Origin of the sequence: Bradyrhizobium genomosp. III (assembly GCF_000261705.1) — a bacterium.
GTDB lineage: Bacteria > Pseudomonadota > Alphaproteobacteria > Rhizobiales > Xanthobacteraceae > Bradyrhizobium > Bradyrhizobium ottawaense.
Genome location: NZ_AJQF01000175.1, coordinates 1 through 44,457, shown reverse-complemented (window position 1 = coordinate 44,457; position 44,457 = coordinate 1). Strand labels below are relative to the sequence as shown.

The 44,457-nt window shown below is 60.5% G+C and carries 40 protein-coding genes; 17 read left to right on the top strand and 23 right to left on the bottom strand.

Annotated elements, in window-relative coordinates:
* Positions 1-430 precede the first annotated feature (430 nt).
* Both IC66_RS0115685 and IC66_RS0115680 read right to left on the bottom strand, forming a co-directional pair.
* Positions 431-1,159 carry a hypothetical protein gene (locus IC66_RS0115685; protein WP_050995703.1) on the bottom strand — a complete coding sequence of 243 codons (729 nt, stop codon included), beginning with the start codon at positions 1,157-1,159 and terminating at the stop codon, positions 431-433.
* A 16-nt stretch (positions 1,160-1,175) separates the two neighbouring features.
* Complete coding sequence (locus tag IC66_RS0115680) at positions 1,176-1,688, bottom strand: DUF488 domain-containing protein (RefSeq protein WP_018641667.1); 513 nt, start codon at positions 1,686-1,688, stop codon at positions 1,176-1,178.
* 564 nt (positions 1,689-2,252) lie between these two features.
* Here IC66_RS0115680 and IC66_RS0115670 point away from each other — a divergent pair.
* Together IC66_RS0115670 and IC66_RS0115665 are read left to right on the top strand one after the other, a co-directional pair.
* Positions 2,253-3,833 carry an alpha/beta hydrolase gene (locus IC66_RS0115670; protein ID WP_049826435.1) on the top strand — a complete coding sequence of 527 codons (1,581 nt, stop codon included), beginning with the start codon at positions 2,253-2,255 and terminating at the stop codon, positions 3,831-3,833.
* Positions 3,834-3,846: 13 nt separating this feature from the next.
* On the top strand, positions 3,847-5,040 hold the full coding sequence (locus IC66_RS0115665; RefSeq protein ID WP_028159538.1) for a hypothetical protein: 1,194 nt from the start codon (positions 3,847-3,849) through the stop codon (positions 5,038-5,040).
* Here the strand turns inward: IC66_RS0115665 and IC66_RS0115660 are convergent.
* The 6 genes from IC66_RS0115660 to IC66_RS48275 all read right to left on the bottom strand — a co-directional run bounded on the left by IC66_RS0115660 (position 5,037) and on the right by IC66_RS48275 (position 9,554).
* Positions 5,037-6,845: a DUF2326 domain-containing protein gene (locus tag IC66_RS0115660; RefSeq protein WP_018641670.1), complete on the bottom strand. Its 1,809-nt coding sequence runs from the start codon at positions 6,843-6,845 to the stop codon at positions 5,037-5,039. The two genes, IC66_RS0115665 and IC66_RS0115660, sit on opposite strands and share 4 nt — an antisense overlap.
* Before the next feature lies 1 nt (position 6,846).
* Positions 6,847-7,047, bottom strand: a complete 201-nt coding sequence (locus IC66_RS0115655) for an ABC-three component system middle component 8 (protein ID WP_131234200.1) — start codon at positions 7,045-7,047, stop codon at positions 6,847-6,849.
* Positions 7,048-7,072: 25 nt separating this feature from the next.
* Positions 7,073-8,044 (bottom strand): ABC-three component system protein, encoded by a 972-nt coding sequence (locus IC66_RS47130; protein ID WP_038948262.1) that lies wholly within the window; start codon positions 8,042-8,044, stop codon positions 7,073-7,075.
* Positions 8,045-8,314: 270 nt separating this feature from the next.
* Positions 8,315-8,461: a hypothetical protein gene (locus IC66_RS48285; protein ID WP_018641673.1), complete on the bottom strand. Its 147-nt coding sequence runs from the start codon at positions 8,459-8,461 to the stop codon at positions 8,315-8,317.
* Positions 8,462-8,491: 30 nt separating this feature from the next.
* Positions 8,492-9,217 carry an integrase gene (locus tag IC66_RS48280; protein ID WP_011089949.1) on the bottom strand — a complete coding sequence of 242 codons (726 nt, stop codon included), beginning with the start codon at positions 9,215-9,217 and terminating at the stop codon, positions 8,492-8,494.
* On the bottom strand, positions 9,180-9,554 hold the full coding sequence (locus IC66_RS48275) for a hypothetical protein (protein ID WP_244429120.1): 375 nt from the start codon (positions 9,552-9,554) through the stop codon (positions 9,180-9,182). Before IC66_RS48275 ends, IC66_RS48280 begins: the two co-directional genes overlap by 38 nt.
* 315 nt (positions 9,555-9,869) lie before the next feature.
* Here IC66_RS48275 and IC66_RS43410 point away from each other — a divergent pair, with 315 nt between their 5' ends.
* Positions 9,870-10,235, top strand: coding sequence for a hypothetical protein (locus tag IC66_RS43410; protein WP_014492324.1), 366 nt, complete (start codon positions 9,870-9,872; stop codon positions 10,233-10,235).
* Here IC66_RS43410 and IC66_RS0115640 read toward each other — a convergent pair.
* Positions 10,180-11,511, bottom strand: coding sequence for a tyrosine-type recombinase/integrase (locus IC66_RS0115640; RefSeq protein WP_014492323.1), 1,332 nt, complete (start codon positions 11,509-11,511; stop codon positions 10,180-10,182). The two genes, IC66_RS43410 and IC66_RS0115640, sit on opposite strands and share 56 nt — an antisense overlap.
* A 437-nt stretch (positions 11,512-11,948) precedes the next feature.
* On the bottom strand, positions 11,949-12,863 hold the full coding sequence (locus tag IC66_RS0115635; RefSeq protein WP_038948261.1) for a hypothetical protein: 915 nt from the start codon (positions 12,861-12,863) through the stop codon (positions 11,949-11,951).
* A gap of 374 nt (positions 12,864-13,237) precedes the next feature.
* On the opposite strand from IC66_RS0115635, the gene IC66_RS0115630 reads away from it, so the two are divergent.
* The 3 genes from IC66_RS0115630 to IC66_RS0115620 all read left to right on the top strand — a co-directional run bounded on the left by IC66_RS0115630 (position 13,238) and on the right by IC66_RS0115620 (position 15,762).
* Positions 13,238-14,401 (top strand): hypothetical protein, encoded by a 1,164-nt coding sequence (locus IC66_RS0115630; RefSeq protein ID WP_038948260.1) that lies wholly within the window; start codon positions 13,238-13,240, stop codon positions 14,399-14,401.
* A gap of 91 nt (positions 14,402-14,492) precedes the next feature.
* Positions 14,493-15,110, top strand: a complete 618-nt coding sequence (locus IC66_RS0115625; RefSeq protein ID WP_038948259.1) for a C39 family peptidase — start codon at positions 14,493-14,495, stop codon at positions 15,108-15,110.
* The gene (locus IC66_RS0115620) at positions 15,097-15,762 is read left to right on the top strand and encodes a hypothetical protein (RefSeq protein ID WP_038948258.1); all 666 of its coding nucleotides are present in this window, start codon (positions 15,097-15,099) and stop codon (positions 15,760-15,762) included. The genes IC66_RS0115625 and IC66_RS0115620 overlap by 14 nt, the downstream gene beginning before the upstream one ends.
* A 1,184-nt stretch (positions 15,763-16,946) precedes the next feature.
* On the opposite strand, the gene IC66_RS0115615 is transcribed toward IC66_RS0115620, so the two are convergent.
* Positions 16,947-17,783, bottom strand: coding sequence for a universal stress protein (locus IC66_RS0115615; protein WP_038948257.1), 837 nt, complete (start codon positions 17,781-17,783; stop codon positions 16,947-16,949).
* 75 nt (positions 17,784-17,858) lie between these two features.
* Complete coding sequence (locus IC66_RS0115610; RefSeq protein ID WP_244429119.1) at positions 17,859-21,431, bottom strand: GAF domain-containing protein; 3,573 nt, start codon at positions 21,429-21,431, stop codon at positions 17,859-17,861.
* 331 nt (positions 21,432-21,762) lie between these two features.
* Here IC66_RS0115610 and IC66_RS0115605 point away from each other — a divergent pair, with 331 nt between their 5' ends.
* Entirely contained in the window at positions 21,763-22,095 is a 333-nt protein-coding gene (locus IC66_RS0115605) for a hypothetical protein (protein ID WP_244429118.1), read from the top strand.
* Between the two features lie 115 nt (positions 22,096-22,210).
* Complete coding sequence (locus IC66_RS49205; RefSeq protein WP_420867667.1) at positions 22,211-22,621, top strand: DUF7662 domain-containing protein; 411 nt, start codon at positions 22,211-22,213, stop codon at positions 22,619-22,621.
* A 2,074-nt stretch (positions 22,622-24,695) separates the two neighbouring features.
* Here the strand turns inward: IC66_RS49205 and IC66_RS0115580 are convergent.
* The 4 genes from IC66_RS0115580 to IC66_RS0115565 form a co-directional block, all read right to left on the bottom strand.
* Positions 24,696-25,373 carry a membrane protein gene (locus IC66_RS0115580; protein WP_038948251.1) on the bottom strand — a complete coding sequence of 226 codons (678 nt, stop codon included), beginning with the start codon at positions 25,371-25,373 and terminating at the stop codon, positions 24,696-24,698.
* Between the two features lie 130 nt (positions 25,374-25,503).
* The gene (gene greA / locus IC66_RS0115575) at positions 25,504-25,986 is read right to left on the bottom strand and encodes a transcription elongation factor GreA (RefSeq protein WP_038948250.1); all 483 of its coding nucleotides are present in this window, start codon (positions 25,984-25,986) and stop codon (positions 25,504-25,506) included.
* Positions 25,987-26,087: 101 nt separating this feature from the next.
* Positions 26,088-26,573, bottom strand: a complete 486-nt coding sequence (locus tag IC66_RS0115570; RefSeq protein ID WP_038948249.1) for a hypothetical protein — start codon at positions 26,571-26,573, stop codon at positions 26,088-26,090.
* A gap of 145 nt (positions 26,574-26,718) precedes the next feature.
* Positions 26,719-27,054 (bottom strand): hypothetical protein, encoded by a 336-nt coding sequence (locus tag IC66_RS0115565; protein ID WP_038948248.1) that lies wholly within the window; start codon positions 27,052-27,054, stop codon positions 26,719-26,721.
* Between the two features lie 258 nt (positions 27,055-27,312).
* Here IC66_RS0115565 and IC66_RS0115560 point away from each other — a divergent pair, with 258 nt between their 5' ends.
* The gene (locus tag IC66_RS0115560) at positions 27,313-27,546 is read left to right on the top strand and encodes a DUF3551 domain-containing protein (RefSeq protein ID WP_038948247.1); all 234 of its coding nucleotides are present in this window, start codon (positions 27,313-27,315) and stop codon (positions 27,544-27,546) included.
* 68 nt (positions 27,547-27,614) lie between these two features.
* Here the strand turns inward: IC66_RS0115560 and IC66_RS0115555 are convergent, their stop codons facing one another.
* Both IC66_RS0115555 and IC66_RS0115550 read right to left on the bottom strand, forming a co-directional pair.
* On the bottom strand, positions 27,615-28,145 hold the full coding sequence (locus IC66_RS0115555) for a hypothetical protein (protein ID WP_028140386.1): 531 nt from the start codon (positions 28,143-28,145) through the stop codon (positions 27,615-27,617).
* 192 nt (positions 28,146-28,337) lie between these two features.
* Complete coding sequence (locus IC66_RS0115550) at positions 28,338-29,885, bottom strand: acetolactate synthase large subunit (RefSeq protein ID WP_038948246.1); 1,548 nt, start codon at positions 29,883-29,885, stop codon at positions 28,338-28,340.
* 361 nt (positions 29,886-30,246) lie between these two features.
* On the opposite strand from IC66_RS0115550, the gene IC66_RS0115545 reads away from it, so the two are divergent.
* Together IC66_RS0115545 and IC66_RS0115540 are read left to right on the top strand one after the other, a co-directional pair.
* On the top strand, positions 30,247-30,825 hold the full coding sequence (locus IC66_RS0115545; RefSeq protein ID WP_038948245.1) for a L,D-transpeptidase: 579 nt from the start codon (positions 30,247-30,249) through the stop codon (positions 30,823-30,825).
* A gap of 215 nt (positions 30,826-31,040) precedes the next feature.
* Positions 31,041-31,856, top strand: coding sequence for a DUF2927 domain-containing protein (locus tag IC66_RS0115540; RefSeq protein WP_038948243.1), 816 nt, complete (start codon positions 31,041-31,043; stop codon positions 31,854-31,856).
* 81 nt (positions 31,857-31,937) lie between these two features.
* Here the strand turns inward: IC66_RS0115540 and IC66_RS0115535 are convergent, their stop codons facing one another.
* Positions 31,938-32,744, bottom strand: coding sequence for a class I SAM-dependent methyltransferase (locus IC66_RS0115535; protein ID WP_038948242.1), 807 nt, complete (start codon positions 32,742-32,744; stop codon positions 31,938-31,940).
* A 107-nt stretch (positions 32,745-32,851) separates the two neighbouring features.
* Positions 32,852-33,976, bottom strand: a complete 1,125-nt coding sequence (locus IC66_RS0115530; RefSeq protein ID WP_038948241.1) for a threonine synthase — start codon at positions 33,974-33,976, stop codon at positions 32,852-32,854.
* Positions 33,977-34,304: 328 nt separating this feature from the next.
* On the opposite strand from IC66_RS0115530, the gene IC66_RS0115525 reads away from it, so the two are divergent.
* Genes IC66_RS0115525 through upp form a run of 3 tightly spaced genes read left to right on the top strand, consistent with a single transcriptional unit; the run spans position 34,305 to position 37,488 of the window.
* Positions 34,305-35,561: a GTP cyclohydrolase II gene (locus IC66_RS0115525; protein WP_038948240.1), complete on the top strand. Its 1,257-nt coding sequence runs from the start codon at positions 34,305-34,307 to the stop codon at positions 35,559-35,561.
* 7 nt (positions 35,562-35,568) lie between these two features.
* Positions 35,569-36,807 carry a URC4/urg3 family protein gene (locus IC66_RS0115520; protein ID WP_038948239.1) on the top strand — a complete coding sequence of 413 codons (1,239 nt, stop codon included), beginning with the start codon at positions 35,569-35,571 and terminating at the stop codon, positions 36,805-36,807.
* A 51-nt stretch (positions 36,808-36,858) separates the two neighbouring features.
* The gene (upp, locus tag IC66_RS0115515) at positions 36,859-37,488 is read left to right on the top strand and encodes a uracil phosphoribosyltransferase (RefSeq protein ID WP_018317218.1); all 630 of its coding nucleotides are present in this window, start codon (positions 36,859-36,861) and stop codon (positions 37,486-37,488) included.
* Positions 37,489-37,495: 7 nt separating this feature from the next.
* Here the strand turns inward: upp and IC66_RS0115510 are convergent, their stop codons facing one another.
* Together IC66_RS0115510 and IC66_RS0115505 are read right to left on the bottom strand one after the other, a co-directional pair.
* Entirely contained in the window at positions 37,496-38,608 is a 1,113-nt protein-coding gene (locus IC66_RS0115510; RefSeq protein ID WP_038948238.1) for a M48 family metallopeptidase, read from the bottom strand.
* Between the two features lie 3 nt (positions 38,609-38,611).
* On the bottom strand, positions 38,612-39,757 hold the full coding sequence (locus IC66_RS0115505; protein WP_038948237.1) for a YjgN family protein: 1,146 nt from the start codon (positions 39,755-39,757) through the stop codon (positions 38,612-38,614).
* Positions 39,758-40,167: 410 nt separating this feature from the next.
* Here IC66_RS0115505 and IC66_RS0115500 point away from each other — a divergent pair, with 410 nt between their 5' ends.
* Together IC66_RS0115500 and IC66_RS0115495 are read left to right on the top strand one after the other, a co-directional pair.
* Positions 40,168-41,433 (top strand): cytochrome P450, encoded by a 1,266-nt coding sequence (locus tag IC66_RS0115500; RefSeq protein ID WP_038948236.1) that lies wholly within the window; start codon positions 40,168-40,170, stop codon positions 41,431-41,433.
* 180 nt (positions 41,434-41,613) lie between these two features.
* Entirely contained in the window at positions 41,614-42,888 is a 1,275-nt protein-coding gene (locus tag IC66_RS0115495) for a cytochrome P450 (protein WP_028140397.1), read from the top strand.
* Positions 42,889-43,187: 299 nt separating this feature from the next.
* Here the strand turns inward: IC66_RS0115495 and IC66_RS0115490 are convergent, their stop codons facing one another.
* Positions 43,188-44,108 (bottom strand): LysR substrate-binding domain-containing protein, encoded by a 921-nt coding sequence (locus IC66_RS0115490; protein ID WP_028140398.1) that lies wholly within the window; start codon positions 44,106-44,108, stop codon positions 43,188-43,190.
* Between the two features lie 125 nt (positions 44,109-44,233).
* Between IC66_RS0115490 and IC66_RS0115485 the strand changes: the two genes are divergently transcribed.
* Positions 44,234-44,457, top strand: a 224-nt coding sequence (locus tag IC66_RS0115485; protein WP_038948233.1) for an acyl-CoA dehydrogenase family protein, incomplete at its 3' end; no start/stop codon positions are given.

Below are 44,457 nucleotides of genomic sequence, written 5' to 3'. Positions count from 1 at the left end.
ACTTCAAACTGGATTAAGCCCGTGGGGCAAGGTCAATCGAGAAGGGACCGTCAGGCGCGGACGTCTTTGCATCCGCCTTTTCGGCATGGGGTCAACCGGTAACCCCTGTCGAGAGCAAGCCGCCGGCCGCACCCCCGGTCAGCCCACAAACGTTCCGCTCACCGGTCGTCTTCCCAAAGGACGTTTCGCCCAGCTACTCGTCGGAGGAACCCGGACAAGCTCGAATGCTGACTTGTCGCGATCAGTATGTGGCCAACAAGGCTACCGGTTCGAATGGAGGCATGCTGTGGATCCAAGACAACGGTGGCTACTACGCGGAATGCAATAAACGCTAGAAGGGTTGCCCCCTCAGTAGCGTGGCGTGCGTGTGCCGAAGGTGCCATTGGCCATACAACCATGAGGTCAGGCCGATGTCGAATCCAAGAGTGAGTTAAAACATTGAACCTTGGTCAATATCGTCTTGGCGCACCACTCCGTTGATGAGCCATGTGTCTTGATGGAGTGAGTGGGTACCCATCGCCAAGAGCATTCCTTTCTCCGGATACTCTTTCCCGAACACTCGCTCCATGTCGGAAAGCGCTCGCTGATCACCATAGTCGCGCGACCAATTATGATACGTGGCCTCGATTTCCCAATCCTGACACGTACCTTCGCGAATACCGTCGTCAGTTCGGTAGCGATATTTGAAATTATACGGACAGGGATTGTAGTTGTTGGTCACTTGCTTCGCGAAAAGGTCATCTTGCGCGCGGATTGAATCGAATAGCTCTTTTTCCACTTTGACTTCTGCTGCATCCTTTTTTTCGATCTTGAATGCAATGATCTCGGGCCTGAGAAGCGCAAAGCTTCTGCCGGCCTCGCGTTCCCGCGCCAAGCTTGTCACGACGGCCTTTGCAAGAAACGCCGCTCGCTCCGATTTCTTCAGCTTGCCGACAATCTCGATTGACCGCTGATCCACTCGGCGGCTCTCGACCCGCCTATCATCGTTAGGCAGTCGCCAGTTGAACCTTATTCGATCCCAGCGGCCAAATTTTTTCGACTGCTCGAGCGTTCGAAAGGACACCGGATACAATCTGAGCCAATTGCCGTATAGATCGATCCCAGCACAGCAGACCGTTTCACCATGACGTCGGCCGACCTGCGGCGCCGCCTTCACCATCACTATTGCCTCGGTGCTACCCCATGTGGGCGGGTGTCCTGTCATCGGAGGAAATTCGGCCCCTCGGCACTTTGTGACCGGCTAACGGTGCTGCGCTCAAATGAACAAGCTTAAACTTACCGCGCCTCACCATCGAATCAGCGACGATGCAGCGGTGGCAATTGGTGTGATCCTGTTCAAAGCAAAGCAAACATGCAACGGATTTCGAGGCGGCCGAGAGAGCATCAGTTAAAGCTTGCTGCGCCGCAGTAGTCATCATGTGTGCCGCGAATATTCGGCGGAAATCAGAAAACCGGCCCTCCCGGGCGGCCGTCCGCCCGGGCTTCGGATCGCCAAGCCCCTTAAGGTGCAGATATTGGATACCGGCTTTATCCAATCCCTGCGCAAGGGCAGTTTTCGAGAAGCCCGGTTTGCGCGAAATCGGCACGTCTCGGACGTCGATCAGCAGCTTGACGCCATTTTTCTGAAGGCTCGCGAACAGGTCGGATGGCTTGCAACCTTCGTATCCAACGGTGAAAAGTGTCGTCATGTGCGTGCTCTCCTACAGTGCTTCCACCATGTTCGCCAAAGGTTGACAACCCGTGAGGATGATTGCCGCATGCCCATAGATGCCATGCTGGTCGACATCAATGCAGGGACGGCCCTTCGGCGGCTCGGCAGTGCTGCTCCTGCCATTCTTCGACAGTGAGAGGGTGGCGCCTCCCGCCATCGTAGAGCACCGCGTGCCCTCTAAATGCGACATGCGCGAGGCCGTCCCTCAACCAACCCTGGACGGTTTCCGCGGTCGGTGGCTGTTCGCTCCCTGGTATGGGGCAGGTGGCTACAATGACGTGGGGAGTACCGGGGCGGACGTGCTCACCCTCGAGCTGCTGGAGAGGAGCAACAGTATAGCGGCGCCGAAGGCGGGATGCGGGGCCGAGTGCCGTCCGCAAGGAACATCTCGCAATCGCAGAAAACGCTTGGGAGAGATATAGCCAGGAAAAAGATTGTTTATAGAGAGATATACAACCGGTCTCCCATAGAGCAAAATTGGCCTCACTCGCATTGATCGTCCGGGAATTCCGGGTCTCTCAAAAATCGCTTCGAGGCCATCATGATCAAGTGCCGTATTCCGGTTTTAGCCGTATTGAGTTTTTTTTACCTCGTGTGTTCACCGGCATGGCCGCAGGCGCCCGCGCCTCTGGCCCTTGCGACCCAAGGAAGTCAAAGTCCCGACTTGGGTGCAGCAGATCCTGTGCAGGTTGCAACGGATATCTTCTTGGCCTTTGGATCCAATGACTTAACTGCTTTCAGGCCGGTTCTTGAGTCAAAGATATTCGAGCATCTGTCGGTGAATGGCGACAAGCTTTCCGAACAAGTCCAAGACTTGTCCTTGCCCCGAAAAGCCTCAGTCATTGCCAGCGGGTACGTGAAACCAAGGTACTTTTTTGAAGTAGAGCTGACTCATGACCTGCTGCGCGGTGATCCGGGCGCAGTTGTCGCCGCTGGAGGCCAACGGAGCTATTATCTCATCGGCTACAATACGGAGGTCGGCCTGATAGACGCCTTCGCTTTCCGAATCGACTTTCGAATCTTCGAAAGTAACCGACCAAATCTCGCATTTGGGAGTAATCTGCGGGAAGAGCCAATGGTTAGTGCAGGTGCCGCGTTAGCGACAGGCCCAGATCCTGATCCGCGCACGATCGACTTTTTGTTTGCGACGACGAGAGCACGTGAGCAGAAGTCGTTTAGCGAAAAGCGAGGCACAACCATCACATTCGGCGGTCTTCGTGTTAGGATTCCGGACGACCACAAGATGGGGAACGTACGGGTCCCGAAAATCCGCGAGGCACTCATCGGAACTTATGAAGAGAAACTCGATCCTGGAAAGCACTTTGTAATTTCTAGGCAAGGCGTTATCGGAAAGCCTACGTGGTCTGATACGGCTAAGGCGGCGCGCACTACCGAAGCGCTCGTGTTTGTACACGGCTTCAACAACACTTTTGACGATGCCGTATATAGAGCCGCTCAGGTCTTCTGGGATCTCCAGTACAAGGGCTTGCCTGTTTTATACTCGTGGCCTTCTTGGGGTAACGCGAGAAACCCGCTCGATTTGGCGCGGTCTTATCTCTACGATCGAGATAGCGCCCTGACTGACAGCGATAGCTTTCTAGAGCTTCTCCGATTGCTTCGTGATGAGCTTGGGATAAGGCGGGTAAATATTGTGGCCCACAGTATGGGCAACTATCTTGTGCTGAATGCGCTTCGAGGCCAAGCGTCCTCTCAGGACAGTAAGAAGTTCGGTGAATGGATTCTGGCCGCGCCGGACGTCGATAAGGACCAGTTTATGCGGTTCGTTCCAGGCGTTCAGGGGCTGCTCACTGGTGTGACGTTGTATGCATCGGCTTCAGACAAGACACTTCTGGCATCTATGAAGGCGGCAAGAAACGTGCCGCGAGCGGGATATGTGTATGGTAAGCCGCTAACGTTGCCGGGAATTGATTCAATCGACGTCACCAGAATGGGCGACGAGTTGTTTGGACTGAACCATGACACGTTCGCCACCAACAGGTCATTGATCGATGACATGGGATTGCTGCTCGATGGTGTACGGCCACCAAACAAGCGGCTTCGGCAGATCATACCGGTACCGGCCAACCCGCCGCCGCCCAAATACTGGGAGTTCGCTCCGTAGTGGGAAAGCGGCCATGCGCATATTCTCGTGGAATCTGCTTCGTGGCTTCGTTGTTGGTAGTCTGCTGATCACGTCCGCGGTGGTCAGAGCCGCGACAATAGACGTCACATTTCCGGATCGAGCGCCCGACGCAGTGGGCGCGATCACCATCTCTTTGACCGGCTTTATCGAGACGGAAGATGGAGACATCTTCCTGAAAAAACTGGCAGCGGCAAAAAAAGCCCTGTTCGAGAAAGACAATCCGGATCTTATTTACGAGATATCAGGTCCCAGCTATTTGCAGATTCGGCTCGAATTGGACAGCAAGAACGGAGGCGAACTCTCTGCGGCCTTAAAGATCGCCGCGGCTGTTAGAGAGGATGGGATAGCGACGGTGGTCAAGAAGGGAAGCTCCTGTGTGTCCGCATGCGCGTTTATCTTCCTGGCAGGCGAGAGCCGCGTTCCATATTCGGACGTGACCAACCACCGAATTCTGCAGCCTGGAGGATTTGTCTTTTTTCATTCTCCGCATCCCCAACGGCGGCGACCGGGAACGTTTGCCGAAGGCAGAAAAGCAGTTCGAGAAATGCTGCGTGTTCTTGGTCCTCGGCTTCCGCCTCACCTTGCCGTTGAGATCCTCCTGAAAGAGCCCCATGAGTTCCTATCAATCGATACCGTTGCGGACGCAATCAAATGGAACGTCGATCTCGAAAAGATTCGCGTTCCCTGGCCGCGGCGATCCGGCTTTCTTCAAGCCTGCAGAAATTATCTTGTGTTCAAGAAAGGCAGACCGATCGACGATCTGACTGTCGGGGTCAAGGAGCCAGAGAAGCCGTCAACACCAGACTTCGGCCTTCAAGATGACAGGCCGCTTCGCGCTGATGACAGAGATCCCCTGACGAAGCTGGAAGCCTCCTTGTTACCAGAGGAGAGTCCTGAGCTTCAGCAGGCCAGGATTGAATTCCGGGCTCCAATGTTGATGCGCATGGTTTATATCGGAGAAGGAGAAATGGCTTCGCAGTTTGTCTTCGACGCGGGAGATATAAGGGGCGCCATTCCATGCACCATATGGAGCGGAAACTATGATCTCCATGTGAGTGAAAGACTTGTTCCGCTAACTAAAGAAAGTCTTGAACAAGAGATGGGGGATGGTCGATCAGCTCCCATACCCTACTGGTACCAATATCCACCGGACACGGAGCTTAGCTCTATAGCGGGAGATTACTAGAACTCGGCCATCTTGAACAAGCGCCCATCGGCCCCATCGTCGTGTAAGCGGAGCACGACCTCGTCCTCTGCGAACGTCGGTGGGGATTTCTCATCAATACGCGGGAGGTCCGAAGCGATCAGCGTCATTATATACTGGATCTTCATCGTACTAGTTTGCTCGCGTACGACCTCCAACAGTGCGAGTTTTTTTCGATCATCAAGAGCTTCAAAGATACCGTCATGGTACACGAAGTGGAAGAAACCAACGTCCTCATAAACCTTTAGCAGCGCCAAGTCGAAAAGTGCGCAAACCAGCTTTTTGTAGCTGGTCCCCTCTCCCTGGCTGGACGTCTTCCCGGTTTGCCCTGGGGTCCCGAGACCGATGGTGTAATCGAAATTACCGTTTGAGTTTACATGGAAGTAGAAAATGCCCTCGTGACTAAGCACTCGCTGACAGTAAGCGTTGAAGACGCGGCTGAAGTTTTCATAGATCGGCGTCGGCCTAGCAACCATCGCCTTGATTTCATCGACTACTCTGCCCCGCTCCCGCTCGCTCTCACGCACCTGCAGCGCGGTGGCCGCCACCACTTCAAGCTTCTTGCGTTGCTCATCGAGATAGACAAGTTGCGCTTTCTGCTCGGAGAGTTCGCGCTGCAAGGTTTTGAACTTATCAAACGTGTCTGTGCTGCGCAGAACTCGAAGTTGCTGCTCGCGCCGTTGATCCAAGCTGGTCTTGCGAGACTCTAGCTCCACCCGCTCCTTGTCGAGCGTTGTCCTGCGGGTTCTCAAGGCGGCGTTTCGTTCGCGAGTGACCTTCTTATTGAAGTCCACCAGGTCTTCGTATTGCTTCTTCACCTGACCGGCGAACAAAATATTGGATTCGGAGAATATGGTTGCGACCTCGTCCAGATCGAACCGGTCCTTATGCTCCATCGCCACATCAATCTGCCTAACATCGTAGTTGATGTTGTAGAGGCGCTCGTTGATATCTGAGATTTCACCCTCAACCTCATCGACGAGGTTTTTCATGATACGGCGCTCTTCAGCGTCGAACTCAAAGGCGTCAAGCTGAGCCTCAAGTTCTTCCACCTGCTGCCGCAAGACAGAGATTTGCGCCTGGAGCTTTGGAAGGTCCTCTTCCCGGTACTGGACTTCTGCCGCCTGTTCAGCCTGGCGCTGCTTCAGCGCGCCGATGGAGTCGTCAAGCTCGTACTTGCGCTGCACCGGCGATTCACTAAAGCCGAAGAGGTGAGCAACGAACGGCTTCCAGTGTGCGTCCTTACCCATTTGGAACTTCTGTAACTGAAGCTCATCGCTGAAATCACCTTGGGCCCTCAAGAAATACGTGATGGCCATTCGGTAGTCGTATGGCTTTAGGACCTTCAAGTCGAGCCAGCCGTCCAGCAGCTTGACGGCCTCCTCGCGACTCAGCTCGGCGTGATCCCATTGGTCGTCAGGCAGGTCAACCAACCGCCTGCCGCTCTCGGCGTGCTTTGTCAGAGCAACTTTGTTGGGGTTGTCCGCACCCCGTCGAATGGTAGCAAACTCACCTGAGTTTAGGGCTACCTCGATAAAAAACTGATAGCCAGCAAAGCGGTCTTGATGCTTGACCAGAAACTGCTCCGGAGCGGTGCCCTTGAGCATTAGAAATTCGATAAGATGAAGAAGGGTGGTCTTGCCGAGGTTGTGGGAGTCGCGCTTCTTGTCCTTAGGCTTCTTAACATCGCCAAAAATGACATTGAGACGATCAGCATGCTTGCCGAAATTGAAATCTATCGGATGAAAGAGGTCATCCTTATTGGAGTAAATGCGACTGATCTGCATGTCAGTTCGCCCTGTACTCTATGACGTCGTTTTTTGCGTGATATTCAATCTTGCCCATCAGGTATAGGAAGCTTAGTGCAGGCAAAAATGTGATTTCTCCATCCCCGCCGACGCGCCTGATGACAATGCCCCGCAGACGCTCGAACTCCATCACGCCGCGCTTCTTAAGCTCACGGAGCATGATGGCCGCGATTCGCAGCACGGAGACATCCAAGTTGAGGTGTTTTCTAGGCGTGAGCATTGTCGGTCATCGGTGTTGTTGGAAGTTTTTTCGATCCGATGTCGCAGTTGGCATACATGTAGTGAAGCATCACGCTGATCATACGCCGCTTGCCCTTCAAAGCGACACGTTTCTTTTGAATCTCCTCAATTAGAAAAGCAAAGACGCTATCAAAGGTTTCAAACTGCGGGCGCGCGGCCAAAATCTTTTGCTTCAGCTCGTCAGCGCTATCGTGATAGAGAGCGGCAATCTCCGTATTCCGTGGATTGCTCAAGAAATGGTCTATCCGCGAAAAGTGCGGGAATGAGTTATTCACGATGACCTGGTTATAGTAGTCATCTGAAAGTCCGTTGATCTTGTTTTTCTCTTCTCGCAGCTTGAGCTTCTCAAAGTCGCGCGCGCTGTTGAAGGCGCTCATCACCGAGCCATCAGCATAGTCGTGAACGGCACCGATAACCTCAATGAGGTCGTCAGGCTCAAACCGGAATGGGATTGTGTCCTTCCTGTTCGGCAGCCACTCTCGGAGTTGCTGCATATCATCCAGCGCAGTATTCAAGCGTTCGATCCCGATGATATGAGCACTCTTCACGCCAAGCGCCATAAGACCAGCTATCAGCTTCTCGTCGGCGCCGCCGGTATAGCGGCGGTTGGTGAAGACCATGTAGTGGTCACACAATCCTTTCTTCCCCAGCCGTTTGATTTTGGCATGCTCCTTTTTCAGGAGCCGCTCAAAGTCCTTATCCGAGCACGACTTGTCGAATACGGCGACGTGCTTCGCCTGGAGTACGACATCCCCCTCCAAAGGCTGCGTGGTACTGGGAAAGCACTCAGCCTTGCCATTGAATTTTCCGTCACGACCTCCGTCGCGGCCTGGCTCGAACGGTGTGACGCCTTCCCCGAGCCACTTCACGCAGATCTTGACGACAAGCTCTTCAAATTCGCTCTCGCTAAGTTCGTAAAGGCGGTAATCGCGGCGCATATATAACCTTGTTCCAAATAGAATTGAGTGACCAGCAACGTGACGCGAATTTGGGCTCCAGTGCTGCCCACGCGTACCAGTAGGGAATCAATGTGGATAACGCAGTGGTTGCAATACTGACGTAATATCGCCTTCAAGATCAAGGGGAGAGCGCCTGCGCGCCAAAGGCGAACCGCTAAACGGGTTCGTAAGAAAGATCGGGCCCTTCGGCCCAGTAAGAATTTAGAGCCTCCACCAGCGGTTTCGGCGCTTCTTTATGTTGATTTAGGTTCAGACAAAATCCTGCGCCTCAGGATCAACCGGCGCTTGGTAGACCTCACTCAACTGCCTGCGAGGAGCGGGCTTGGCCTGACGCACATTGATGGCGGAAGCATCGAGCCTGTTCTTGATGTGCGCCGCATAGAACTTCTCGATCATCTCCACTGAGGTTCGGCAGTTCTTCGCTATCTAGTAGCTGTCCGCCCCTTCCATCAGGCGCATGCAGATGTAGGTATGCCGCAGGCTGTATGCGGTCCGCCGATTGCCATCCCGATCCAGCTTCAACTCGCTCCTATCAAGCAGGGCATTGAACATCTTGATGTGATTGCCCGGAAACACGTGGTCGGTCGGCTTGGGCAACTGCGGCGGCTCGTTAGAGGGCGGCAGCTTCGCCCGCACCCGCGCTCTGCCCTGCTTCACGTATTTCGCGCGGCCTAGCAGCCGCTCATAGGGTCGCACCGCGCTCGGCATGCTCTTGCAGTAGCCGACGCCCCGCTTGCCGCGCACCTCGATTTCCAGGATGCGCTCGCCGCTACGTTCGTCCTCAACAATGGTCACGTCGCGATGCTGGAGGTTCTTGGCCTCATCCGGCCGCAAGCCGGTGTTGGCCAAGAACAGGACGTAATCATGCAATTGCTCGGCACTCCAACGGTGGTGGATCTGGCTGGCCTTCGCGTGCGCCCGCGTGGTTTCGTAGAGCTGCTTGTATTCCTCGGGGCTGAACCACGGCCGATGCACCACCTTCCCCGAAGTCTTATAAGGAGGAGAGAAGTCCGGCAGGTGCGCGAGCCATTCATGGCGAATGGCAGTCTTCAACACCTGCCGCAACGTCACGACCTCGTCGTGGATAGTGCTGCGCGCGGGCGCCTTGCCGGTCTTAGACGTTGCGATCCGGTGCAGGCGATATTCCTGCACCTTGCCTGAAGAACGGCAACAGGTGCAGGCGAAGCCTGATCTCGTAACCCTGGACCCAGCGCTCGCTGCGCTGGCCCTCGGTGATCACCTCATACTCTTTCAGGAATTGGTCAGCGGCTTGGCGAAAGGTCTTCTCATTCACCAACAGCCCCGCCCGCGCCTTCCCACGAAGACCGATAAACGAGTCCTCCGCAAACTGCTTGGCGAGGGAGAGATCTTCCTCTCCGGTCGTGCTGCGGTGTTGGCGGCCGTCGATGGAGGCCGAACAGTGCCAATACCGGCCGTTTCGCCGGTATACCTGAATCAGACCACCTAGAAGCTCGTGCCTGGCCATCATGCACCTCCACGTGCATTTTAGCGCAGGCAACCAAAAAGTCGAATTTTGTGCTAGGCGCGTGCTAGGCCATTTACGAAAAATTAAAGGGTTAGGCTTTCGCCCAACCCGTTGTATTACATCAGAAATTTGGTTGCGGGGATAGATTTGAACCTATGACCTTCAGGTTATGAGGCCGAAGGTCTGCCGGGCTGGAACCGGTTCGTCCTATTTGTACGCCACAGCTACCCAGCAACCATACCTGCGCACTTGGTTTCTTTCTTGCCGGAGCAGCCTACGATCTTATTGCCCAGACCGATCATGGTTCGGGGCGGAGGCATGCGCGGCAAAGACGAAAAGATTGGGATCGAGGCATTTGGGTCGGCAGGTTCCAGCAAAATACCGCGGGCGAATCGCCGTCGCAAGAACCGTGGCATGCCGCCGCCCGCGACGTTCGATATCGATACGCTGCCGGGCAGCTCTAATTTGACGGCATTTGAGGCGGCCGCGGTCATCCGGCGTACGCCCGGCGCGTTGGAGCAGTGGCGGCGCAATCCGAGCCACCCGCTGAAATGGCGCTACGTCGATGGCCGCCCCCTCTATCGTGTCGATGCGGTACGCGACTATCTGGCCAAGTGCGATAAGACCACTAAGATGCCTCAGCCGCATAATGCTCACGGAGACGGCCGAGGAGCTCGGCCTTGATCGGGTCAAGCGGATTCGTCCGCTGCAGGCGCACGATTTTGCCGACCCGTTTCGCGCCGACCAACTCCGCAATGTAGTCGTGAGCCGCTTCGAACGCCATTTTGCGGATGATCCACTGTTCGTCGTGATTGTAGACCTGATCGATTCCGCTTGGCCTTTGCCCGACACACAGCCGCTGGATTTCGTTGTCGTAGCCGCAGCGAGACATGACGGTTCGTAAGCTGCGCCTTAGGTCATGCATGGTAAACTTGGCAACACCCGCTTCCTTGACCAGGCGGTTGACCATCTTGGTGAACCCGGACATCTGGCCGCCGGTCTTTGGTGACGGGAAGACATAGTCGGACGTTGCGCGCTGGAAGTGTTTGGCGGCCGCGAGCACCTCGTTTGCGAGGTGGGTGCGCGGCACGTCGTGGTGCAGGCCCATCTTGGTCCACGCCGCATCGAAGGTGATACGGTCATCCATGATGTGCTTTCGCCACTCGATCATGGTAGGCTCGCTGCGGCGCGGGCCACCGAGCAGGCACATGCGAGCCAGGAGACCAAAAGCCCCGAGCTTGCCGGATGCATCCCAGACTTTGATGATTTCCTCATCGGTCAGCGCGCGGCCCTTCGTTCGGCGTCCGACCCTTTGCGCGCGGGTTTCCTTGGGCGCGCGATAGCCGGCGAGCACGTTGTGCTCGACATAGCCCTCACCGACGCACCATTCGAGCAAAGTATGCACGTGCTTGCGCAAGTCCTTGGCTGCACCACGCTTGCCGGTCTTGGCAATCTTATCGACCGCAGCCATGATCTGCCGTCGCGTCAGGTCCCCCACGCCGCTCTCGGCGTGATCCTTGAGCCCGCGCCGCAGCGCCGACATTGCTGGCTTCCAGTTGACGACTTGACGTTCGGTCATAGACGTCTGGTAAGGACCATCTTCAACAATGAGGGTCGCGAGCGTGGTGCGCTGCTTCTCGGCTGCCTGTTGCCGCCTCGCCTCGCGCTTCGCGTCGTTCGGGTCCAAGCCCTTGACGACTTCGCCTGCGGCGATGGTGGCGGCCTTGCGGGCGGCCTTCTCATTATATTTGGGCCACGCGCCGAGGGTCTTGCGCTGGGTCCCCCTCACCCCCGGCTTGGTGAAGAGGTAGACCCAGGTCCGGCCGCCGGTGGCGCGCATGCGCAAGGCGAGGCCGGGCAGCTTGTCGTCGTGGAGATAATGCTGCGCCTTACCCGGCGGCAGCGTTGCGTTGCGGATCACCGCATCGGTGAGTGTCAGCTGGTTGGCCGGCTCCGTCATGATTCCTTCCCTCTCTCTGTGCCCCAGTGTGCCCCGCAAGAAGGGCGGTGAGCCTCGAACAGAACCGGGTCTCAGACCTCCCCCGTTTGTGTGCCCCAAGGGAATATCCGCGGCGGGCACAACGGGGGCATACAAAATGTAGTAAGGTCAGGTATGGGCTCTTATAGCCGCAGTAGGCCATAACTCTCATTAATTTAAGGAGTTTTTACACCTCAACTATGGCCGGATTTGGTTAGCTCGGGTCTACGGATTGTGGTTCACACGGGAGAGGTCCAAGGTTCGATCCCTTGTGCGCCCACCACCAAAACCTCTGTTATTCCAGCCTTTTTTTGTAATTTCGGCCGCGGGCATATTCGGCTGTTGCAGGCACGAAAGAGCAGAACTAAGCAGCAACAGTCGGGGAAAGGCGGGGGAATTTGTTCTTGCAGCGTTCTGGCTCATAGAAGCTTAGCTCCCGCCTCTTCATCCCACTCCAGTTCACATAGCACCTCGGTATGGACCGACGTCTCCGCGGTAAAGCAGTTGGCATTCTCGGTCATAAGTCTCCGAGCCGCCTCCTCTGCTTTCGCTTTGGAATCGCAGCGCTCACCGACGCTTGCGATCACTTCTCCAGTTCGTTGAACCGCATCCCATCGCAGTATCTCCACAAGCGCGTACCAGATACCCCGTCCTGTGCGTCGGCGAACCTGGATCTCGTGATAGCGATCAGCCGCCGCGGCAATCCCGAGCCACAGCGGCCCATCCGCTTCGATCTTGGCGTTCTCGCGAGCCTCGAACGCGGCGCCTTTCAGAGCAGGCTCGCTTAGCCATTGAAGCTTGTTGTCGATGCTAATCAGGCTCGTCCTGATCTCTCGGATCGCCTCCTTGGCCTCGTAGGTGACCTTAGGAGGCTTAGGAGCGATCCCCTGGGCGCGCTCGATGCGCGGCTGACTCGCTTCCTTGCGTCTCCAGATATCGTCCGCAATGGCGTCCAGGTCGTCCTTGGAGAGTGTCCATCGGTTCTCTCTCCCACTTCTCGCGATTGAGCTTTGGCGTGAGGTCCAGATCTTGGTCTGCGGTTGCTTTAAGGCTTCCTCGAGCGCCATGCCGGTTTCGAGCGCCGCAAAGCCAGATGCCACGAGGTCCTTGTGCACCTTACCCTTGTCGTCGAACGTCAGGAAACTCCCCTGCACTGTTTCGATCCGGAGCGGTTTCTTGCCCTCATTCTCAAGGATGACGTCGGCAACCTTCTGCTTCGTGCCAGCGTACTGCGGCATTGCGTCTTGGCCGCGGATCAGTCCCATCATGACGCGCTGCGAGATCGCTAGAAGCCCGTCCTCGGCGAACAGATAAAAGCGAATTGACAGACCCATGCGTGTCACCGTTTTACGGAAGCCGATGCTCTCGTGACATCGCTCTACCAATCAAGAGCTATTGGGTTGGATATTTCCGAAAGTTCGAGCCGCGCTCTACCGGGCGTGAAATCGGAGCGCTTCAAAGCAAGCATCTTTGACTGGGTGGTTACCTGGTGCAACGCGGGCTGCGCTCACGTCTCGTAGTTTGAGCCAGTGACATGGACCGACGGAAAAGGTTATTCCCGAACGATTTTCTACTTGACCAGCCAGAACCACTTAGACACGCTAGGGATGTATGGGGTGGCACCTGCTCGCTTTGTCGGTGGGCTCGAGAAATTTCGTCAGTAAGAATTTTTAGTTTGCGAAGTCTTTTAAGTTGGACGGGGGCAACGATGCGCGCGGTGAATTGGGCTGTCTGTATCTTGACGGCGGGGCTTGGAGGTTGTTCATTTTATCCCATACCCGACGACGTCGGCTATTCAAAGACTGAGGACATCGTTCGCTATGCTCGTTGCGAGATGAGGTCCGCAGTCATCAACTACATGCTTTCCAAAGAACTCATCGATCTTCCAGCTACCCCCGAACGGATTGCAGCACAGATTGCCGCAGCGAACGGAGAGTCGAAGAAACCCCTAACAAGCTTGAGCCCAAAGCAGAAGGTGTTGCTCCGAAAGATAGCAAAAGTCGCGGTGGTTTACGCGTTCGACTTCGATATCAAAGAGCGGAACATCTCTGGCGCCAGTGCAGCATTTAATCTTCCCTGGATGACGTCAAATGTGCTGGACGCCGGGGCTTCCGCGTCGCTCGATCTGACGCGCCAAGGTCACCGTGTTTTCACCTCCGAGGACACTTGGGACGAACTGCTCACCAATCGCGAACGGTGTCTGGGGGTTTTTGAACAGCCAGAAAATCCAGCAAACTTCATCTATCCGTTAACAGGGGCGATCGGAGTGGGACGCGTTGTCGAGACTTTCATCGATATCGAACAGCAAGGGGGTGCTAAGGACAGCTTTGTCGACACACTGACCTTTACGACAGACGCCGGTGGAGGCGCTGGCGCCGCGGTAAGACTGGACCCAGTGCCTAATCAGTTCCGGCCTGTGGCGGCGACTGCCGGCATCAGCGCGTCGCGACTGGACATTCACAAACTGACGCTTAGCCTTGTGTTTCCCCGTTTGGATCCGCCGTCAGAGGGGGGAATCAAAAATGTTGTTCGTTTTGATGGAGACCTAAACGCGCCATTCTTGCGGCCTGCACCTTGGCGAGCGCGCTATAACCTTTGCGTCCAGGATGCCCGCACAAGAGAGAACACATTTAAGCAGCTGCGTCTCACTGATCCCGTTGTCTATTGCATCACTTACGCTGACGAATTTGCACCCCAATATGGCCGCCAGCCACAGCGCACAATTGCGGTAACCTTGACGCAAGGCGCCAACTTGGCACCTGGGCCCGGCGGAGTAGAACAAGGGAAGCGCAGGAAGACGGACGATGAACGCGAGCTGCGAGAGCGGATACCAGTGCGCCCTAACCGCCCCGCCGGCCTTCTACCTTTCTGAAGTTAAGACAGGGCAGCAGCTCAAACCGTAAGCCCAACCCGAATTGTTTCTTCTACGAATTTGGATCGAGCGACATTTGAGGAGAGTGAAGATGCTAGTCCGCGCATTGTTGATCGTTGGATTGGCTGCGGCGGCTTCGAGCGGAGCGTTTGCCCAAGCGGCACCCACAGCGGTGCCGTCTTGCGATCCGCCTAGCACGATGGAACTTCAGGTCACCTTACGCCCACAAAAGACGGGTATGTGGTGCTGGGCGGCAAGCGGTCAGATGGTCATGGAGTATCTAGGAAAGTCGGTCGAGCAATGCATTCAGGCGAACTATCGTCTGCACCGCAGCGACTGCTGCAATTCCCCGACACCCGACGAATGTGTTTCGGGCGGTTGGCCGGAGTTCGAGAGATACGGATTTCAATTCAAGCGTACAAACGGCACTCCGTTGACTTGGAATCAGCTGCGCAGTCAGCTTGCCGCCAAGAAGGTAGGCGAGCCTTGCAGCTTCACGCCTTTCGCATTCAGTTGGCGCTGGATCGGGAATGGTGGCCATATGATGGTCGCAACGGGCTACACCACGACACCCGATGGAAAGAACTACGTCCATGTCAACGATCCATGGGAACCGAATATCGGAGCGACTCGGACAATCCTCTACGAGGTCTACGACCAGCTTCCAGGTGATCACACTCATTGGGACGACTTCTATGACATTCGCTAACACGGTAGCTCTGTCGAGCATCCTCGTCCTTGCCGCGGCGCCAGCCATATCACAGGACGCCAAACTGCAAACTGCAGCGCCTGCCGCGGCCACGTCCGCTGCGGCCCAATCCCTCGACACTTTCCGCTCGATCTCGAACGCTCCGACGCAGTTCAAGACACTTGGTCTTGACGCTCCCGGTGACGCCTCCCACGCTTCGATCGGAGACCCCGTTGCCGACTACATGATCGGGCTTGATCCTCTGCGGGAGTGGGACGGCGGCGATCCGATGAAGCTGCTGCGTCCGACGGGCCAGTTTGTTTATTCGATCACCGTCGATGGAAAGACCAAATCCTCCGTCACTATCGCAGAGATAAAAGGGGAATGGGTCGCTGCAGCGTTCGGAACGCCAAACGAGGCACGTGCCCGCAGCGATATAAAAGCGAACTCGACCGCGCAAGCACCTGGCGGTACCAACCATTTTGCGCAGGTACGCGTGCCCGCTTTGCGCACTACGTTTGTGGCCCTTCAAGCAAATGACGGCCTCGTCCTGACGTCCTTGACGTCACGTCCTGAATTTGGCCTTGAGCCTGGAAAGTGGGAGTCCGCATCAACGGTACTGAGGCGCTTGCAGCCATTTGCGAGACGAATTGATCCGAACCTACCAAACTGATCACCATCACTGTCTACATGGATCACGGTATCGCCAGGCAGCAGGTCTTTCCGCTCAACCTTGATCATAATCATCCTGTTGTAAAATCTCTCTGACCACCGCCCGATCATCAATACCCGTCCGACGGCTTGCAAAGGTCAAACCATGACAATTATAGCTGGATGAAGGACCACCGCGCCGATGATCAGCTTGGGGATGCTTACTCTCCCAGTTCCTGCATTCAGCCCTCTGCGAGCTCGGATCGATCGAAATAGTTCTTGATCTGTTTTACCGTGCCGAGTTTCGGTATTTAGGGAACCCCTTACTTGAATTACCAATTCCAGCCTCCCCGGGAACGTTCCGGCGCCCACTATATCCCGACGGCGCCGATTCAGGCACGTCTAGACTTCGAGCGGGGCGCGGTGCATTAGCCCTTAGAGGCATGCATTCCCACTCTGGTGGGGCCGGCGGCTTGCGCAATAGTCTGACCATCCGCCATCGACCCCGCCCTTCTCCCGCATGTTGCCGAGGCGGTAGGCCGGCTCGACCTTGTCGGCTATCGTGTGGGGCTAGGCCATGTCGGAGATGGTTGGGGGAGCCGGCCTGTTCGGTGCACCAGTCCTTGAATGTCGCCCGGAAGCCGTGCGGCACGGCGTCCCTGCTGAGGTTGGGATCGGCCCAGCGCGGGGCGCCCAGCGCCTCGCCGGCCCGTTAAAGCGATTGATCGCCGCAGCCACTGCGTCCGTGCTTACAAACTAACCAGGCCCTCGGCCGGCAAGCTCTCGGGGACGGGCGGCGTTGCCTGCAGCCATAGGGGCAATCCGCAGAATCTCCGATGAGCCGGCGCTGTGCGGGTTAGCGGGCCCATAGCTCCAATCCCCTCTGGAGTGGGGAAAAGACGGGGAGATCGCGTTGGTCACGAAATTTGCAAATTGCATCAATCGCAGGTCTGGCCTTCACACGGGAGAGGTCCAAGGTTCGATCCCTTGTGCGCCCACCATTCATTTTCCTGACCGCTGCCGGTTGCGGACGATCGCCCTGGCCTCACGGCTGTTCGGGACCGCCCATATCAAGAACATCGAAAACAACCCCATGCACGGTAGCCGGCCTCAGTCGGATCAAGGGGCTGCGCCTTTTCCGAATCCTGGTTTGACCCGGGGCAAGACAGGAGCAGGGTTGCATGATCTGAAGAGAATCGTGCGGCGCTAATGAGCCATCAGGACAGGCAGATCCGCATGCTCCATGATATAGCTGGTCGCCCCGCCGAATATCATTTGCCGCAACCGGGCGCGGGTGAAGGCTCCCTTGATCAAGAGGTCGCAGCCCTCAGCTCTAACGGCATCGAGGACTGCCTCTCCGGTGTCGCGATCCTCCAGTTCAACCGTTCTCGCCTGCGCTGCAATGTCATTGTACCGCAGTTGCTGGACGATCTGATCGGCAGACGGTCCCGGTACCGCTTGGCCGCCAACGACGGTTAGGACAGATACCTTTTCGGCCAGACGAAGCAACGGCATGGCAAATGCGTTTGCCCGAGCTTGCTCGGTACTACCGTTCCAATGGATCATGATGTTTGTTGCGATGCTTCTTGGTGCATTCGACGGCACAAGTAGAACGGGCCTGCCGCTCTCGAACAGCGCAGATTCAATCGCGCGACGGTGAGGGCCCGCAGCATCAATGTCAGACCGTGCCATCACGATCAGATCGAAAGCGCGCCCATAGCTTCCGACAAAATCTTCGCCCTCAGGGGCGGTCTCCAGCCAGCCGAAACATGGTCGACCCAATCCAGCGGATCGAGGAACATCGTGCTTCAGCATGAATGCTTCGAAAAAGACGCGCATGTCGTTCAATTCGGCTGCGCTCTTCACTTCATACGAATCTAACAGAATGCCGGTGGCCAACTCCGCGGCCAGATATTGAGGGATGCGGAACCGGAGCGGAAAGCCTTCGATATAGGCGCCGGTACGATGCGCGAGGCGTACGGCGGCATCGAGCGTGGGTGTCATCATCGGAATATTCTGAAGCGGGACCAAGAGCGTCTTCATTTTCGACCTCCGGTGTTTGCAGTGAAGTTCGACGCAGGATTCCTAGTTTCGCTTGAATTGATGCCTACGATAATTTCACTTCGCGTCGTTCCGGTGCGCCGCCAGCCTACGCGGCAGCCTGATGATGAACTCCGTATAGTCGCCGGGCTCGGTATCGACCTCGATGCTGCCGCCGTGCTGTTTCACGATGATGTCGTGGCAGATTGAAAGGCCAAGGCCGGTTCCTTCGCCTGCGGGCTTGGTTGTGAAGAATGGGTTGAATATTTTCCCTCTCACGTCGGCCGGGATGCCGGCGCCATTGTCGCGAATCCGGATCTCGACGGCGCCGCCGAGGTTTGTCGTCGTCGCGCGCAGCCTTGGCTCGAAGCCGTCGCCGGCGGCGTCCTTTTGTTTGCTCGCCGCGTAGAAGCCATTTGAAACGAGATTGAGGAACACCCGCGTGATCTCCTGCGGATACAGATCGAGCGCCCCCGCAGACGGATCGAGGTTCCTTTCGAGCGTGATGTTGAAGCCTGCTTTCTCGGCGCGCGCTCCGTGATAAGCAAGGTTGAGGCTTTCCTCGAGGATGGCGTTGATATCGGCCGCGCGGCGTTCGCCAGACCCTTCGCGAGAGTGCAGAAGCATATTCTTGACAATGGAATCGGCGCGCGTTCCGTGCTGCACGATCTTTTCCAGGTTGCCTTGTAGCATGTGTATCAGCACGTCGATGTCCAGCCTTGCTGCCTCGCCGAGTCCGGCTGAGCGCAGCGCGTCGCCGAGTTCTTCGATCAGTTCGGAGGAAAGCGCAGCAAAATTGTTGACGAAATTGAGCGGATTCTTGATCTCATGCGCAATGCCGGCGGTGAGTTGCCCGAGCGAGGCAAGCTTCTCGGTCTGGATCAACCGATCCTGCGCATTTCGCAATTCCTCGAGCGATTGGGACAGTTCCATGGTGCGCTCGCGCAGCTCGTTCAGCAGGCGTGCATTCTCGATCGCGATCACGCCCTGGTGTGCGAAATTAGACACGAGCTCGATCTGCTTGTCAGTGAAGGATCTAACTTCCTGGCGAAAGATCGTGATGGTGCCAATCAGCTCATCTTCCTTCAGCATGGGCACGATGACGAGGGTCCGTGCGCCGGCAAGGTCGGCAAGCGCGCGAACGTTCGGGTTGCCTTCGACGTAGGGCGGCTGAGTCCTGATATCGTCGATATGAACCGTCTGATGAGTTTTCTCGACGGTGCCTAGCCCGCTCGCCGGATGTGGGCGAATGCTCTGGTACAGCCGGGTATCAACATAAGCCTGTGGCGCGTTGTGTAACGCAACCGTGCGAAAGCCGCCATCCTCGTAGAGATTCATGGTGCCGAAGCCGGCCCCGCAAATTCGCGTCGCGTTCTCCAGCATCTTGTGGAAGACCGGAGTCAATGCGCCCGATGAAGCGCTTATGATTTCCAGCACCTCCGACGTTGCCGTCTGCCGCTCCAACGATTCATTCAATTGTTCGAACAGACGCACGTTACCGATGGCGATGACAGCTTGATCCGCGAAAGTCTGAAGCAGGTTGATCTGCTTCTCGCCAAATGGACGAATCTCCGTGCGACGAAGCACGATCGCACCCATGCTCTCGTCATCGCGCAACAGCGGCACGCTCAGAACGGTCCGAACGTTCGAGCGAAGCGCATATTCGCGTCCGGTCGGGAACTCCTCGCCTTCGGGCCCGAGCAGGTCGTGCACATGAACGGTGCGACGGTCGATAATCGCCCGGCCGGTGGGCGATTTGACACTGATCGCCCGCCGGCTCCACACCACGGGAACTTGTCCATGATGGGCCTGGATGACGATGTCGTCGCCGTCCCTCAGAACCACCAGTGCATCATATGCCTCCCAAAGTCCGCATGCGCTTTCCACGATCGCCTTGAGCACCGGACCGACCTCGGTCGGCGAGGAAGCGATAACCCGCAAGATATTGGCGCTGCCGGTCTGGTACGTCAGCGCCTCAGACAGATCTCGCGTTCTGGTCTGCAATTGTTCGAACAGCCGTACATTCTCGATGGCGATCACGGCCTGGTCGGCAAATGTGGCGACCAGCTCGATCTGTTTTTCCGTGAAGGGCTGCACGCGCTTGCGAGCGATTACGAGCGCGCCGATCGGCTCATTTTCGCGCATGAGGGGAACACCGAGCGCCGTGCGCTGACCAGCCATGGTGATGGACTCGTGCAGGCCGTATTCGGCATCGGCAGCGACGTCGAGGATCTGCACTGGGCGGCGCTCAAGTACGGCCCGACCTGTTACCGTGCTCCGGCCGGGCGTAATCGGGTGACCCTGCAGAAACTCGATGTATTCCTCGGAAAACCCCACCGCTGCTCCGGCCTGATATTCATCGCCTTCGCGGCGCATGATGAATGCCATCTCCGCTTCGCACAGCCGTGCCGCCGAATCGACCAGCGTGTTGAGCACGGTCTGCAGATCGAAGGTCGAGCGGCTGATCACTTTCAGCACATCGGCAGTCGCGGTTTGCTGCTGGAGCGATTCGGCGAGATCGCGCGTCTTCGCCTGGACCTCATCGAACAGCCGGACATTCTCAATCGCGATCACGGCCTGATCGGCGAAAGTTGAGACCAAGTCGATCTGCTTGTCCGTGAACGAGTTCACGGCCTTGCGGCCCAGGAACAGCACGCCGATCGTTTCTCCGGATCGAAGCAAGGGTACGCCCAGGAGGGTCCGGTAGCCGCCGGCCCTCTGCTGCTCGGGATAAGCGTATTCGGGATCGACCAGGACATCCTGGATCTGGACAGCCTTGCCGGACAGCAGGACACGCCCAACGACGCTGCCGCGTCCAGCATTGAGTCGAATGCCCGCCGAGACCTCGGCCCACTCGGGCGAGAAATTGTACCGAGTTGCATGATAGTATGCGCCGTCGGTGTCCTGCCGGACGATTGCCGCCATGTCGGCACCACACAGCCACGCCGCCGATTCCGTGAGCGTGTCGAGCACCGTTTGCAAATCAAACGCGGAGCGGCTGATGACCTTCAACACATCGGCAGTCGCCGTCTGCTGCTGCAGCGATTCCCGCAAGTCGTCAGTGCGCGCCTGCACCTCATCGAACAGCCGCGCATTCTCAATGGCGATAACGGCCTGATCGGCGAAAGTCTGCAGAAGTTGCACATGATGCGGAGCGAAGGCACCCGGCGCGACCCGCGTGACGCTGATCATGCCGATCACCACGCCGCCGGTCGCGAGCGGAACGAACAACATGCTGCGAAAGCCGCGGGCGCGCGCGATGAATTTGATGTCGTTTGTCAGCGCTTCGGTATCGGGGGTCGGCACCACCTTACCGGCCCGCGCACTTTCAAAACTCTCGAAATCGGCAATCGGCCGCGGAAACATCTGCTGCAAAGCTCGATCGGCCGCAGAATTCGTCGGCGTGAAGGCCGCCAAATGGGCAGTGCCGTCAATGAAGCGGAATACGGTCGTCGAAAAGCCGCCGAGCAGGGCATTGGCGCGCCTCGCGATCGCATCGAATACCGGCTTCACCTCCGATGGCGAACTGGCAATGATTTTGAGGATGTCCGCGGTGGCGGTCTCGCGATCTTGTGCAGCGCGCAATTCGGCCAGGAGCCGCGCGTTCTCGTGCTGCAATTCCGCCACAACGCCCTGAGGAAGCGCGGCCATGATGAAAATCCAGGTCGCCAGCCGGTTCGCGACCGACGTCAAAATCCAATCAAGAAAGCGTCGGAATTATTCCACCATCAGGTGCCTCCGACCAGACGTATCGCTAGTTGATTTTCAATCGACCACGCGTCAATTCGCCTCCTCGATCTACCGAAGCAGCGAGCTCCACAAGTCGCGCCGCTTTGGTCCACATGGTGGCAGATCGCCGGATCCAAGTGCGGCTATTGCGGCGGCTGATTTCGGACCGCCTCTAATCTCTCAATGGGAGATACGGGTTGATTTAATTTTGCGCTAGCTTTTTCCGCACCAATGCTTCAGACTTGCCTTTATTATGGATTTAATTTTTCAGGGCGCTGCGATGGGAAAACCTGCCGTTTCCCGCGATGCTTTCCGTGGGCTGTTTGCTTTATATGCTGCGAAGGCGCATCACGACCGTAAGGCCGAGGGCGAACATTGTCGCTTGAAGCTGTTCGGATCTGCGGAAGATTTACCCGATGCTTTACTGCTGCAGTGTTCGGACAGAGCTGAGCTGCTCCGCTCTGAAACTGTTGGTCGCTTGGTGAGCCCGCGCGTCCGTCAAATCACGAACGGCAACGCTCAATATGACCATGCCAGCGACTTTCTGCACGCGCTACTGAGAGACCTTGAGCAAAAAGTGCACTAATCGATACTCGCTGCGCTATCGTCGCTGATCCAGGAGCAATTGAATCTGGTGATGCGAGCCAACTCATGCTGGGGCGAAGCGGAGCGATCAATCAGCTGCACCAGATACCTGGAGCATGGCAGGGACGCCTACGGGCCAACGTGACGAGCCGAATGTTATGTCCGTTTACGATCCATTACGGGAAGAGCTACAGCGCACAGGGCCGCAAACGATTCGGCTCACATTCTCGGAAATTGAAGCAATTCTCGGCAGACCGTTGCCGCCGTCAGCGTACAAGTTCAATGCCTGGTGGGGAAACAATTTGCGCAAAGCCGGTCACACGCAATCTATGGCTTGGCTGCATGCCGGCTTTGTAGCCAGGGTTTCACTAAGACAGCGAGCCGTGGAGTTCATCGACCTCGACGAATTCCACCGCGCCGGGCTAGCGCCCCGCCCGTACCGGCAAGGTCCATCAGAGACATCGCCAAGAGGGCACCTCAGGAACGCATCGCGTCAATCGCGTGGGCTATCAGGACCGCAACGCTGACGCCGATAAGGATAACGAGGACCCAGTTCAAAAACACGTTCGCCTCCACCTTTGGAATTGAACGCGAGCAACTGTGCACAGTCAAAAACAACCGGCCAAAACTATTAATTTCGGCTTGGGTTGAGGATTCAATGTAACTGTTGCGTCCGTTGTCGGCCCTATCGATGGAATGCCATGAATAGAAGAACCCCGACAACGCACGCCGCGAGCGAGAGCAAGTAAATACCCACGGCAAATCCCGACTCATCTCGAACTGGAGATTTAAATGGGAACTCGCATTATGCGCCGGTCAAGCCCAAAGCTTACTGGAAACGGTTGATAGGACCTTTAAGCTTCCTGCTGCGGCAATCATGGCACGGCAGCCGAGTCTCTGCCGCGACACTCCAGCTTTAAATGGCTAAATTAAATGCACTTTGCCATGGAGATTAGGTCTGATTTAATTCCGCTCTCACGCGACTGCGACCGGCGCATTCAAAGCAAGAAGCGCGCGATTTGCGTTGCTCGCACAGGCCTTGCCGACGCCTTTTTCCACATTTATGACAAGCGACCTCGGTTTGGGGCCGAGATCGCCAACCTTGGGGAAGGTTTGCTCCCGACGGGGGCTTTTGATTTGGGGACTTGTCGGAAGCTTGGATTCGACTCGGAATTGGGAAAGTCGTTCCGCTTACCGAGCAAATAAAAGCGGCCTCAGCGAACGGGTGCCGGGGCCGCTGCATTTCCGACCATTCATTCAGCTCACCTGTCCTATCGGGGCTCGTCCCCATAGTCATCGGACTTGTAAGCGCTATCGGTCCACCTCATGGGTTTGTCCCTTCCTGATGCGGGAAGGCAATAGTGCTCATCGAATTGTCCTCAAAGAGCAGCCGTGGCCGCGCGCGTTCTTGAAGCAGTCTGGGCGGCTGAGGCCGGCTGGGCTCTGCTTCGGCTTAGAGAGCCTTTGGGCCAGGCAAAACAGCAATCCACACTTCACGGTCGCGTGCACGAAACCGTTTTGGCGGCCAGACGAAGCGGCGCTGAAACAACGCCGTCCGATGCTGAGATGGAGTGAGGGAGGATTAAATGCGCAGCCTAATTTTCGGGGTAGTGCTCGTAGCGCTAGCAACGATCGGATCTTCATCGTTTGTTTCGGCCGCTCTTTCGGCAACGCGGGATGCGAAGTCCGCAACGATCTCAACGCGGTTCGCGCCAGCACCAAATGCTCCCAGCTGCACTTTCGCCCCCAGGCCGCGGGCGGGTTTGAGCGTGCGTTCTTGAGCGGCTATTTTCCGAACCATGGATCGGCACTTCGCTGGTCGATCAGAACCTGATTCAATCTCAACGGCTTGAACGAATAACAATTGCGACCAAGGATAATTGCGCATTGTGCGTGGCTTGGGGATACCTGCTAATAGGTCAACGCATCTGCATTTTCCGAATCGACGTTCCATGGTCGCTGGCGCATGCGCCGTATTCGGGGGTGTAGGTGTGAGCCAGTTTCTATCGATGCTGCTGCTGACAACAGCCGTGGTTTTAACCGTCTGCTTCGGGGTGGCGGCCTGGCGCCTCTCTGACGAAAAGGACACCGACATCACTGGCCAGATCGCACGCCAGTCGTATGGATGGAAAGCGGCACCGGCCAGATAACCCTTTCGCTTGCCTCCTGCGCGCTCCCTGACCTGAAATGCCGGTTGCGCTTCCCTGGCACGGTCCTTGCCAATCCCGGCCTATCTTTACCGGTCCTGGCAGGGAGCCGTTTCGCGATGAAACAGAAATCTCGAACCTCAAAGCCGCAAAAGCCTACTCTGGCACACATAGCTTCCGATTTGGTGAGATTGCTTAAGGCGATACAGGATCTCGAGGGCCTCAGAGAGAAAGTCCGGCTAGCAGAAGCCGCTCGCGTATTGCACTAAGCTTGGCGGGTAGAGGCGCATTATTTAGGTGTGGCTAGATCAGCGCCGTCGCCCTGAAGCTGTCGATCGCAGGCGATCACGGCGCCCGCCAGCGGTCCTTCGAGCTGCCTCAAAATGTCGAAAACAACCCCATGCACACAAGTTGACGGGCGTTGAGCTGCCGGAGGTGTAAGACGGAGCAGGCTTCAGGCGACCCGCTCCGGCCGCCAGGCCGCGTAGAGGCCAACAAGCGTCCCCATGGCGGCCAGCGCTGCCGCCAACAGCACCTGCAATTCGCCGTCATCAGCAGGGCCGACGGACGATACCAACCTGGTCACGATGACGAACAGAATGCCCACGGCGGCCGCTGCACCCACACAGAGATAGGCGAGCTCTCGCGTCAGGCTGCGGCCGAGAAGTCCGAGCGCCGTGAAATACATCGCGCAGGCGTTGGGATGAACGAACAAGGCGATGCGGGCGTAAGCGCCATAGGCGTCGAACAGGGACTCACATCGGCGCAGGGCCGCCTTCGAGGCCACCCGCTGCAGGAACGGCCTGAAGAAACGAGCCTGTCCGTAACTCAAGACGGCGCCCAGGATGATAGCGAGCCACGCCACCACAAAGACGGAAGCATCCGCCGACTTTGGATTGAGCGCCACGGACATCAGGATGAGGGCGGTTCCGGGAAAATAGCCGAAATACGGGAAGACCGACTCCAGGAGCACGCAGACGAACATGAACACCAGAAACCACGACGAACCGGTCGCACCCTGGACGATGGCGTTCAGATCGAAAAGGTTTGCCCTGTACAGGACGAGATACATGCACATGGCCAATGCAGCCAGCGCGTAAAACGGCAATGCTCCCGACAGAAACCGTCTCATCCAACCATCGGGCTTTGTTTCGCGGACACGGCGGGGATCATCGATATCAGGACAGGACAACAAAGACGCATGGCTCATGCATTAGGCGAATGGGATTGCTCCTGCAATCCTCGCCTCGCCCTGCACGCTGCTACGCAATCGACAAAATCTCGATCTCCTGCGCGCCCGTCCCTACGACGTCACCCACCGCCTTCCCCATCAGCGACCGCGCGACCGGCGCGACGAACGAGATCGTCCCCGCCTTCGGGTCGGCTTCGTCCTCGCCGACGATGCGGTAGGTCTGCACGCGGCCGTCGGTGCGGCTGAAGGTCACGGTGCTGCCGAAGGCGACCGTTTCGGTCGAGGTCGGATCGGGAATGAGCTGCGCCGTGCGCAGCCGTTCGGTCAGATAGCGGGCGTCGCGCAACGGCACCGCCGACTGCCGGCGCTTTTCGTTGACGTCCTCGATGGCCTGCGCGGCCTCATAGGCCTCGCGGGCCTGCTGAAGCTGCGTCTGCAACACCTGCAGCCCTGCTTCCGTCACGAGGTTGGGATGCGGCGAGATCGGGCGATCCGGCAACAGCGTCTCGGACGCGGTTTCGGCGCTTTCTTCCTTGGTAAAGGCGACGCTCAATTCAAAGATCCTGTCGAACTGTTTCGGGTAACGGCGCGCACCATCATGCTGCGATTCACCGAGGGCAATCGCGCAGAGGCGCCGCTGACGATTGCCCTGGACTATATCTCAAGTTCGACGAAACGACGGAGCTTGAAGACGAGGTCCGGCATGGCCTGGCGGAACCGCGTCGCGTTCTGGAAATTGGTCGAGAACGGGGCGAAGGTAATCATGGCGTTCCAGTGCCGGTAGCCATAGACCGTGACCGAGGCGCCGGTCGCCGGGAAATTCTCCAGCTTGCGCAGCTCGCCGAGCACGAGATCGGCGATCGCTTCTGCCGGCAACAGCTGCTTGCCATCCCGCGTCGTGACGATTTTCGCAGGCGGCTCGACCGGTTCCACGGTGGCCGGCGCGGTGGCGGCCGCATCCTCCTGCCCGGTCGACGTCGCCTCAGGGACGGGCGTCGCGACCGCGTCCGCTCCGTTCGACGGCACGGTCGGCGGCCCCTCGGTGAGCGGCGGCGGTGCAACACTGTCTGCGCGCTTGTTGCCTCCAAGGATGCTGCTGATCATGGCCACAAGGCCAGCATCCTTCACGTCGTCACTCATCACTCCCCCCAGGCTTCGGCCTACTCTAGCACTGCGCTCGCAGACCGCCACCGGGGATATGAGGTCGGCAGCCGCCCGGCCAGCGCCCATCTGGGCAGGCACCGGCGGCGCGACGGCTGATCACGTCGCGCCGCCGTGCGATCCGTCACTGCTTATCGAACGGGATATATTGCTGGTACTGCTTGGGCACCGAGCTGCGATAGCGCGCGGGCACGGTGCCGCTGTCGACGGAGTGGTCGATTTCCTGCTGCCGTGTCATCTTCTTCTTCGCCGGCTTCTTCGACGCGCTCTTCTTGGAGTCGGTCGGCTGGCTGGACGTGTCGGTGGTTGCGCTCGGCGCCGCCGTCGTGGCCGGCGCAGTGGTTGTCGCCGCAGGCGCCGCGGTTCCGCCGGCAGCCGGCGTGCTTTGGGCCAGGGCATGCGGCGTTTGCGTCATGAGCGCCAGCGCTGCCACTGCAGCCAGCAAATATGATTTCTGCATCAGAACCTCCAAATGCCTTGATCCGTATGAGGCAAGCCTAGTCCCACGGGATCGAGGCGTGCAAGTTCGCCGAGGATAGGTCGGAACCCGTGCGCGAACTGTGGCGGAGATCACAGTGCAAGCCGCTGGCTGCGTCACGATGTACCTCGCTTCGAACGCATCCGGCGTCGCGGACACCAACACAGCATGACCCCGCGTCAGACAGGCCACGGGAACGCCAAGGCTCGGTCGTTCCACCTACCATTGAAGGAGATCGAAATGCGTCGCACCATCCTCACGCTTGCATCGTTCGCAACGCTGATCGCCGCATCGTTGTCGGCGGCCCCGGCCCAGGCCGGAAGCGACAGATACTGCCTGCAGGGCCGCAGCTGGGGCTATCCCGGCAACTGCCAGTTCGCGAGCTACCAGCAATGTGCCGCCACGGCCTCCGGAACGTCGGCCTATTGCGGCATCAACCCGCGCTACGCCTATTCGCAGCCGTATCATTACTGATGACGCAGGTGGTGAGACTCCCTCTCCCGCAAGCGGGAGAGGGAGAGCACCTGTTGTGCCGGAAGTGATTAGCCCGGCCTCTGCGCGCTGGCTCCCAATCCGCTTTCCTCGAGCCGCGTCGCGAACCAGAGCGAGAGCGGCTGATCGATTGCGGCGCTGACATACACCTCCGACATCGTCACATGATGCTTGTCCAGCACGAGCAGCACGCCGATCCAGTAGGGAAACCAGACATGCACGTCGGTCAGCGCCCGCAGCTTGTGCTGGTCGTGCTCAAGCGGGGTGTGATTGCTCGCCTTGCGGATCTCCACCGTGAGCAGATTGTTCGGGATCTCGCGCTGATGCACGACGACATCGGGGTAGATCGACTTGCCGAGATGGTCGTCGGTCGAGATGATGGTGCCGTGCGGCAGATGCAGCGTGCGCTCGCCGAGCCGATCGTAATTGCAGTCGACCGACCAGCCGGCGAACTGCTTCTCCAGATGCACGGCGAAGCGGTGGGTGACCGCGCGCTCGCCGATGTCCTTCTCGAACAGGAAGCCCTCGTGGGCGTAGAAGTCCCGCAGTGCCGCGATCACCTTGTTCAGCTCGGTCTGCATCGTGCCTCCGGGCCCATCTCGCGCACCTGGTTCGGTGTCGTCCCGGCGAACGCCGGGACCCATACCGCGAGGTCTATCGAGTGTACACGGCGCACGTACCGAACTCCGAGTCTTCGCCAAACCTCTCCCTGGGGTTATGGGTCCCGGCGTTCGCCGGGACGACGTGGGGAGAGAGCTTGTTCAATCAACCCCCTACATCTGGACTTCGATCAGCCGCGGCCCCGGCTCGGCCACGGCTTCGGCCAGCGCCTTGTTGAACTCGTCGGCATTGGTGACGGCGCGGCCGGGCACGCCCATGCCCTTGGCCAGCGCGACGAAATCCAGCGTCGGGCGGTCGAGGCGGAGCATGTCGTTGGCGCGCTGGCCGGGCTCGCCGGCACCGACATTGTCGAACTCGCCGCGCAGGATCTGGTAGATGCGGTTGGCGAACACGATGGTGACGATATTGAGGTTCTCGCGCGCCTGGGTCCACAGCGACTGGATCGTGTACATCGCGCTGCCGTCACCGACCATGCAGATCACCTTGCGGTCGGGGCATGCGATCGCGGCGCCGATCGAGAGCGGCGTCGAGAAGCCGATCGAGCCGCCCATGTTCTGGAGCCAGTCGTGCGGCGCGGCGGCGGCCGTCGGCGGGAAGAAGGCGCGGCCGGTGGTGAGAGACTCGTCGACCAGGATCGCATTCTCGGGGATCGCGTACGCAATCGACTGCGCGATCGAGGCATGGGTCAGCGCGCCGGTCGGCTTGATCAGCTCCTGCACTGCCTGCGGCTTGACGTCCTTGGCGCTGGCCTTGACGGCGCCGGCGAGCGCTTCGAGCGCTGCGACCGAATTCTCGCCCCACGCAGTCATGCGATGCACCTCGCAGCCCTCGGGCTTGAGCATGCTCGGCTTGTTCGGATAGGCGAAGAACGCAACGGGGTCGTCGGACTCGACCAGCACGATGTGACGGAACTTGGCCAGCATCGGCAGCGCGTTCTCGATCACGTAATGGATGCGGTCGATCGAGTAGCGGCCGCGGCCGCGCGCCATCTTGGGGCGGAAGGTCGGGCCCATCACGGTGCAGCCGGTCTTGGCGGCGATGCGCTCGGCCAGCGCCAGGCCCTGCTCGCTCAGGGCGCTGCCGGTCATCAGCAGCAGCGTACCCTCGCCGTCGCCATGCAGGATTTTTGCGGCCTGCTCGACCGCCTGCGGCGAATAGCTCGCGCGCTGCTGCTCGGCTGGAACCTCGGCAACGCCGTCGGCCTCGTTCCAGGCGGTGTCGGCGGGCAGGATCAGGGTCGCGATCTGCGGCGGGGCGCTCTTGGCGGCGGCAATCGCCGCGGCGCCGTCGGCGGCGACCGATTTGGCATCGGGCGAGGTGCGGACCCAGGACGACATCGGCCGGGCCAGGCCCTCGATGTCGGAGGTCAGCGGCGCGTTGAAGCCGATGTGGTAGACCGCATGCTGGCCGACGATGTTGACGATGCCGGAATTGGCCTTCTTGGCGTTGTGCAGATTGGCAAGGCCGTTGGCGAGGCCGGGGCCGAGATGCAGCAGCGTCGAGGCCGGCGTGCCCTTCATGCGGAAATAGCCGTCCGCTGCACCGGTCACGACGCCCTCGAACAGGCCGAGCACGCAGCGCATGCCGGGCACGCGGTCGAGAGCTGCGACAAAATGCATCTCGGAGGTGCCTGGGTTGGTGAAGCAGACATCCACCCCACCCTTGACCATCGTCCGCACCAGGCTTTCCGCACCGTTCATTCGTTCTGCTCCCGCAACCGGCAATATCCAAAGACCCGTTCGATCAATCATTGTTCGCTCGTCCCGTCAAAGCAATAGGCGGCATCGCGGCCCTGCCCCGCGCGACGATGCGCCGGCTTGGCTAATAGCCCGTTCCGATAGACTCGGAACGGGGTATTAGCCTCATGTTTTGACGCGTTTTCTTGATGCGAACCGGTATCCACTTCGCTTGAAAACGCTCTGGTGCTTTTCGGCAAATGGCATGGTTGCCGATTTGATAACGCCCGTGCTGGATGATGTCCCTCACGGGGCCGTGGCTTGCGAAAAGCCCGCAAATATGGCCTGTGGCCTGTGCTGAATCGATTTTTTGCTGGGGGAAACAATGATCCGGTTTTTTGCCGCGCCGATTGCCGCCGTCGCACTGCTGTCGGCCATGGCGGGCGGCGCGTTCGCCGAAGAGTTCGACTCGCGCGACATCATGGGCGGCGGCCCGAACTTCTTCCGTTCCGGCGCCAATCCGATCCCCCGCACCACCGTCATGTATAACGGCAATTACGCCCCCGGCACGATCGTGGTGAACACCAGCGAGCGGCGGCTGTATCTGGTACTGCAGAACGGCCAGGCGCTGCGCTACGGCATCGGCGTCGGCCGCGACGGCTTCCGCTGGGGCGGGGTGCACAGGATCACCGCCAAGAAGGAATGGCCGGACTGGACGCCGCCGTCGCAGATGCTGGCGCGCCGCCCGGACCTGCCGTGCCACATGAAGGGCGGCGTCGAGAATCCGCTCGGCGCGCGCGCAATGTATCTGGGCTCGACGCTCTACCGCATCCACGGCTCCAACGAGCCGGAGACGATCGGCCAGGCGGTCTCCTCGGGCTGCTTCCGCATGACCAATGACGACGTCAGCGATCTCTACGGCCGCGTCTCGGTCGGTACCACGGTGGTGGTGCTGAACAACTGACGCAACTCTCGTAGGGTGGGCAAAGCCGGAGGATCGCGCGAACGCGCGGTCTGCCGGCGTGCCCACGGGTTTGAGATGGTGGGCACGGCGCTTTCGCGCCTTTGTCCACCCTACGACACTGTAACTCTCTTGTTACAGACAACGCCGGGAACCCGCAGGCCGCGTGAATCTGCGGCCTTGTGCGCGCGACGTGAATACGGCAGCGTCGCACGACGATGAGCGCACTCAATCCGTCCTCGGCTGCCCTTCGCATCGCCCTGCTGGCGCTCGGCGCGCTCACCTTGCTTCCTGATACCGCTACCACGGCCGCCGCGGGCGAATTACCCGCGATCTCCTCGCGCCAGCGCTCCGAGAAGAAGAATTTCACCGACGGAGAGATCGTCGAGGGCTTCCTGAAGACGGCGTTCGGCGCCGAATATCATCTCGCCGGCCGCGTCGACCGCATCCGCAAATTCGACGGGCCGGTGCGCGTGTACGCCGAGAGCGACCGCGCCGACCGCAAGACGCAGCTCGCCAAGGTCGTGGCCGACATCGCCCATCGCGTGCAGCACCTCGACATCGCCATGATCGCGACCGCCGAAGCGGCCAATGTGCGGGTGAAGCTGGTGCGCGACCGCGACCTCTTCCGCACCATCTCCAGCTTCTACGGCGCCGAGAAGGCGCGCGAGATCCGCACCTCGCTCGACCCGCAATGCCTGTCCGGCTTCCGCAAGAACGACAATTTCGAGATCGAGCATTCCGACGTCATCCTCACCGTCGACAACGGCGATTTCGTCTTCCTCGACTGCGCCTATGAGGAGCTGCTGCAATCGCTCGGGCCCATCAACGACACCGCGAGCGTGCCGTGGACCATGTTCAACGACAACGTCTCGATGGGCTATTTCGACGTCTACGACCAGTACATCCTCAATCTGCTGTACGACCCCCGCATCAAGCCCGGCATGACCGTGGCCGAGGTCAAGGCGGTGCTGCCCGCCGTGCTCGCCGACGTGCGCACCTGGGTCAGGCAGGTGAATGATCTGAAGGAGTGAGCCGCGCGACCCTCCCCATGGTTCGAGACGCCTGCTTTGGCGGGCTCTCACATGAGGCAGAATCTCACGGTCAAACGCGCCTCACACCTTCCTTGCCTTCGACATCAGGAACTGCTGGCGCATCACATTGTGGCCGGCGTCGAAATATTCCGAGATCAGCGCCTCGAACTCGGCTCGGAAGCTCTTGAGCTTGTCCGGTTCGTCCTTGTACTGGGCGACGAGCTTGATCAAAGGCCCGATCGTCGCTTCCATGGTGCGGCGGAAATGCTGCGGGCTGAGGGCGGACGGCGTCATCATGTCCATCTCGAAGGAGAGATCCTTCGTTTTCCCCGCGAGACGCTCCGCGACGATCTTCGGATCGCCCCACAACACCGGCGATGCCACGCCCTCGGGCGGCGGCAGATGGCGGCCGATCAGCGCGAACATCCGCCCGACATACAGATGCGGCGGCCAGGTGGAGAAGGCGATGGTGCCGCCGGGCTTCAGCACGCGCAGCATCTCGCCGATCGCGACGTCCGGACGCGGCGCGAACATGTGGCCGAACTGGCTGAGCACCACGTCGAACTCGTTGTCGCCATAGGGCAGGCTTTCGGCGTCGCCGTCCTTGAAGTCGACATCGAGGTTCATCAGTTGCGCATGCTCGCGGGCGCGTTCGATCAGGACCGGCGACAGATCGAGACCCCTGACCTTCGCACCGCGGCGCGCCGCCGTGATCGCGACCACGCCGGTGCCGCAGCCGACGTCGAGCAGCCTTTGGCCGGCGGCAACGCCGGCAAAACCGACGAGCCTGGCGGCGGTCGGTGTCGTGAAAACTTCCATCGGCGTGAACAGCGACCAGGCTTCCTTCTGGACTGCCTTGAAAGCTGCAAACGGGTCCTGCGCAGTCATGGAACTCTCCCTTTGCTCGAGGTCGATCTTCATGAGGCTGGCGAAGGTCACCGAAGGTTCAACGCGGCCTCATGACGGCGACGGCACGGTCTTTCATCGTCGCGGCCCTATTGCACGAAATCGGCAACCGTGGTCGCGGCCTTCAGGCCGGTGCCGGTGAGGACGGCAACCGTGGTCTCGTTCGCCTTGATGGCGCCGATGGCAGATAGTTTTTCCAGCGCGGCGGCAGCACTTGCGCTGGTCGGCTCGGCGAACAGGCCTTGGCGCGCGAGGCGCCGCAGGGCGGCGACGATCTCGTCCTCGGTGAGCGCGACGGTGGCGCCGCCGCTCTCGCGCAGAGCTGCGACGATCTCGCGCAGGCGCAGCGGGTGCTTGATGGCGGTGCCTTCGGCGATGGTCTTGTTGACCTCGCGCGCGACTGGCGTATCGACGCCGGCCTGAAAGCTCGCATCGATCGGCGAGCAATTGAGCGGCTGCGCCGCGAACAGCCGCGGTAGCTTCGCGATCTGGCCGGCCTTCAACAGCTCGCGGAAGCCGAAGGCGCAACCGAGCAGAGAGCTGCCGGCGCCGACGGGAACGATGACGTTGTCGGGCGCGCGGAAACCGAGATCTTCCCAGATCTCATAGGCGAGCGATTTGGTGCCTTCGAGGAAGAACGGCTGCCAATTGTGGCTGGCATAGAAGGTCTGGCTCGACTGGCGGATCGCCTCGGCCTCCGATTCCTCGCGCGGGCCCTCGACGAGCTGCACCGCGGCACCGTAGGCGCGCACCTGCGCGATCTTGGCCGGCGACGTCGAGGCCGGCGCCAAAATCTTCACGCGCATGCCGCCGGCGGCACCGAGCCCGGCCATCGACGAGCCGCCATTGCCGGAAGAATCTTCGAGAATTGCGTCGACGCCGATCTGGCGCAGGAACGACAGCATCACGGCGGAGCCGCGATCCTTGAAGCTGCCGGTCGGGTTGAACCATTCGAGCTTGAACAACGGCCGCAAATCGCCCCAGTCCTGCTGCACCAGCGGCGTGCAGCCCTCGCCGAGCGTGATCGGAGCCTTGATCTCGACTGGCAGCGCCGCCCGGTAGCGCCAGAGCGAGCGCGTGCGGCCATCGATGTCCTCGCGCGTGATCCCCGCCCCCGGCCTCACCAGTAGCGGCGTGCGCTCGTCCGAGCACCAGCGCGGCTGGTCGAGCGGGTAGAGCTTTGCGTTGCGGGGGTCGATGTAGCTGGCGGGCATGGGGGTCTCCGGGGCGGGCAGCCGATCCAGTCGATATGTCTGAATATACGGGCTTTATCCAGTCACGCGTTTGGAGGCCGAGGCGCCGCCCGCCCCTTTCAAAAATTCAAACGATTACATAGATATAGGGAGCATTTCGGCGTCGACCGCCGATCCGGACGGGCGCGGGAATGATCCTTCCGGGGCGCGCAGCACGATTAACTTGTCTGTCGCGTCTTGCCGCTACAATATGTTGGATTGAGCTTGCGTCGCCGATGTTCCGCGTCGGCAACGCGACCGAGCCAGGCCCGTCCGAGCGGCGGGCCGTTGGCTTTTTGGGAGTTTGGTCATGAGCCGCGCGAACCGTACCGATCACATCCGCCTGACCTCCCATCCGGAGCCGGGCCGGAAGTCCGCCTTCCCGATCCACTGGGGCGCCCCTGACGCGCGCGCCCGCGGACCGATCATCGGCACGGTCTCGCGCGCCGGGGATCGCAACGTGATCGGCAGCCATGGCGGGTCCTATGCGATGTACCGCGCGCTCGCAGTGTCCGCCGGCGCGCTCGATCCGATTCGGAGGCCCGACCTCACCAACACCTTTCCGGCGGCAACCATCGGTCCGTTCGAGCAATGGCGCGATCCCGCCAAGATCGTCGCGCTCGATCCCTGGGGGCATCTGGTCGCGGAGAATTTCGGCAAGGAGATCGCAGAAGGCTCCGACATCCGCCCGAGCATCGCCGTGACGCGGGCGCGGCTCGACCTGCCGGAGATCCGTGAGGCGCTGGCTGCAAAACGCTTACGTGCCGACGGCGAGGTCGTGCATGCCAATGGCAGCGTCTCCGTGGTGAAGATCGCGATCGATCCGGTCTGGCACCTGCCCGGCCTTGCGGCGCGCTTCGGCACCGGCGAGACCGAGCTGCGGCGCACGCTGTTCGAGCAGACCGCCGGCATGTTCCCCGAGCTCGTCACGCGGCCGGACACGAAGGTGTTCCTGCCGCCGATCGGCGGTACCACGGTCTACATGTTCGGCGATGTGACGAAACTGCCGGACCATCGCACCAAGATCACCTGCCGCGTGCATGACGAGTGCAACGGGTCCGATGTGTTCGGCTCCGACATCTGCACCTGCCGGCCCTATCTCATCCACGGCATCGAGGAATCCGCACGCGGCGCGCAGGAAGGCGGGCTCGGGCTCGTCGTCTACAACCGCAAGGAAGGTCGCGCGCTCGGCGAGGTCACCAAATTCCTGGTCTACAACGCGCGCAAGCGCCAGGAGGATGGCGACGCGGCCGCCGCCTATTTCGAGCGCACCGAATGCGTCGCCGGCGTGCAGGACGCGCGCTTCCAGCAGCTGATGCCGGACACGATCCACTGGCTGGGCCTGAAGCGCATCGACCGCTTCCTGTCGATGAGCGACATGAAGCACGACGCGCTGACCTCCCAAGGCATCGATATCGTCGAGCGCGTGCCGATCCCGCTGGAGCTGATTCCGGCCGATGCCCATGTCGAGATCGCCGCGAAGAAGGCCGCCGGCTATTACTCGACCGACATCGCGCCCGAGAAGGACGTGGACGGCGTGGTCGGGCGCTCGCTGGAAAAATACTGATCGCGCGATGTCGGACTCTTTGGAACGAGAAGCCCGCTCGCTGCTCAGCGCAGCAGCGGTTCGCGCGCGTGCCGGCGAGATGCTTGAGATCGGCCTTGCCGGCGGCTTGAGCCACTTCACGATCGATCTCGACCGCATGGACGGCGTTGCCGACGCCGTGATCGCGGTCACCCGAAAAGCCTATCCGACGCTGGACGTGCCCTTCCACGCGCGCTGGCGTCACTTCGTGCTCGGCGGCGTCGACCGCTGGGCGCGGCTTGCCGACGCTGCATTATGGCCGGATCGCGCGGCGCGGGCGCGGGCCGAGTTCGACCTCGCGATCGTCTCCGTCCTGCTCGATGCCGGCGCCGGCGCTGCGTGGCGCTATCGCGACGCGGTGACGGGCGAAGCCATCGGCCGCTCCGAGGGCCTTGCGATTGCGAGCCTCGACATGTTCGCGAGCGGGCTCTTTTCCGGCGATGCGCGTGCGCCGTTCAGGGCTGATGCGGATGTGCTCGCACAGCTGCCCCTCGCCTTCCTCACCTCAGCGTTTCAGGTCAGCGATGCCAACCCTCTGCTCGGCCTCGAAGGGCGTGCGGATCTGCTGCGGCGCCTGGGCGAGCATGTTGCGAACTACCCGGAGATTTTTGCACGGCACGATGCGCCGCGGCCGGGCGGGCTGTTCGATCATATCGCAGCTCGCGCTGTGAGCGGCACCATTGCCGCGCCCGCCATCCTGACCGCCGTGCTGAACGAGCTCGGGCCGATCTGGCCATCGCGGCTGGAGCTTGCTGGGATTCCGCTTGGCGATTGCTGGCGCCACCCGGCGATCAAGGCGAACGACTCAACGGAGGGCCTCGTGCCCCTTCACAAGCTGTCGCAATGGCTGAGCTATTCGCTGATCGAGCCGCTGCAGCGCGCAGGCTTCGAGGTCACCGACATCGACGGCCTGACCGGGCTTGCCGAATACCGCAACGGCGGCCTGTTCGTCGATCACGAGGTGCTGCGCCTGCGCGATGCCGCCGATGCCGAGCGCGCACATGCGGTGGATTCGCTGCTCGTCGTGGAATGGCGCGCGCTCACCGTCGCGCTGCTCGATCGGCTTGCGGAGCGCATCCGCACCAAGCTCGCTCGCTCGCCGGAATCGCTGCCGCTCGCCAGCATCTTGGAAGGCGGCACCTGGGCCGCCGGCCGCGCCATTGCGTTTGCGCGCCGTCCCGATGGCTCCCCCCCGCTCAAGGTCATCAGCGACGGCACGGTTTTCTAATCCTCGCTGCCGCTCACACATTCACTTGATGAATTTCAGGAGCATCCCATCATGGAAGGCGTCACGATCGTCGATCACCCGCTGGTGCAGCACAAGCTGACGCTGGTGCGGGACAAATCGATTTCAACAAAGTCGTTCCGCGAGCTGATCAAGGAGATCGGCATGCTCTTGTGCTACGAGGTGACGCGCGACCTGCCGCTTGCTGACACCGTCATCGAGACGCCGCTGGCGACGATGCACTCGGCCAAGATCGCCGGCAAGAAGCTGGTGTTCGTGCCGATGCTGCGCGCCGGCACCACCTTCGTCGACGGCATGATGGATTTGGTGCCGACCGCGCGCGTCGCCCATATCGGACTCTACCGCGAGCCGCACAGCTTTGCGGCGGTCGAGTATTTCTTCAAATCGCCGTCCGACCTCGGCGAGCGCCTCGCGATCGTGGTGACCCCGGTGGTCGCCACCGCCAACACGGCTGTCGCTGCCATCGACCGCCTGAAGGAGCGCGGCGCCAGGGACATCCGCCTCGCCTGCCTGATCGCCGCCCCGGAAGGCCTCGAACGGCTGCGCGGCTTGCATCCGGACGTGCCGATCTGGACCGCGGCGGTGGACGAGGGCCTCGACGAGAACGGGTTCATCCTGCCGGGCCTCGGCGACGCCGGCGACCGCGCTTACGGGACGCGGTAAGAGAAGTTCACACCTTCCCGCTGCCGCAAATCCCCTTCAGTGACTGCCATTCCTTGTCCGTCAGCAGCGGCGGGCCGCTGGCCGGGCGATCTTCCCTGGTCATGCGGGCGAGGCGGTCCTCGGTCAGCGGGTGGCTGGCGAGGATCGACGTGAGCGTGGAGCCGCCCTCCTTGCCGGTGATGCGGAACATCAGCTCGGCCGCGGGCTTCGGCGAACGGCCGAGCTTGTGCATGATCTCGATCGCGAACGTATCGGCGGCGGTCTCGGCCTCGCGCGAATAGGAGGCTTCGACGACGGTGCGCGAGGCAAAGATCACGGCGGATGAGCCGGTAACGTCGCCGAACAACAGGCCGATCAGGAATGAGGTGCCGCCGTTGTAGATCAGGCCGCGCATGTTGTCGTAATGCTTGAGATGGCCGAGCTCGTGGGCGAGGATGCCGGCGAGCTCGTCGGGGTTCTGTGCCTTGTCGAGCAGGCCCCTCAGCACGTAGACCTTGCCGCCGGGCAGCGCGAACGCGTTCGGCACCGCGGTCGGCAGCACGCCGGCCGTCATGGAATCGTCGTCGAGGCCGGCGGCATCGCGCAGGCGGTTGACCAGCTTTGTGAACGCGGCCTTGCCCGCGGGGTCTTCGCACACGCTGCGGCCGAAGATGGTCTTCACCTGGACTTCGGAGGCGTCACCGATGCGCCGCTCGATCGGTTTCGGCACCAGCGGCGCGAGACGGTCGGCGGCGAGCGGCACGCCGAACAGCACGACGCAGACGATGGAGACGGTGGCAGCCACCGACCAGCCGACGATTTTTGCGACGCCGCGGCGCGAGGTCCGGTGCTCGTCGAGATGGGTGCAGCGGACGGTCACGTCTGCCGCGAGTACAGCGTCGCGGATCTCGAGCCGCGCCAGCGGCGGCGCCGTGGTGCAAGCCAGACGCAAAATCCCGGGCGGACTGTCGGCGCGGCGAATGTCGGCATAGGACCAGCGAACCGGCGTTCCGCCCTCCTCAAGGATCTCGAGCGCATCGGCGAACGTCAGCGTCACCTGCCGCCGGCGGCTCGACGTGCCGTCGAAGAAGATGGTCGGCTTGGCGGCCTGCGCCGGCGCCTCGGCAAATACGTCAGTCACAGCTCAGAATCCCGCGACATCGAGCCCGTCGGCAAAACCTTCGCCGAGCGCGCTGGCAAGTACGCCGCGCCCCTGCACATCCGACGCCGCTCCGATGTCGTGCACCTTGACGGTCTCCAGCACCTTGGCCCAGAGATCACGCTGAAGATAGACCCGCATGACGATGTTGATCGCAAGCGCCAGCGCGAGATAGCCGATCACCATCATCACCACCATCGGGATGCTCCTGGCGGCATTGTCGGAGCCGAACACCTGATCGGCCGGAACGCCGCTCAGCTGGACGACCGCTAAGGCGCTGCCGCCGAGATAGGCGGAGAACACCATCGAGAGCAGCGTCCACCAGCCGATCACCTTCCAGTACAGGCCGTAGAAGGCATCGTGCGGCAGGTCCGAGGACAGGCTGACGCCGCCGATGCGGATGCCGTCGAGCCACCAGCGCCACTCGCGCGCCTTGAATTCCGCATAGAAGAACGGCGCAAGCGGGAAGATCACCAGCGCGATCGGGCTGAGCAGCCACAGCCACCAACCGCGCTTGAAGAAGGTCCAGCCGTTGCCCTCAAAATCGCCGCGGAGATCGCCGTAATGGGTGTGCTGCATCTTGTAGCGTTCGAGCGCGGCCTCGCGCCAGGGCAGCGCCAGGCCGAGCGTCAGGAACACGAGCAAGCCCCACGCCATGGCGCGGAACGAATAGGCCCAGCCCGAGCCGTCCATCCAGAAGCGGACGCCGCGCCAAACGGTGCGCGTCAACCGGTAACGTCGCGCGCGAAAAATCGCGAACTGGCCGAAGGCGTAGAAGCCGATGAACAGCGGCGTCGAGGCAAACCCCTGCCAGCGCTCGAACTCGATGCCGATCAGGAAGTAGGCGAGGTAGATCGGCACCAGGATCGCGAGCGCGAACAGGAAGCCGACCAGCAGCTCCTTGGCGCGGCCGGTATATTCGGCGGCATCGCCGTCGATCGCGGTGTTCGCCCACAGATGACGACGGATGTCGGTGACGAGCCAGAACCGGTAGAAGCCGAAGGTGACCAGCTCCAGCATGGCACCCTTGGTGACCATTTTGCGGAACTCGGAGCGGTCACCGCTGAAATCGACCCGCGTGGGCGGCAGCGGCGGCGGTAAGGGCTCGGAGCCGATGGGGGTCCATTGCATGTCGTTCACGGCGGCAACCTCGGGATGCGGTCTTGATCGGGTCAAACTATAGATCAGAGGTTGGTCGGCCCCCAAGATGGCGGGGTTCGATTTACCTTGATTCCAGTCGGTTTCTGGCACGTTTTCACGACAAACGGTGTGCGGAGGGTCACGCTGATCGAGATCCCGTCAGCGTAATCCGTGATCGTGCCCCAAGCGACGCCGGCCCCGGATGACGCGGAGCCTGTCATCGGGCGGCGCTTTGCGCCGACCCGGTGGCTCCATTCGGGCTTCACATCCACCCTCTCGCAAAGGTTGGATGTGACAAAACTCTCCCTTGCTCCGGCGCAGATAACCGGCTGTAATTGCACATCAAATACCGCAGCGCAGAATTCAACGAGAACGCGCGGTACATGCCAGGGAGAACGGTCATGCATGGGACCATCGAGAGCGCGGCCAAGCTCGACGCCCTTCGCGAGCGCGCCACGACACTGCCGCTGGAGCAATTCGATCCGGGCGATCCGGAATTGTTCAGGACCGATACGTTCTGGCCGTATTTCGATCGGCTGCGCCGCGAAGATCCCGTGCACTACTGCAAGGACTCGATGTTCGGCCCGTACTGGTCGGTGACGCGCTACAACGACATCATGGAGATCGAGACCAACCATTCGGTGTTCTCCTCGGCCTCCTCCCTCGGCGGCATCACCATCCGCGACATCGATCCGGACCTGCGCCGCGAGAGCTTCATCTCGATGGACCCGCCGCGCCATGCGGCGCAGCGCAAGACCGTGGCGCCGATGTTCACGCCGACGCATCTGGACAATCTCGCCCTCAACATCCGCAAGCGCTCGGCCGAGTGCCTGGACGATCTGCCCCGCGGCGAGGTGTTCGACTGGGTCGACCGGGTCTCGATCGAGCTGACGACGCAGATGCTGGCGGTGCTGTTCGACTTTCCCTGGGAGGACCGCCGCAAGCTGACGCGCTGGTCCGACATCGCCACCACCATTCCCGGGCCTGACGGACTCGTCGCCACCGAGGACGAGCGGCAGGCCGAGCTGACCGAATGCGCCGGCTATTTCGCGCGGCTGTGGAAGGAGCGCATCGCGCAGCCGCCGAAGAGCGACCTGCTCTCGATGATGGCGCATGGCGCCGCGACCCGCGACATGGACGCCAAGAACTTCCTCGGCAATCTCGTGCTTTTGATCGTCGGCGGCAACGACACCACGCGCAACACCATGTCGGGCTCGCTCCACGCGCTGAGCCAGCATCCCGAGCAGTATCGCAAGCTGCGCGAAAATCCCGCTCTGCTCGACAGCTTCGTGCCCGAAGTGATCCGCTGGCAGACGCCGCTGGCGCATATGCGGCGCACGGCGCTCGCCGACTTCGGGTTCCGGGGCAAAGAGATCAAGAAAGGTGACAAGGTCGTGATGTGGTACGTCTCGGGCAACCGCGACGAGGAGGCGATCGAGAAGCCCTACGAATTCATCATTGACCGCGCCCGCCCGCGCACGCATCTGTCGTTCGGCTTCGGCATCCACCGCTGCGTCGGCCTCAGGCTTGCCGAACTCCAGCTCAAGATCATCTGGGAGGAGATCCTGAAGCGGTTCGATCATATCGACGTGGTCGGCGAACCCAAGCGGGTCTATTCGAGTTTCGTGAAGGGTCTGGAAGAACTGCCGGTGAAGATTGCGGCGTGAGACGAAAAACCCTCCCTCCGTTCTTACGGGGAGAGGGAGGGGGTGAGGGGCTCTCTCCCCGAAGACGGCGACAGCCGAATCGCAGAGAGTCCCCCTCACCCGGATCGCATCTAACGATGCGATCCGACCTCTCCCCGCAAGCGGGGCGAGGTGAAGGAAGAGCCAACTGGAGCCACGACGATGAACATCCAAGCGCCGGTTAAAGTGGACAAGGCCGAACGCATGCGCAGGGCCCGCGAGGAGGCCTATGCGACGCCGTTGGCGCAATTCCACCCCGGCGCGCCCAGGCTGTTCCAGGACGACACGCTGTGGCCGTGGTTCGAGCGTCTGCGCAAGGAAGAGCCGGTGCATTACTGCACCAACGCGCCGATCGAGCCGTACTGGTCGGTGGTGAAATACAACGACATCATGCATGTCGACACCAATCACGGCATCTTTTCCTCGGACTCCACGCTCGGCGGCATCTCGATCCGCGACGTGCCGGAAGGCTACGACTATCCGAGCTTCATCGCGATGGACCAGCCCAGGCATTCGTCGCAGCGCAAGACGGTGTCGCCGATGTTCACGCCGACACATCTGGACGAGCTGGCAAAGCTGATCCGGCAGCGCTCGCAGACCGTGCTCGACAATCTGCCGCGCAACGAGACCTTCAACTTCGTCGAGCGCGTCTCGATCGAGCTGACGACGCAGATGCTCGCGACCCTGTTCGACTTCCCCTGGGAGGAGCGGCGCAAGCTGACGCGCTGGTCGGACGTTTCGACCGCGCTGCCCAAGAGCGGCATCGTCGCCTCCGCCGAAGAGCGCCGCCGCGAGATGGACGAGTGCTACGCCTACATGTCAAAGCTGTGGAACGAGCGCGTCAACTCCGCACCGCGCAACGATCTGCTGTCGCTGATGGCGCACAACGATGCCACGCGCCACATGGACCCCGACAACCTCATGGGCAACATCATCCTGCTCATCGTCGGGGGCAACGACACCACGCGCAACACCATGACCGGCTCGGTGCTGGCGCTGAGCGAGAACCCGGAGCAATACGACAAGCTGCGCGCCAATCCGGAGCTGATCGACTCCATGGTGCCCGAGGTGATCCGCTGGCAGACGCCGCTGGCGCATATGCGCCGCACCGCCTTGCAAGACACCGAGATCGGCGGCAAGCACATCAGGAAGGGCGACCGCGTGGTGATGTGGTACGTCTCCGGCAACCGCGACGAGGAGATGTTCGACAAGCCGAACGACTTCATCATCGACCGTCCGCGCCCGCGCACCCACCTCTCCTTCGGCTTCGGTATCCACCGCTGCGTCGGCATGCGCCTCGCCGAGCTGCAGCTGCGCATCGTCTGGGAAGAGATGCTGAAGCGCTTCGACCGCATCGAGGTGGTCGGCGAGCCCAAGCGGATCTATTCGAGCTTCATCAAGGGGTACGAGACGTTGCCGGTGAGGATTCCGGGGTAGGCTCTAACCTCCGTCATTGCGAGCGAAGCGTCTTCTTCGCTCATGTCCCGGACGCAGCGCGTAGCGGTGCGGCGCAGAGCCGGGACCCAGCAAGCAACGGCCTCGCTGCAACATGGGCCCCGGCTCTGCAGCGCATCACACACCGGACGATGCTTCGCATCGCCGGGCGTGCTGCGCTGCGTCCGGGGCACGAGAGCGGTATGTTGGCGTTCCAGCCCAGCTATAAAATTTCGGCATGACAGCTCGCGCCAGATGCGATGGCCGGGCGGCGCGCGGCTGTTCTACGACACGAGCCGCATCTAACTCAATTTGATATCCCACACGCCTTCCTTGCGGCAGGCGGCGACTTCCTCGCGCAGAAGCGCCGTGACGGCGAGCGAGGCCGTCGAGACCGGGCGGTCGATCGGAGAAGCGAAAATGAGCTCGCGCGTCATCGGCTTGGAGACGACAGCGGTTTCCAGCCGCCCGTCCGCGACCTCGCCGTGGACCGACGACGGCGGCAGCAGTGCAAAGCCGAGCCCCTCCTCGACCAGGCTGGTCAGCACGCGGAACGAATCCGCCTCGAGCTGGACGTCGAGCTTGATCTTGCGCTGGGCGGCCGCGTGCTCGATCAGCGCACGGAGGCCGTGCGAGTGAGAGGGCAGCACCAGCCGTTGCCGCAGCAGCCAGCCGATGTCGACGCTCTTCTTGCGCGCGAGGCCGCAGCCGCGCGGGCCGACCGCGACGATGTTGTCGCGCCCCAGGCTCTCCACGTTGAGATGCAGATCGGCCGAGCGGCCATAGAGGATGGCGAGATCCATCTCGCCGCGATGCAGCCATTCGACCAGATGGCCGCTGTAGCTCTCGACGATGCGCAGCGAAATGCCGGGAAATTTTTCGACGCAGCGCCGCGCAAAGCGCGCCGACAGCACGCAGCTCACGGTTGGAACCAGGCCAAGCACGACCTGGCCGGACGGCGGCCCCTGGGACGACTGGATATCGTCGCGGATCTGGTCGATCTGACGCACGATGCCCGAGGTGCGCGCCAGCAGCAGGCGCCCGGCCTCTGTGAGCACCATGCCGCGGCCGTTGCGCGTGAAAAGCTCCGTGCGCAGCTCGTGTTCCAGCAGCTTGATTTGCCTGGAAAGCGCCGGCTGCGCCACGCGCAGCGTGTCGGAGGCCTTGCTCAGACTGCCGAGCTCCGCCACGCAACTGAAGGTCCTGAGCTGCCGGAAATCCATGCTTGCCAATCCTGGAAGGCTACTCCATACGTTATAACAAATGAGCATAGGGGGTTGGCGTTGTTTTCACAACGCCTGAGGATCGGCCGGCGTTATCTTAACTGCCGCTAAGAACTGGAAACGCCATGAGTGAAGAACACCACACCGAAGATTACGCCGACATCCGTGAAGCCGTCGCAAAGCTCTGCGCCCAGTTCCCCGGCGAATATTGGCGCAAGCTCGATCGCGAGATGGCCTATCCCAAGGCGTTCGTCGACGCGCTGACAGCGGCCGGCTATCTCTCGGTGCTGATCCCCGAGGAATATGGCGGTGCGGGGCTGAAGCTGTCCGCGGCGGCCGCGATCCTCGA

Bases quoted from the DNA above. Each gene is read 5' to 3' on its own strand.
- IC66_RS0115685 (WP_050995703.1), bottom strand. From the start codon at position 1,159: ATGGTGAAGGCGGCGCCGCAGGTCGGCCGACGTCATGGTGAAACGGTC.
- IC66_RS0115680 (WP_018641667.1), bottom strand. From the start codon at position 1,688: ATGACGACACTTTTCACCGTTGGATACGAAGGTTGCAAGCCATCCGAC.
- IC66_RS0115670 (WP_049826435.1), top strand. From the start codon at position 2,253: ATGATCAAGTGCCGTATTCCGGTTTTAGCCGTATTGAGTTTTTTTTAC.
- IC66_RS0115665 (WP_028159538.1), top strand. From the start codon at position 3,847: ATGCGCATATTCTCGTGGAATCTGCTTCGTGGCTTCGTTGTTGGTAGT.
- IC66_RS0115660 (WP_018641670.1), bottom strand. From the start codon at position 6,845: ATGCAGATCAGTCGCATTTACTCCAATAAGGATGACCTCTTTCATCCG.
- IC66_RS47130 (WP_038948262.1), bottom strand. From the start codon at position 8,044: ATGCGCCGCGATTACCGCCTTTACGAACTTAGCGAGAGCGAATTTGAA.
- IC66_RS48285 (WP_018641673.1), bottom strand. From the start codon at position 8,461: ATGATCGAGAAGTTCTATGCGGCGCACATCAAGAACAGGCTCGATGCT.
- IC66_RS48275 (WP_244429120.1), bottom strand. From the start codon at position 9,554: ATGATGGCCAGGCACGAGCTTCTAGGTGGTCTGATTCAGGTATACCGG.
- IC66_RS43410 (WP_014492324.1), top strand. From the start codon at position 9,870: ATGCGCGGCAAAGACGAAAAGATTGGGATCGAGGCATTTGGGTCGGCA.
- IC66_RS0115640 (WP_014492323.1), bottom strand. From the start codon at position 11,511: ATGACGGAGCCGGCCAACCAGCTGACACTCACCGATGCGGTGATCCGC.
- IC66_RS0115635 (WP_038948261.1), bottom strand. From the start codon at position 12,863: ATGGGTCTGTCAATTCGCTTTTATCTGTTCGCCGAGGACGGGCTTCTA.
- IC66_RS0115630 (WP_038948260.1), top strand. From the start codon at position 13,238: ATGCGCGCGGTGAATTGGGCTGTCTGTATCTTGACGGCGGGGCTTGGA.
- IC66_RS0115625 (WP_038948259.1), top strand. From the start codon at position 14,493: ATGCTAGTCCGCGCATTGTTGATCGTTGGATTGGCTGCGGCGGCTTCG.
- IC66_RS0115620 (WP_038948258.1), top strand. From the start codon at position 15,097: ATGACATTCGCTAACACGGTAGCTCTGTCGAGCATCCTCGTCCTTGCC.
- IC66_RS0115615 (WP_038948257.1), bottom strand. From the start codon at position 17,783: ATGAAGACGCTCTTGGTCCCGCTTCAGAATATTCCGATGATGACACCC.
- IC66_RS0115610 (WP_244429119.1), bottom strand. From the start codon at position 21,431: ATGGCCGCGCTTCCTCAGGGCGTTGTGGCGGAATTGCAGCACGAGAAC.
- IC66_RS0115605 (WP_244429118.1), top strand. From the start codon at position 21,763: ATGGATTTAATTTTTCAGGGCGCTGCGATGGGAAAACCTGCCGTTTCC.
- IC66_RS49205 (WP_420867667.1), top strand. From the start codon at position 22,211: ATGGCAGGGACGCCTACGGGCCAACGTGACGAGCCGAATGTTATGTCC.
- IC66_RS0115580 (WP_038948251.1), bottom strand. From the start codon at position 25,373: ATGAGACGGTTTCTGTCGGGAGCATTGCCGTTTTACGCGCTGGCTGCA.
- IC66_RS0115570 (WP_038948249.1), bottom strand. From the start codon at position 26,573: ATGAGTGACGACGTGAAGGATGCTGGCCTTGTGGCCATGATCAGCAGC.
- IC66_RS0115565 (WP_038948248.1), bottom strand. From the start codon at position 27,054: ATGCAGAAATCATATTTGCTGGCTGCAGTGGCAGCGCTGGCGCTCATG.
- IC66_RS0115560 (WP_038948247.1), top strand. From the start codon at position 27,313: ATGCGTCGCACCATCCTCACGCTTGCATCGTTCGCAACGCTGATCGCC.
- IC66_RS0115555 (WP_028140386.1), bottom strand. From the start codon at position 28,145: ATGCAGACCGAGCTGAACAAGGTGATCGCGGCACTGCGGGACTTCTAC.
- IC66_RS0115550 (WP_038948246.1), bottom strand. From the start codon at position 29,885: ATGAACGGTGCGGAAAGCCTGGTGCGGACGATGGTCAAGGGTGGGGTG.
- IC66_RS0115545 (WP_038948245.1), top strand. From the start codon at position 30,247: ATGATCCGGTTTTTTGCCGCGCCGATTGCCGCCGTCGCACTGCTGTCG.
- IC66_RS0115540 (WP_038948243.1), top strand. From the start codon at position 31,041: ATGAGCGCACTCAATCCGTCCTCGGCTGCCCTTCGCATCGCCCTGCTG.
- IC66_RS0115535 (WP_038948242.1), bottom strand. From the start codon at position 32,744: ATGACTGCGCAGGACCCGTTTGCAGCTTTCAAGGCAGTCCAGAAGGAA.
- IC66_RS0115530 (WP_038948241.1), bottom strand. From the start codon at position 33,976: ATGCCCGCCAGCTACATCGACCCCCGCAACGCAAAGCTCTACCCGCTC.
- IC66_RS0115525 (WP_038948240.1), top strand. From the start codon at position 34,305: ATGAGCCGCGCGAACCGTACCGATCACATCCGCCTGACCTCCCATCCG.
- IC66_RS0115520 (WP_038948239.1), top strand. From the start codon at position 35,569: ATGTCGGACTCTTTGGAACGAGAAGCCCGCTCGCTGCTCAGCGCAGCA.
- upp (WP_018317218.1), top strand. From the start codon at position 36,859: ATGGAAGGCGTCACGATCGTCGATCACCCGCTGGTGCAGCACAAGCTG.
- IC66_RS0115505 (WP_038948237.1), bottom strand. From the start codon at position 39,757: ATGCAATGGACCCCCATCGGCTCCGAGCCCTTACCGCCGCCGCTGCCG.
- IC66_RS0115500 (WP_038948236.1), top strand. From the start codon at position 40,168: ATGCATGGGACCATCGAGAGCGCGGCCAAGCTCGACGCCCTTCGCGAG.
- IC66_RS0115495 (WP_028140397.1), top strand. From the start codon at position 41,614: ATGAACATCCAAGCGCCGGTTAAAGTGGACAAGGCCGAACGCATGCGC.
- IC66_RS0115490 (WP_028140398.1), bottom strand. From the start codon at position 44,108: ATGGATTTCCGGCAGCTCAGGACCTTCAGTTGCGTGGCGGAGCTCGGC.